A 57,671-nucleotide genomic window follows, 5' to 3' on the forward strand; every position below is an offset into this window, starting at 1 on the left:
TTGCTGAAAAGATTAAAACGAAAATTTACTTCGTGAAGTTTTTAAAATTCATTTTATCTTATTAATGAGCATTGATTAATCTTTCTATCAAAGATTATCAAGGCTTGTTTTTTAGTAATTTAAACAATGAATTTTATTGGATGATAATTATGAAAATATTAAATAAATATTATAGACAATTTAGTATATTGTTAATCAGCTTTTTATTTTTTAATGTAATAGGAGTTTGTTTAAAATTTATAGAAGAAAATGAAAGCAAAACAATCACTTCCTATATGCTATTTGGTTTACTATGTGTATTGTTAATTGCAGTATGTTTAGGGTATGTTGTATCAAAGGTTTTAAATAAAAGATTCTATTTTTATACATTATTAATTTATATGGAATATTTATTTTTCTCTTATTTACTAGAAATATCTATACATTTAACTGTACCTTCTTATGATTTGTGGAATTTTAAAGCTAACCATTTATTTCAGCTAAACTCTTTGATTTTTATTATTCCAACATTATTGTTAGCAATTGTTTTTAAATATACTCCCAAATTAAATAATATAAAGTTTTTAGATAGTTTGATAATCAATGAAGAAAATTGTGATATTTTAAAAACATTCTTTTTATCACAGGTATTATTAAATTTTATATTACTGGATAGTAAGACTTTAGAGTTTCTCAAGCAAACCAGTTTTTTAAAAAAATTTATCGTTAATAATAAATTTCAAATAACTGATTACTTCGCTTTCTCTTTAATAGGTTTGCTTGTTTATTTAACTATTTTACTTGCCACTCCTAGTTTTTTCTCGGTAAAAGCAATAAAAGATATTTGTAAGAATAAGGCTAGTTTTTCAGTTGCTAGTTTGTTTAGTTTATTATTTGCTATTATTTTTAATTTTACGATACAAAATAGTATAAGAGGAGATACCGAATTTCGTCTTTCAACAGGAGCAACCTCGTTTCAAATTATTATTTTCTTTGCTATTTTTTTGGTTATGTATCTCATATTTAATCGTTTTTTAATTTCTACTATATTTATTTCACTAATTATTAGTGGGATAACTATAGCGAGTAGCCTTAAATTTCAATTCCGTCAAGAACCGATATTACCTAGTGATATTGTTTGGTTAAAGGAGCCTAAATTATTATTAGAATTCATGAATGGATTTGCATGTATAGTATATATTTTATTGGGGCTTTTTGTTATAGTAAGTTTGTATATTTTTTTCAGAAAAAAAATATTGGCAAATAAGATTATACCAAATTATAAATATCGCTTATCTATTTTGATACTAACTGCAGTATTGTTAATGTCAATTGTGGGAATATTTACAAACAAAAAAGATGGTAAAATTCAAGAGAATATACCTATAATTTCTGTTCTTAATAATTATGAAGATTTGAATTGGTATGGAAACATGATAAATGCTCGCTCGCGTTCACTTGTATTTGTATGGTTATCACATCTGTCAGATAGTACAATGTATAAACCTCAGAAGTATAGTGCCGAAAAAATTAAAGCAATTGAGCAAAAATATCAAAAAGCTTCTCAAATTTTAAATAAAGAACGAACAAATAAAATAGAAGAACAAACGGTTATTTACATATTAAGTGAAAGTTTTTCTGATCCTACTCGTGTTGAAGGGGTTAAACTTTCTAAAAATCCTATTTCAAATATTCAAAAAATTAAGGAGCAGAATACGAGTGGTTTAATGAAATCGGATGGCTATGGTGGTGGGACAGCCAACATGGAGTTTCAATCTTTAACCGGTCTACCATTCTATAATTTATCACCCAGTATTTCTGTTGCTTATACAGAAGTTGTTCCTAAAATGAATAAATTTCCTGTCATTAGTAACCTGTTTGAAGCCAAGAAACGGGTTGCTATACATTTAGCTGCGCCAACAAATTACTCTAGAAATGTTATTTATAAATCTTTAGGTTATTCTAAGTTTATTAGTTTATTAACAAAAGGACTGGATGTTCATTATCAGGGAGTAAATTATAGTGATAGTTCCACTTATCAATTAATTATTGATAATATGAAAGATAATCAGAATTATTTTTTCTCTGTTATGACGATGCAAAATCATTCTCCTTGGAAAGAAGAAGAACCAAACAATATTGAAGCTTCTAATTCAAATTTTTCTAGTGATGTAAATGAACAATTGACCAACTACACGCGCCTATTGCACCACACAGATATCGCCACAAAAGATTTTCTTGATCGGCTTTCGAAAATCAATAAGAAAGTTACGGTTGTTTTCTATGGAGATCATTTACCAGGATTATATCCTCAATCGGCTTTTAAGAATAATCCAGAGAGTCAATATTTAACAGATTATTTTGTGTGGAGTAATTATGAAACCCCGAAATTGAACTATCCAATTGTAAATTCAAGTGATTTCACAGCTTTATTATTAGAACAGACCAATTCAAAAGTGTCACCTTATTATGCTTTATTAACAGAAGTTTTGCATAAGGCAAGTGTTGGTAAAAAAAATTTGGATGCAGAAGGAAGGCAAATTGCAGAAGATCTGAAGCTAATCCAGTATGATATAGTGGCTGGGAAAGGCTATTTGACAAAAGATTTTTTCAAAGTACAGAGTGAATAAAAAATTATAATGTACATGTCCATAACTTCCATATTTAGTATGACATAGATATAATCGTAATATTTTCTCCTACTTGGCTTGACAAGTGGGGGTTATTTATTTCTCTGGGAGTAGGCTCTTTTTTAAGTTCTTTAAAAATGATATACTAAAATAAAACGATTATTTTAGAAATGAGTTATCATGCAAGTAAAGAATATCTCAAAACGATTGGAGAAAGTGGCTAGTTTTGTTCCACAGGGGGATAAAATCTTGGATGTGGGGAGTGATCACGCCTATTTACCCATTTATTTAATACAGCAAGGGCGTATTGTGTCGGCTGTTGCTGGAGAAGTTGTTGAAGGACCATATCAGTCTGCGGTTGCGAATGTGAGGGATAATGGTTTATCTGATAAAATTTCTGTTCGTTTAGCAAATGGTTTGGCAGCTTTTGATGTGGGAGATCAGATTGATGATATCGTTATTGCAGGGATGGGAGGAAGGCTAATTGCAGATATTTTAGAACGTGGTAGTACTAAATTGGCATCTGTTAGGCGTTTGATTCTTCAGCCCAACAATCGAGAAGATGAACTTCGCAGGTGGTTGTGTGGTCATGATTTTCAAATTATTAAGGAAGCTCTTGTGGAAGAAAATGGGAAATTCTACGAGATCATAATAGCTGAGCAAGGGAAGCAAGTGTTGAATGCTGATCAAGAACGCTTTGGACCTTATCTGATGAGAGAACAATCGACAATTTTTCGAGATAGATGGCGCTGGGAAGCAGATAAGTTGGAAAAAGCACTGGCTAAAATTCCAGAGAAAAATCTAGCGGAACGCTCAGCTATGTCCCAAAAAATCAAGCAAATCAAGGAGGTACTCCATGCTGGCGAGTGATTTTATTAATCGTTATGAAGCGTACTGCCCTCAGGACTTATCCGAGGAGGGAGATGTTCGAGGACTGCAAATTGGAACTCTAAATAAGGAAGTTAAGCGTGTGCTGGTGTCTTTGGATATCCGCGAGCAGACAGTTGCAGAGGCGATTGAAAAGAGAGTGGATTTGATTTTGGTTAAGCATGCTCCGATTTTTCGTCCTATTAAAGATTTGGTGGCGGAGCGATCTCAGAATCAGATTTACATCGATCTGATTAAGCATGATATTGCAGTTTATGTCAGCCATACCAATATTGATATTGTAGATGATGGTCTTAATGACTGGTTCTGTGATCTACTGGAAATCACCGATACGGATTATCTTAGCGAAACGGCTCCCGGGTACGGTATTGGGCGTATTGGCAAGATCGTGCCTCAGACTTTTGGAGAATTTGCAATCAAGGTTAAGGAAAAATTTGGTCTGGATAGTCTGCGTTTGGTGAGTTATATGGCTATGGATCTGGAGCGAATGGTTGAGAAAGTAGCGATTTGTGGTGGCAGTGGTCAATCCTTGTACAAAGAGGCGCTTGCTAAGGGAGCACAAGTTTATATTACGGGCGATATTTACTACCATACAGCACAAGATATGCTAAGTGAGGGTCTTCTAGCTTTGGATCCGGGTCATCATATAGAAGTGCTTTTTGTAGAAAAATTAGTTGAAAAGTTTCAAGACTGGAAAGTAGAAGAGGGCTGGGAAGTTAAATTTTTAGCCAGTCAGGTTTCTACAAATCCGTTTAAATATAAATAAATAGCCATTATTGGGGCAGAAAACAAGCGGTAGCTGAAGTCTAGTTGCTTATTCTTCTAAAAGATCGATTAAGAAAGAGAAGTAGATGACAGAGAATATTTTAAATTGGGTTAATATTTGTGTAAAAAAGGGGAATCAGATTCTCTTACTCAATCGGCAACACGATGATTTTAAAGGCTGGATTCAACCAGGTGGGAAAGTTGAGTTTCCAGAATCTTTTTTTGAAGCAGCTGTGCGAGAGTTGAAAGAGGAAACAGGATTGACAGCTCTTAATTTAGTTTTAAAGGGAATTTCTGGTTTTACAAATCCTGACAAACAGGAGCGTTATGTTTACTATGATTTTCTCTGTACTGAGTTTACAGGTCAAGTTCATGGAACTAGCCGGGAAGGGGAACCCAAATGGCGGGAGATTTCAGAGCTTGAGCAATTGGACATGCAGGATGACATTAGGACTAGGCTTCCTTTATATTGGCGACGAGGTTCTTTTGAGCGTATTCACTATTGGGATGAAGAGCATCATTGTGTCAAAGAAACCAAGACGATTTTATATGATTGAGTCAACAATGATTTCTGGCTGAATAGAACTATCAAAACAGTTACAGGAGTTTGCTTTAAATTTTGGTTGTTAAGTAATAAGTGACATCCGCTTTCAAAAATGGTAAAATGAAGAGAATACATTAAGAGAGGAAACTCATTATGAAAGGTATTATCCTTGCAGGTGGCTCGGGTACACGTTTATATCCTTTAACTAGAGCCGCGTCTAAACAACTCATGCCGGTTTATGATAAACCCATGATTTATTATCCGTTATCAACCCTTATGTTGGCTGGTATCAAAGATATCTTGATTATTTCAACTCCGACAGATCTCCCTCGTTTTGAGGATTTGTTGGGTGATGGCTCAGAATTTGGTATTAAACTTTCTTATGCGGAGCAACCAAGTCCAGATGGTTTGGCTCAAGCCTTTATTATTGGTGCCGACTTTATCGGCGATGATCATGTGGCTTTGATTTTAGGTGATAATATTTATCATGGACCAGGCCTTAGCAAAATGCTTCAAAAAGCTGCTTCGAAGGAAAAAGGAGCGACTGTTTTTGGTTACCAAGTGAAAGATCCAGAACGTTTTGGTGTGGTTGAATTTGATGACAATATGAATGCAATCTCTATTGAAGAAAAACCAGAACAACCACGTTCTAATTATGCAGTTACAGGACTTTATTTCTATGATAACGATGTTGTAGAAATTGCTAAGAAGATCAAGCCAAGTGCACGTGGAGAGTTAGAAATTACTGATGTCAACAAGGCATACTTAGAACGTGGTGATTTGTCTGTTGAGCTGATGGGACGTGGTTTTGCTTGGTTGGATACAGGTACTCATGAAAGCTTATTGGAAGCAGCTCAATATATCGAAACAGTTCAGCGTATGCAGAATGTTCAAGTGGCAAATCTGGAAGAAATTGCCTATCGTATGGGTTATATTACCAAAGAGCAGGTTCATGATTTGGCCCAATCCCTAAAGAAAAACGAATATGGTCACTATCTACTACGTTTGATTGGAGAAGAATAAGACATGTCGGAACAATTTTTTGAAAAAAAATTAGCAGCCCGCAAGATTGAGACTATTCCCGGTATGTTGGAATTTGATATCCCAGTTCATGGAGACAATCGTGGCTGGTTCAAGGAAAACTTTCAAAAAGAAAAAATGCTTCCACTAGGTTTTCCAGAGAGTTTTTTTGTAGAAGGTAAGCTCCAAAACAATGTCAGCTTTTCCCGCAAAAATGTGCTCCGTGGACTCCATGCAGAGCCTTGGGATAAATACATTTCTGTCGCAGATGGTGGGAAAGTTCTCGGATCTTGGGTTGACTTGCGTGAAGGGGAAACATTCGGAAATACCTACCAAATGGTCATTGATGCCAGCAAGGGAATTTTCGTTCCTCGCGGTGTAGCAAATGGCTTTCAAGTATTGTCAGATACGGTTTCTTATAGCTATTTGGTCAATGATTACTGGGCATTGGAATTGAAGCCTAAGTATGCCTTTGTCAACTATGCAGACCCAGCTCTAGGCATCAAGTGGGAAAATCTTGACCAGGCAGAAGTTTCTGAAGCGGATAAGCATCATCCGTTCCTCAAAGATGTTAAGCCTTTGACAAAAGATATGTTATAAGACATCAAGACAAGAATAGGAGAAAATCTTTTCATGACTGAATATAAAAATATTGTAGTAACAGGTGGAGCAGGATTTATCGGTTCTAACTTTGTTCATTATGTGTACAATAACTTCCCAGATGTGCATATCACGGTTCTGGATAAGCTAACTTATGCTGGTAATCGAGCTAACATTGAAGAAATTCTAGGCGATCGAGTGGAGTTAGTTGTGGGAGACATTGCAGATGCAGATATTGTTGACCAAGTAGCTAAGAATGCGGATGCTATTGTTCACTATGCAGCAGAAAGTCATAATGACAATTCGCTAAATGACCCTCGTCCATTTATCGATACGAACTTTGTTGGAACTTATACGCTTCTTGAAGCAGCTCGTAAATACAACATTCGTTTCCACCATGTGTCGACTGACGAAGTTTACGGAGATCTTCCTCTTCGTGAAGATCTTCCAGGGCACGGTGAAGGACCGGGTGAAAAATTCACCCCAGAAACGAAATACAATCCTAGTTCGCCTTATTCATCTACCAAGGCAGCTTCAGACTTGATTGTTAAAGCTTGGGTACGCTCATTTGGCGTGAAAGCGACTATTTCTAACTGTTCAAACAACTATGGTCCTTACCAGCACATCGAGAAGTTCATTCCACGTCAAATTACTAATATTCTGAGTGGGATCAAACCAAAACTCTACGGTGAAGGAAAGAATGTTCGTGACTGGATTCATACAAATGATCATTCAGCAGGTGTTTGGACGATTCTGACCAAGGGACAGATCGGTGAAACTTACTTGATTGGTGCTGACGGTGAGAAGAACAATAAGGAAGTACTGGAGCTCATTCTCAAAGAAATGGGACAGCCTGCTGATGCTTATGATCATGTGACAGATCGTGCTGGTCACGACCTTCGCTATGCGATTGATGCTAGCAAGTTGCGGGATGAACTGGGCTGGAAACCAGAATTCACTAACTTTGAAGCTGGATTGAAAGAAACAATCAAGTGGTACACAGATCACCAGAATTGGTGGAAAGCTGAAAAAGAAGCTGTCGAAGCCAACTATGCTAAGACTCAAAAAGTGTTGAAATAAACTATTGTTGAAGCTTTGTCTTTAAAGGAGAATCATGAAACATAAAATTTTAGTAACAGGTGGGGCTGGCTTTATCGGAACTCATACTGTTATTGAGTTAATCAGTGCCGGACATGAAGTTGTTATTGTTGATAATTTAGTAAATAGCAGTAAAAAAAGTATAGAAGTTGTGGAACGAATTGTTGATCAAAAAATTCCATTTTACCAAGTAGACATTCGTGACAAGAAGGCTTTACTTGAAATTTTTAAAGACGAACAACCGACAGGCGTTATTCATTTTGCGGCGTTAAAAGCAGTCGGTGAATCAACTCAGATTCCACTAACATATTACGAAAATAATATTACAGGGACCTTGACATTGTTGCGTGTCATGGAAGAAGTCAATTGTAAAAATATCATTTTTAGCTCTTCTGCAACTGTCTATGGTGACCCTCAGACTGTTCCAATCTTGGAAGATTTCCCGCTTTCAGTCACGAATCCTTACGGACGTACAAAACTAATGATTGAGGAAATGCTGACAGATATTTACAAAGCTGATTCAAGCTGGAATATTGTTTTGCTTCGTTACTTCAACCCAATTGGTGCGCATGAAAGCGGTGATCTGGGCGAAAACCCAAATGGCATTCCAAATAATCTTTTGCCATACGTGACACAGGTTGCAGTTGGAAAATTAAAAGAAGTTCAAGTATTTGGTAATGACTATCCAACAGTTGACGGTACCGGTGTGCGTGATTATATTCACGTGGTGGATTTAGCAAAAGGACATGTCGCAGCTCTTTCAAAGCTTGAAGGAGATGCAGGATTGAATATCTACAATCTCGGTACTGGCAAAGGATATTCTGTATTGGAAATCATTCAAAATATGGAAAAAGCAGTGGGCAAACCAATTCCTTACAAAATTGTTGACCGCCGTCCTGGTGATATTGCCACTTGCTATGCTGATTCTACTAAAGCAAAAGAAGAATTAGGCTGGGAAGCACAGTTTGATATTACACGTATGTGCCAAGATGCTTGGCATTGGCAAAGTAAGCACCCCAATGGATTTGCGGAGTAAATGAGGGGATATATTAAAAGTAGATGAGGCTGAGATACTATTATCTTAGCCTTATTTTTAATAAAATAATCTGATACAGTAACTGATTATTCAAAATATTATATTGAAATTGTGGCAGTTCTTGCGAGGCAAATTTGTCTACTTTCAAGTCTGGAAGAATGCTTTACTCTAACTTGTGGAATTGGAGGGGCTTAGTTACTCTGAGGATTCTTGTATCGATAATAACCTGCTGGCAATTTCTAAGTGGGGTTATTGAAAATTAGGAAACCAGTTAAGTTTTTTTCTAGAAAAATAACTTACTTTTTGTTAAACTTAAAGCATGGAATATCATTTTAATCATAAGGCAGAATCATTTGATTCTCCCAAGAATAAATTTCTTGCCGATCTCATTCGTCAAGAAGTCAAAAATCAAGTTGTAGACTTTTCTGATAAGCATATCTTAGATTTTGGGGGCGGTACAGGCTTAGTGTCATTACCATTAGCAAAACAGTCAGGCTCAGTAACACTAGTAGATATTTCTGACAAAATGCTTGAACAGGCTCATTTGAAAGTGGAGAAGCAAGGCATTGAGAATGTTCAGTTATTGGAACGGGATTTGTTACTGAATCCTTTAAACCAATTATTTGATATCATAGTGGTTAGCCGCGTTCTTCATCATGTACCAAATGTTGAGGAGACTTTAGCCATGTTTAGAAATCATCTTGTTGAGGATGGCCGACTTTTTATCGCTGATTTTGTCAAAACAGATATAAATCAGCATGGTTTTAAGCTTGATGATTTGGAAGAGAAATTATTTCAAACTGGATTCTTATCAGTCAAATCTCGAGTTATTTATAGTGCAGAGGAACTCTTTTTAGGAAATCATGCAGAATTATTCTTGTCTTCAGCACAAAAAACGTAGAGAGTGAACAAAAATCTATCTCTGAAAATGTTGATTTTTTCATTTGCTGAGTTCGGTATAAAAAATACTCTGAAATTTTATAATAGTAACTTAACTGACGCTATAAACTGAGTAAAATGAAGTGCGCTCCCATAATTTGAGAGCGCATTTTATCTATATTTCTAAAATTGAATCTGATAACTGTTAGATGAAAACTTTGTCAAATATTTTCTTGACAGCCTATATTCTCGCTTCCACTTTCTGATAGTAAGTCTAATTTCAGTCTTTTAATCAAAATAGAGCAAATCTTTGCTTGTACTTGTAAAGACTTCAAAGCCATCTTTGGTGACGTGGCCACAATCTTCGATACGAACACCAACTTTTCCTGGAATATAAATTCCAGGTTCGACAGAGAAGCACATGCCTTCTTCGATAACCATGTCGTTACCTTCCATGATAGATGGAAATTCGTGAACACTCATACCAATACCATGTCCTAAGCGATGATTGAAATATTCTCCATAACCGGCTTTTTCAATGACCGTGCGAGCAGCACGATCGACTTCATGAGCGGTTACACCTGGTTTGATAAAGTCTAGAGCAGCCCGTTGAGCTTCAAGTGTTAGATTGTAAATCTCCTTTTTAAATTGATCTGGTTTCCCAACTGCAACTGTCCGTGTCATATCACTAGCATAACCATTTACCATGCAGCCAAGATCAAATAGAAGCAAGGCATTGTTTTCAATTCTGTTGGCACCTGGGATACCATGTGGATTGGCAGCATTATCACCTGTCAAAACCATCGTTTCAAAACTCATCTCATAGCCAAGTTGTTTGATACCGAAATCAATTTGAGCAATGATATCTGTTTCTGTCTTATTGAGAGAAATAGTATCAAAACCAATGCTGACAGCTTTATCCGCGTATTCTCCTGCGACAAACATTTTCTTAATTTCATCGGCTGATTTGATGAGACGCATACGATTGATGTAAGGCATTAAATTGGTAAATTCAGCTTGTTCAAAAACAGTGCGTAAACCATTGTATTTGGTCAAAATCAAATTATCAAACTCAACTGTAATTTTACGGAAACTGCCAGCAGGTAAGTTTTCTTTGATTTTTTTCCAAGGATTTTCAGAGTCAACATAACCCACAACTCTGAAATCAACAATCGCCCTAGCTCTCTCTACTTCAAGAGCTGGAACAAAGAGCAGTGGTTCATGGTTTGTGAAAATAAAAAGAAACATCTGACGTTCATGAGGATCACTATAAAATCCTGTTAAGTAATTGATCGTGATAGGATCAGAAATCACAGCAACGTCTGTTTTTTCTGTTTCTAGATGAGAAATAATGTGATTAATTTTGGTCATTTTATTACCTTCTTTCTATGCTCTATTTTTGCAAAAAAACGAGTAAAAATCAAGGAAACGATAAAAAATTTTTTTGACTTCAGAAATTACAACAACTAGATAAATTTTTCTTGTAAAGTAATTGATAAAATTGTTAATATGTTGCTTAAAAAACAATATTTTTCAAAAAGTTATCAAAATGCTTGAAAGTGTTTCCAATAAGTGATAAAATGATTTTGGTAGGAATGTGAAAACGATATTTTCAATATAGAAAGGATTATTTATGAACACAGACGATACTGTAACAATTTATGATGTCGCCCGTGAAGCGGGAGTTTCAATGGCGACCGTTAGCCGTGTAGTAAACGGTAATAAAAATGTAAAGGAAAACACAAGAAAAAAAGTCTTAGAAGTCATTGACCGCCTTGACTATCGACCAAATGCGGTAGCACGTGGACTTGCCAGCAAGAAAACGACTACAGTAGGAGTTGTCATTCCAAACATCACTAGCAGTTATTTTGCAACACTTGCGAAAGGAATTGATGATATTGCAGAGATGTATAAGTATAATATTGTCCTAGCTAATAGTGATGAAGATGATGATAAGGAAGTCTCTGTTGTTAATACGCTGTTTTCAAAGCAAGTAGATGGTATTATCTTTATGGGTTATCATCTGACAGAAAAAATTCGTTCTGAGTTTTCTCGTTCAAGGACGCCAGTTGTACTTGCAGGAACAGTTGACGTTGAACATCAATTGCCAAGTGTTAATATTGATTACAAACAAGCAACTATGGATGCGGTAGAATGTCTTGCAAAAGGCAACCGAAAAATTGCTTTTGTAAGTGGACCTTTGGTAGATGATATTAATGGTAAGATTCGCTTGGCTGGCTACAAAGAAGCTTTGAAAAAAGCAAAATCTTCTTATAGCGAAGGGCTAGTCTTTGAGTCTAAATATAGTTATGATGATGGTTATCAATTAGCAGAACGCGTTATTGCTTCTAAAGCAACAGCAGCTTTTGTGACTGGTGATGAGCTGGCAGCTGGACTGTTGAATGGCTTATCAGATAAAGGTGTGAATGTACCAGAAGATTTTGAAATCATTACTAGTGACGATTCTCAGGTAGCACGTTTTACTCGCCCAAATTTGACAACTATTGGTCAGCCTTTGTATGACCTTGGTGCAATTAGTATGCGTATGTTGACAAAGATTATGCACAAAGAAGAATTAGAAGAACGCGAAGTGGTATTGGCACATGGTCTGATTGAGCGTTGTTCAACAAGGAAATAAAGAAGAGGCCGTTAGGCCTTTTTTCTTTTGCTTTTACAATGGGATACCCTTCTTGGTTTTAATTTTTCCATCTTTTGGGTATAATAGAAGACATGAAAGTATTACTTTATTTAGAGGGCAAAGCAGTTTTGGAAAAGTCAGGTATCGGACGAGCCTTGCAACATCAAATGAAAGCTCTAGATTTGGCTGGAATTCCATACACAACAGACCCTTCAGGAGATTATGATGTAGTGCACATCAATACCTATGGACCTAGGAGTTTGCGCCTTTTGCATAAAGCTAAAAAGCAAGGGAAAAAGGTGATTATGCATGGGCACTCGACTAAGGAAGATTTTCGTAATTCTTTTATTGGGTCAAATCTTTTTGCCTCTGCTTTTGGTAAGTATCTAGCTCATATGTATCAAATGGCAGATTTTATCATTACACCATCTGAGTATTCCAAAAAATTGATTCAGGGTTATGGTGTGACAACACCAATTGTGGCTGTTTCTAATGGAATTGACCTTCAGAAATATAAAAAGAATCCACATAAAGAAGAAGTGTTTAGGAATCATTTTCATATCCAAGAAGGAGATAAGGTAGTTGTTTGTGCAGGACTTTATTTCAGGCGCAAGGGCATTGAAGATTTTGTAGAAGTAGCACGCAGAATGCCAGATGTTCGCTTTATTTGGCTGGGTAGTATTAATAAATGGATTATTCCACGGAAAATTAGAAATCTTGTCCTTTTTAATCATCCTAAAAATGTTGAATTTCCGGGTTATTTCAAAGGTGCTGTTTTTGAAGGAGCTATGAGTGGTAGCAGTCTTTTCTTTTTCCCAAGCTATGAAGAAACGGAAGGGATTGTTGTGTTAGAGGCTTTAGCTAGTTGTCAACATGTAGTTTTGCGAGATATTCCTGTATATGAAGGCTGGATTGATGAGCAATCAGCTGAATTGGGACACAATGTAGATGAATTTGTAGACTCTATCCAAAAGATTTTGGATGGAAAGGTGGATAAGAGAGAAGCTGGCTATAAAGTGGCTCAGAGTCGTTCCATTGATGACGTTGCTTATAAGCTAGTGGAAGCCTATCAAAAAGTATTGGAGATGTAGCATGCGAATTGGTCTTTTTACGGATACCTATTTTCCTCAGGTTTCAGGAGTGGCAACCAGTATCCGGACATTAAAAACAGAATTAGAAAAGCTTGGTCATACTGTTTTTATTTTTACAACAACAGACAAGGATGTCAATCGTTATGAAGATTGGCAAATTATTCGAATTCCAAGTGTACCGTTCTTTGCTTTTAAAGATCGACGAATTGCTTATCGAGGTTTTTCAACAGCTTTAGAAATTGCACGTCAATATCAATTAGATATTATCCATACTCAAACCGAATTTTCTTTGGGTTTATTAGGGGTTTGGATTGCTAAGGAGTTGCGAATCCCTGTTGTTCATACCTATCATACACAATATGAAGACTATGTACGGTATATTGCTAAAGGTATGGTCATTCGCCCTAGTATGGTCAAATATATTGTTCGCGGATTCATGAGTGATTTGGATGGTGTGATTTGCCCAAGTGAGATTGTCTATGACCTACTCATGAAATACAAGGTGAAAGTAGAAAAGCGCGTTATTCCGACTGGAATTGAACTGGCCAAGTTTGAACGCCCAGAACTTACTAAAGAGAATGTTGCTGATTTGCGTGAAAAATTAGGTATTTCGAACCAAGAAACCATGCTGCTGAGTTTGTCACGTGTTTCATATGAAAAAAACATTCAAGCGATTTTAGCTGCTCTGCCGAAAGTTTTAGAAGAAAATCCAAATGTGAAGCTGGTAGTAGCAGGAAATGGACCTTATTTGTCGGACTTAAAGGCACAAGCCAAACGGTTGAACATCACAGATATGGTTATTTTTACAGGAATGATTGCGCCGAGTGAAACTGCTTTGTATTATAAAGCGGCTGATTTCTTTATTTCAGCTTCAACCAGTGAAACGCAGGGATTGACATATTTAGAAAGTCTAGCTAGTGGTACTCCGATAATTGCGCATGGAAATCCTTATTTAGACAATGTTATCAATGATAAAATGTTTGGAACACTTTATTATGAAGAACGTGACTTGGCGGGAGCGATTTTGGAAGCTGTTATTACAACACCAGATTTGGATGAAAAGAGTCTCGCTACAAAATTATATGAAATCTCTGCTGAAAACTTTGGGCGTCGTGTATATGAATTCTACTTGGATTTGATTATTTCAAAAGATTTTGCCAATGATTTGCATCCGGAGGAAACTGTTAGTAAGCGATTGGCGAAATCGGTTATCTATCTTCCTAAAAAAGCGATTGCTCTCCCTGTAAATGGTTCAGCACGAATGTTTAAAGCTTCAAAACGACAAATCAAAAATATACAGAAATACCTGAAATAGAAGTCCTAAATAAGTGAGGTGAGAAAATGAAACGTATTCTTCCTTTTTTAGCTGTATTATTCTTTTTCTATTTATTATTTTATGAAATTGTCCAAGTGATACCGATGAAGGAATTGTTACGAAAGGGGTTGATGATTCAAAATATTTTTGTTTATTCACCCCTCACAACAGTCCTTGTGGCAGCTATCTATACGGGTTTGTACGGTTTTTCTCATCGTTTCTTGCTTCTAGTGACACTCATGTTTTTTGTGACCATTCTGACCTTTGGCGAATGGATTTTACTATATCATGCGATTTATTTTATATGTGTATTAGTAGGTACAGGTTTAGGTTATGGAGTGTTTCGTTGGAGAAGGGGAACTCAATAAAAATCAAGTAGTTCAGATGTTTGCTGTATTAGGGGCATCCTGAAGTAGCAGTAAAAAAACTAGAACAATTGTAATGCGTTTTGGAATGTTTTTCGAAACAGTTAATGAATGGGGGATGACTGTTGTCTCAACCCTTTTTTAATACTCATGGAAGAAATACCTTCACAAAGACGAAGTGTTACCTATTTAACATATTTGTTCTAAAATTGTAAAGTAAAGAAATACTGTTTTATGAGTTGAATTGGTGAATTTTAAGGAAATTTTGGTATAATAAAAAGATAGAAAAAGGTGAATAAGATGAAAAAAATATTAGTTGTAGATGATGAAAAACCAATCTCAGATATCATAAAATTTAACATGGTAAAAGAAGGTTATGAGGTAGTGACAGCCTTCGATGGTCGTGAAGCGTTAGAGCTGTTTGAAGCAGAACGTCCAGATATTTTGATTTTGGATTTGATGTTGCCTGAAATAGATGGCTTAGAGGTAGCGCGAACGATTCGGAAAACGAGCAATGTACCAATCATCGTTCTGTCTGCTAAAGATAGCGAATTTGATAAAGTCATTGGTCTCGAAATTGGCGCAGATGATTATATGACAAAGCCGTTTTCTAATCGTGAGTTACAGGCGCGTGTCAAAGCTATTTTACGTCGTACAGATTTGACAATTGAAAATCAAGAAGCAGAAGCTGCTCCAACAGAAATTGTGATTGGAGATTTGCAGATTTTGACGGATGCTTTTGTTGTGAAAAAGCATGGTGAAGAATTGGATTTAACACACCGTGAATTTGAATTACTACACCACCTAGCTACACATATTGGTCAAGTGATGACGCGTGAACACCTACTAGAAACAGTATGGGGTTATGATTATTTTGGAGATGTGCGGACTGTTGATGTAACGATTCGCCGTTTGAGGGAAAAAATTGAAGATATTCCTAGCCGCCCAGAGTATATTTTAACACGGCGTGGTGTTGGATATTATATGAGAAACAATGATTGATAATATAAGACAATTTGTCGTATCAAAAGATTTTGTATTTGTCCTACTCATTTTAGGATTTATTTTGGTCATTACGTTGCTGTCCTTGGAAAATCGACGTGATAATGTTCGTATTCGCCAATTGAATCAAAAAGTGAAAGACTTAATTGCGGGAGATTATTCAGAAGTTTTAGATATGCAAGGTGGTCCAGAAATCACTGACATTACCAATAGTATCAATGATTTATCTGAAGTGATTCGCTTAACGCATGAAAATTTAGAACAAGAAACTAAGAGGTTATCAAGTATCTTGTCCTACATGACGGACGGTGTCCTTGCGACCAATCGTCGTGGGCAAATTATCATGATCAATGATATGGCGACCAAGCAGTTGGGAGTCAAGGAATCTGATGCACGAAAGATGAATATCTTAAAACTGTTGGGGATTGAAGATGAATATGATTTACGGGACTTGATTACGAAAGTTCCAGAGCTGACCATTGATTCACAGGATGAAAATGGAGAATTTTTAAGCCTGCGTGTTCGCTTTGCCTTGATTCGTCGAGAGTCAGGCTTTATTTCTGGGTTGGTTGCAGTGTTGCATGATACAACGGAGCAGGAAAAAGAGGAACGTGAGCGGAGACTATTTGTTTCTAATGTCAGTCATGAATTGCGTACTCCCTTGACCAGTGTCAAGTCTTATCTGGAAGCATTAGATGAAGGCGCTTTGTCTGAGCCGGTTGCGCCAGATTTCATCAAGGTTTCGTTAGATGAAACCAATCGGATGATGCGAATGGTTTCGGACTTACTGAGTTTGTCGCGGATTGATAATGCGACTAGCCATTTGGATATTGAACTGACAAATTTTACAGCTTTCATCACATTTATTTTGAATCGTTTTGACAAGATTAGAAGTCAGAACGATGATAAAAAGTACGAAATTATCCGAGATTATCCAATTAATTCTACTTGGGTCGAAATTGATACAGATAAAATGACACAAGTTATTGATAATATTATCAATAATGCCATTAAATATTCTCCTGATGGTGGTAAGATTACGGTGAGTATGAAAACAACTGAGACCCAAATGATTTTATCTATATCAGATGAAGGTTTAGGAATTCCCAAAAAAGATTTACCAAAAATTTTTGATCGATTTTATCGTGTAGACAAAGCGAGAAGTCGTGCACAAGGTGGATCGGGACTGGGCTTGGCCATTGCTAAAGAAATTATCAAGCAGCATAACGGTTTTATCTGGGCGAAGAGTGAATATGGTAAAGGATCGACATTTACAATCGTTCTGCCTTATGACAAAGAAGCTGTCAAAGATGATGATTGGGAAGAAGATGGATTAGAAGGATAGCATGAACGAGAAAGGATTTAAGTACAGTATTTTAGCGTCAGGTTCTACTGGTAATTGTTTCTATTTAGAAACCCCGAAGAGAAAGTTGTTGATTGATGCAGGTTTATCCGGAAAGAAAATTACTAGTTTGTTGAGCGAAATTGATCGTAAGCCAGAGGATTTGGATGCTATTTTGGTGACGCATGAACATAAAGACCATATTCATGGTGTGGGTGTTTTAGCACGGAAATATCATTTAGATATTTATGCTAATCAAGATACTTGGAATGCCATGGAAACAGCGCTTGGAAAGATTGATGTCAGCCAGAAGCATATTTTTGAAATGGGAAAAACGAAAACATTTGGTGATATTGATATTGAAAGCTTTGGGGTCAGTCATGATGCGGTCGCACCACAATTCTATCGATTGATGAAAGATGACAAAAGTTTTGTTTTGCTGACGGACACTGGTTATGTCAGCGATCGGATGGCAGGAATCATTGAAAATGCAGATGGCTATTTGATTGAATCAAATCATGATATTGAAATCCTGCGCAGTGGTGCTTATCCTTGGAGTTTAAAGCAGCGAATTTTGTCTGATCAAGGGCATTTGTCGAATGATGATGGTGCTGAAACTATGATTCGCACTCTTGGGATTCGGACAAAGAAAATCTATCTAGGACATCTCAGCAAGGAAAATAATACTAAAGAATTGGCTCATATTACAATGGTCAATCAATTGGCACAAGCTGACTTGGCAGTGGAGCATGATTTTCATGTGTATGATACGTCACCAGATACGGCGACACCTTTAACCAATATTTAGGAGAAGTTATGCGAATTTTTTATTTGATGATTGGTTTTACTTCATTAGGATTAGCACTTTTAGGTGTTGTTTTACCATTGTTGCCAACGACTCCCTTTTTATTGTTGGCTATTGCTTGTTTTTCACGCAGTTCTAAGCGGTTTGAACAATGGTTGTACCACACTAAGTTGTATCAAATCTATGTAGCAGACTTTCGCGAAACAGGTACTATTACTCGTGAACGTAAAAGAAAAATTCTTGTTTCCATTTATATTCTAATGGGAATTTCAATCTTCTTTGCACCAATTATTTGGATCAAACTTTCTTTGGTGGGACTCACTCTTTTTATAACTTACTATTTATTCAAAGTTATTCCAGATAAGGAATGAAAATTCATTTCGTTTCTAGTGAACTTTTGCTATCAAATTCTTGGTATCGTTGGAGTATCAAGGATTTTTTTGATATAATGATAGAGTGTTTGTTTACACCTATACCTTGTGGGAATCTCTTTAAACTTCGTCAGCTCTCAATTCTGTGAACCACAAGATAAAGAAAATAATTTTTGTCAAATTTTCCGTTCTCTTTATTATTGACTTCATCAGTTTTGTTTGCAACTCCAAAGATTTATCCGTTTTTTGGCCTTACCAGTGGATTTTATTCTTAGATTCAACTATCTCCTAGATAACTGGGGGTGGTGGATAAAGTTCACAAAGTGAACAGCATTAAGTTGGTAATTTTCATTGAATAGTAAAAAATTTCTTTTTGAAAGGAGAAAAAATGAGAGATTTACATAAAGTTTTAAATCAGCAATTCGGAATTGCCTTCCAAGATGAGCAATTGCTGGAAACAGCTTTTACGCATACTAGCTATGCTAACGAGCACCGCCTCTTAAACATTTCACATAATGAGCGCTTGGAATTTTTAGGAGACGCTGTTCTACAATTATTGATTTCAGAATATCTGTATAAAAAATATCCGAAGAAACCAGAAGGAGACTTATCAAAACTTCGATCGACAATTGTACGTGAAGAAAGTTTGGCTGGTTTTAGTCGAGATTGTCAGTTTGATCAATTTATCAAATTGGGTCGTGGCGAAGAAAAATCAGGTGGTCGAAATCGTGATACCATTCTCGGCGATTTATTTGAGGCCTTTTTAGGAGCACTTTTGTTAGATAAAGATGTGGAAGCTGTTCGGACTTTCCTTTATCAGATTATGATTCCAAAGGTGGAGGCTGGGGACTTTGAGCAAGTGATTGATTACAAGACAAAGCTACAAGAATTGCTCCAAGTAAATGGTGATGTCGAGATTCTCTATCAGGTCGTTTCAGAGACTGGTCCGGCACATGCCAAAGAATTTGCTGTATCTGTCTCAGTAGACGGCAGAGTGGTTGGTGACGGGAAAGGTCGTTCTAAGAAACTAGCGGAGCAGGAAGCCGCAAAAAATGCATATGAAAAGGAAAATCATTCATGTATTTAAAAGAAATTGAAATTCAAGGTTTCAAATCTTTTGCAGACAAAACTAAGATTGTTTTTGACCGAGGAGTGACTGCTGTTGTTGGTCCAAACGGATCAGGAAAATCGAATATTACAGAAAGTTTGCGCTGGGCGTTAGGAGAATCCAGTGTAAAAAGCCTCCGCAGTGGTAAAATGCCGGATGTCATTTTTGCTGGTACAGAAAGTAGAAAGCCATTAAATTATGCTTCTGTTGTTGTTGTCTTGGACAATAAAGATCGTTTCATCCAACAAGCGGCAGATGAAATTCGTGTAGAACGTCATATTTATCGCAGCGGAGACAGCGAGTATAAAATTGATGGCAAAAAAGTGCGCTTACGAGACGTCCATGACTTATTTATGGATACTGGACTGGGACGAGATAGTTTTTCTATTATTTCTCAAGGTAAAGTGGAAGAGATTTTTAATAGTAAGCCAGAGGAGCGCCGTGCCATTTTTGAAGAAGCTGCAGGTGTGTTAAAATACAAGACACGGCGCAAGGAAACTGAAAGTAAATTAGCTCAAACGCAGGATAATTTAGATCGTTTAGAAGACATCATTTATGAGCTAGATAGTCAAGTGAAACCTCTTGAAAAACAAGCTACAACAGCTAAGCAGTTTTTGAAATTAGATGAGGAGCGTCGTTCCCTCTACCTAGATGTGTTGATTGCACAAATTACAGAAAATAAAACACAATTAAATACGACGAATGAACAATTAGCAGGCATTCAACAAGATTTATCTGATTATTACAATAAACGGGATCAGTTGGAGCAAGAAAATGTTCTTCTAAAAGAAAAACGACATGTTTTGCAAAAACAAATGGCAGATGATCAAGCAAGTCTATTGGAATTAACACGTTTAATTAGTGATTTAAAACGTCAAATTGAAGTTTCAAAATTGGAGTCTAGCCAAGCTGCCAGCAGTCGGAAAGAAAATGAAGAACGCCTACAGGGACTAGAAGAAAAACGAGCTGTGGCTCAAAAAGAATGGCAGGAAAAAAATGAGCAACTGATTGGTTTTTCGAAAGAGTTAGAACAAAATCAACAGGCTATTCATAAATTGGAAGCTGAAATTGAGACTTTTTCGGATAATCCCGACCAGATGATTGAAAAATTACGCGGTAAATTTGTTCAATTGATGCAAGAAGAAGCAGATTTGTCAAATGATCTAACTGCTTTGGAAAGCCGTTTAGCCAATGAATTACAATTATCTGAAAGTAAGCAAGCAGAATTTGCCAAGTTACAAGAGAATTTAAAAAATATACAAGCAAACGAGCAGAGTCAACTAGAAGATTTGGAAACAGCTCGACAGTTGGTTCAGCAGTTGTTAGTAGATTATCAGGAGCAGCTTAAGCGAGTTCAAAGTGTGAAAGAAGATTATCAGCAAAGTCAAGCAGCAATGTTTGATATGATGGATGATGTAAAGAATAAAAAGGCACGCATTGGTAGTTTAGAAGCTATTCTGAAAAATCATAGTCATTTCTATGCCGGAGTAAAGAGTGTTCTGCAAGAAGCAGACCGATTAGGTGGTATTATTGGTGCTGTTAGTGAGAAGTTGAATTTTGATCCGCATTATCAAACCGCACTAGAAATTGCACTTGGCGGAAGTAGCCAGCATATTATCGTTGAAGATGAGCAGTCTGCGACACAGGCAATTGAATTCTTGAAACGCAATCGAACAGGACGGGCGACTTTTTTACCGTTGACAACGATTAAAGCACGGTACCTAGCAGATTATCATCGAGCAAGTATTGAAAAAAGCACGGGTTTTCTTGGTTTGGCTTCGTCTTTGGTGCATTATGATAAGAGTTTAGAGAATATTTTCCAAAATTTACTGGGAACAACCGCTATTTTTGATACAGTAGAAAATGCGCGAGTAGCTGCTCACAAGGTTCGGTATCAAGTACGAATTGTCACACTGGATGGAACAGAATTGCGGACAGGCGGGTCTTATGCAGGCGGTACTCATCGGAATAACAGTACGATTTTCATCAAACCAGAGCTTGATGCTCTGCAAAAAGAACTTTCTGAGAAGAATGTGATTTTAGCAGAACAAGAGAAGAGAGTGGAAGATTTGCACACGCTGTCAATTCAATCCACGAATCTTTTAGAAGAAATAAAAACAGATGGCGAGGAAGCACGGTTAGCCGAACAAAAGGCTCAATTAGCTTATGAGCAAACGCACAAACAAGTTGAAGATTTATCTGAGCTTCTGACTTTGCAAGAACGCGAGCTATCTCGCGAGGTGCTTCCTGACATGGCAGAACAAAAAGAAACACTAATCAGGCGCCTTGTAGAGATTGAGCAGGAAAAAGCTGAAACTGAAACAGAAATCGAGCAAATTAAGTCAGATAAAAATGCTATTCAAGCACGTTTAGATAAGTTAACATCACGCTTATCTGAGCTTCGTTTGACTCGTACGGAAGTGACAGGTCATCAGCGTTATGTTCAGGCAGATCTCACCCGTTTATCTAATGAACAAGCTGAATTGGATAAAGAGATTTCAACTTTGCAATTCTTGATGGAACAAAAGGAAGAAAACGTTTCGAAAGTAGATGTTTCTGTTTTAGAAGAGCAGTTAGCAAAGGCAGAACAAGAAAAAACTGATTTGAACCAAACAACCATTCGTCGGCAGTTTGAATTGGATGATTTGGAAGGTCAGACGGAAGATCTGACGAATCATCTAGAACAAGCTCGCCGAAAAAATGAGGATTTGATTCGCAAACAAGCCAAAACAGAAGCTGAAAAAGATAAGATTGCAGATGTTCTTCGTCGTCTTTTGACAAATTTGACAGATGATTATCAGATGTCCTTTGATGAAGCTAGTAAACAAGCACATTCGCTAGAAAATCTGGCAATTTCTGAAGGCAAAGTTAAGGATTTAGAGAAAGCCATTCGAGCGTTGGGACCAGTCAATCTTGAGGCTGTGGATCAGTTTGAAGAAGTTAGTCAACGTCTCCATTTCCTCAATACCCAGAGAGATGATGTACTCTCTGCGAAAAATCTGCTTTTGGATACAATTGAAGAAATGAACGATGAAGTAAAAGAACGCTTCAAATCAACTTTTGAAGCGATTCGCGAAAGCTTTAAAGTGACTTTCAAACAGATGTTTGGCGGTGGTTCAGCAGATTTGATTCTGACCGAAGGTGACCTTTTGACTGCAGGGGTTGAAATTTCTGTTCAACCACCTGGCAAGAAAATCCAATCACTCAATCTGATGAGTGGTGGTGAGAAAGCTCTGTCAGCTCTGGCTTTACTCTTCTCCATTATTCGCGTTAAGACGATTCCATTTGTCATTTTGGATGAAGTGGAAGCTGCCCTTGATGAAGCTAATGTCAAACGTTTTGGAGACTATCTCAATCGTTTTGACAAAGACAGTCAGTTTATCGTAGTGACACATCGTAAAGGCACGATGTCTGCATCAGATTCCATTTATGGAGTGACGATGCAAGAATCTGGTGTGTCAAAGATTGTCTCCGTTAAATTAAAAGATTTAGAAAGTATGTAAAATGAATATAAAATTAGTTGCAACAGATATGGATGGCACTTTTTTAGATGACAAAGGTCAGTTTGATATGGTTCGACTCAAGAACTTATTGCTTCGTTTTAAAGAAAAAGGTATCTATTTTGCAGTGGCTAGTGGACGTGGTTTGCTGTCATTAGAAAAGCTATTTGATGATGTGCGAGATGAGATTATCTTCATTGCAGAGAATGGCAGTTTAGTAGAATTCCGTGGAGAAGCTCTTTATGAGGCAACTATGTCCAAGGACTTTTACTTATCAGCTTTTGAAAAATTAAAAACATCTCCTTATGTCAACACTAATGAATTGCTTTTAACAGGAAAAAAAGGTTGTTATGTTCTAGAAACAGTTGATCCAACTTATTTAGCTTTTAGTGCTCATTATAATGAAAATATTCAAAAAGTTGCTTGTTTAGAGGATATTACAGATGAAATTTTCAAATTTACAACTAATTTTTCTGAAGAAACTCTATCTGCTGGTGAGGCTTGGGTCAATGAACATGTTCCTGGTGTTAAAGCTATGACGACGGGTTATAAGTCTATTGATATTGTCTTAGACTATGTGGATAAAGGAGTAGCTATTGTCGAATTGGCAAGGAAGCTCAATCTTGAAATGGATCAAGTCATGGCTTTTGGAGATAATTTGAATGATCTGCATATGATGCAAGTAGCAGGTTATCCCATTGCTCCTGAAAATGCTCGTCCAGAGATTTTGGAAGTAGCCAAAGAAGTTATTGGCCACCATGCAGCACATTCAGTGATGACTTATATGGAGGGGTTATAATGGCAGATATAAAATTGATTGCTCTAGACTTAGATGGAACATTGCTAAATTCTGACAAAAAAATTTCTGATCGAAATTTAGCAACCCTCAAGCTGGCTCAAGAACAAGGAACTAAGATTGTTTTGACGACGGGGCGGCCTCTTAAAGCAATGGAATTTTTTTTAAATGAACTCGGTCTTGCGAATCAAGCGGATGAATATACTATTACTTTTAATGGTGGTTTGGTTCAACGTAACACAGGTGAAATTCTTGATAAAACAGTCTTTGCCTATGATGATGTGGCACGTATTTTTGAGACAACAGAAAAGTTGGGCTTGCCATTGGATGCAATCTGTGACGGAACTGTTTACCAAATTCAATCGGATCATAAATCGCTTTATCAAACTTGCAATCCTGCTTTAACATTTGAATCGGTTTCCTTTGCAGATTTATCTAGCCAACAAATTTATAATAAATGTGTAACAGCATATGCACCAGATTCACTTGATCGCGGAATTGCTCAGCTCTCAGATGACTTATTTGATAAATATGAGATTTTTAAGTCACGTGATATGTTATTAGAATGGTCACCGAAGAATGTTCATAAGGCAAACGGCTTAGAAAAATTGATTGCCCACTTAGGTATTGAACAAAGCCAAGTTATGACTTGTGGAGATGAAGCTAACGATTTATCTATGATAAAATGGGCAGGCCTTGGTGTAGCAATGCAAAATGCAGTAGCAGCAGTCAAAGAGGTTGCCAATGTGGTGACACCAATGACAAATGATGAAGATGCTGTAGCTTGGGCTATAGAAAAGTATGTACTGAAATAAAGGAGGAATCTGATGGGGTTATTTAATCGCCTTTTTGGTCGCCAAAAAGAAGAAAAACCAGCTGAAAATGTTCCTGAAGAACCTGTAGAAGTCGTATCGAAGGATAACCAAAGAAAGAACCTAGAAACAGAAAAAACTTCTGTAGGGAATGTCCAATCTGAGAATCTAGATGAACAAAAGCTCCAGACAGAACTAAAAGAACGGCTTGCTGAGGATAAAACGCGTCTTGAAACCATTCAAGAAAAAGTAGGAGAAATAGATTCGGAAACATCCGAGACAGAAGCAAGGATAGAGTCAGATGAAAGTGATTCACAAGTTCCAGAAAGCAATGCATTGCAAAGTGAAATGGCAGATTCACAACCCGTAAACAAGGAAAAAGCTGTTTCTCAGACTCCAACCCAGCAAGCAGGTGCTGTTACAGTTTTACAGGAACATCCATCGGATGCTAGGCGCCTACAAACAGAACAAGAAAAACTGGGACAAATGGCCGTAGTATCCAGTTCAAAAGCATCTACTACGGTGGAGAAAGTTGGGAGTGAACCAATTGAAGGGGGAGCATCGATTCAGGAAGAAACTGTTCAGGAGAAGTATGACCGCAGTCTCAAAAAGACACGGACAGGATTTGGAGCCCGCCTTAATGCTTTCTTTGCAGCTTTCCGTTCTGTAGATGAGGAATTTTTTGAAAAGTTAGAAGAACTCTTGATTACTAGTGACGTCGGAGTGCAAGTTGCTTCCAATCTGACTGAGGAATTACGCCAAGAAGCTCGCCTTGAAAATGCTAAAAAGCCAGACATTCTTCGTCGAGTCATCATTGAAAAGTTAGTAGACATTTATGAGAAAGACGGTCAATTTAACGAAAAAATCAATTTACAAGACGGTCTGACAGTTATGCTATTTGTGGGTGTGAATGGAGTTGGAAAGACCACTTCCATTGGGAAATTGGCTTATAAATATAAACAAGCTGGTAAGAAAGTCATGTTGGTTGCAGCAGATACTTTCCGAGCTGGAGCTGTTGCTCAACTGGTAGAATGGGGGCGTCGAGTAGATGTTCCTGTTGTGACAGGTCCAGAAAAGAGTGATCCAGCCAGCGTTGTTTATGATGGCATGGAGCAAGCAAAGGCTGAAAATGTAGATATTCTCATGATTGATACAGCTGGACGTTTGCAAAACAAAGATAATCTCATGGCAGAGTTGGAAAAAATTGGACGAATTATTAAACGGGCAGATCCCGCTGCACCACATGAAACTTTCTTAGCTCTGGACGCTTCGACGGGACAAAATGCCCTCATTCAGGCGAAGGAATTTTCAAAAATTACGCCAGTAACGGGGATTGTTTTGACAAAAATTGATGGAACTGCACGTGGTGGTGTCGTTCTTGCGATTCGCCAAGAACTTGATATTCCAGTTAAACTGATTGGATTCGGAGAAAAAATTGACGATATTGGAGCATTTAACTCTGAAAACTTTATGAAAGGGCTTTTGGAGGGCCTAATCTAAGAAAAAACGGAAGCTTGAACAACTTCTCGACATTGGTCTGATGGTTGTTGTTACGCTTCCGTTTTTTTTTAATTGCTAGAACTTGATGATGTTGTTGTATCCTTGCCATTACTATTATTACTTGTACTAGTTTGGCTAGAACTAGTATTACTTGATGTATTGCTGGACTGTTTAGTGTCAGAACTAGCACTACTTGTTTCTGTTTGACCTTGACTAGTCGTATTCGTGTCATTAGCCTTCGATTTTTCGACTGTTGTCTCCTTTTGAATTTCTTTGATAATGGTTGTTTGTGTCGTCTGACTACTCTTTGGTTTATTACCAGATTTATTATTATTCATGAAAGTCATGATTGTGATTGTAGCAGTGATAATTCCAAGAATACTCCCAATTGTAGCAAGGGTCTTCTGAAAAGCAGAGAGTCCCTTTTTGATATGGTGGCGGGTAGGTGTTTTTTCTTCTTTAGTAGGCGAAATTTTATTTTTTCGAGAATAATTTTCCATGGTAAATTGATAATCTCCTTTCTCATTTTCATTATACCCTCTTTATTTAAAATTGTCTTAAAAAAATTTGAAAGGTTGAAAATTGTGTGTAAAGCGTTTGAAAGCAAATGTAATTTTCTACTAGAAGGATAAAAAATCAGCTCAATCTTTATCTGTCCTTGTTGTCAGATGAAAAGAGCTGATGTAATTATAAAGAAGGACTAGGAAATAGTTGCTTGTGCAACGGCTAATCGTGCGGCAGGTACACGATAAGGCGAACAAGAAACATAAGTAATGCCAATATTTTGGAAGAATGGAATAGAAGCAGGATCTCCTCCAACTTCACCACAAACTCCAATTGGGAGATTTGGATTCACTTGATGGGCTTTCGAAATGGCTATTTTCAGGAGTTCTCCAACTCCAGTCTGGTCAATAGTTTGGAATGGATCAAATGACATAATTTCTTTGTCTTTGTAGTGCTGGATAAATTTTCCAATATCATCACGAGAAAAACCATAGGTCATTTGCGTCAAGTCATTGGTACCAAAGCTAAAGAAGTCTGCTTCCTTGGCTAGCTGATCCGCTATGAAACAAGCACGTGGTAATTCAATCATTGTACCAATTTCATAAGGAAATGGCTGCATATGATGTTTCTTGAAAATACTATCAATATGTTGGCAAAGAAAGGCTTTAATTAAAAGCAACTCTGACTTTTCTGCGATTAAAGGAATCATGATTTCTGGTTTAATAACCATGCCTTCTTTTACTAACCGAATGGCACTATTGAAAATAGCCTCTACTTGCATTTTATAAATTTCAGGTTGTGTAATTCCCAAACGACAGCCACGATGTCCTAACATTGGATTTGTTTCTTGCAGAGAGGAAATTTTCTGTGTTAATGTCTCAGCAGAAATTTGTAGTTTTTCAGCTAATTGCTCAATTTCCGATTTATTCTTTGGTAGAAATTCATGCATAGGAGGATCTAACAAACGGACAATCATAGCTTTATTCTGGATTGTTTGAAACATTTGATAGAAATCCTCTTCTTGGAAAGCCAAGAGTTTCTTTAAAGCGGAGTTTGTTTCTGCTTCGTCGTTTGATAAAATCAATCTGCGCATTTCTAAAATTCGTTTTTCACCAAAGAACATGTGCTCTGTGCGAGCAAGACCAATTCCTTTGGCACCAAATTGTATAGCTGTTTTTAAATCTTGAATCGTTTCTGCATTTGCTCGAACGCTCAGTTGAGCAATTTCGTCTGCCCAGGAAAGAAACAACTGTAATTCGTCATTGTTGTCAATCATAGTAGTTGAAATACTGTCCGTGTAGAGTTTTCCGGAAGTACCATCTACAGAAATGATATCCCCTTCTTTTAGGATTGTATTGGCGCATACAATTGTTTTATCGTATTCATTGATAGATAATTCACCACATCCTACGACACAACAAGTCCCCATACCACGAGCTACAACGGCAGCATGAGAAGTCATTCCGCCGTGACTAGTCACAATTGCTTGACTGACCACCATTCCTTCAATATCCTCGGGAGAAGTTTCTTGGCGAACCAAAATAACCTTTTTCCCTAGTGTATGAAGTTCTTTAGCCCGCTCGGCGGTAAAGACAATTTCTCCTGTTGCTGCGCCAGGACTAGCAGGAAGTCCTTGAGTCAAACAATGAGCTGATTTCAAAGCAGATTCTTCAAAAACAGGGTGGATTAGTTGGTTAATAGCAGAAGGACTGACTCGTAGGAGAGCTTCTTCTTTTGAAATCATTTTTTCATCGACTAAATCCAAAGCGATTTTTAAGCTTGCTTTAGCAGTACGCTTCCCATTTCGAGTCTGCAGGATGTACAGTTTCTCTTTTTCAATGGTAAATTCAATATCTTGCATATCTTTGTAATGTTGTTCAAGAACCTTGGCATAATTACAAAAGTTATCATAGGCTTGTGGTAGTATTCGCTTAAGAGCATCAATGGGTTCTGGGGTACGAATACCAGCAACGACATCTTCTCCTTGAGCATTAATCAGAAATTCACCAAATAAGTGATGCTCACCAGTGGCAGGATTTCTTGTGAAAACGACACCCGTTCCACTGTTCTGGTCGCTGTTTCCAAAAACCATACTCTGCACGTTGACTGCAGTACCTAAATCGTGTGGAATGTGGTTTAGTTCACGGTAAACTTTAGCACGTGGATTATTCCATGATTTAAACACAGCTTTAATAGCAGCATAGAGCTGTTCTTTAGGATTTTGTGGAAAATTTTGATAGTGTTCTTGATAGACTTCTTTATATTGTTGAATCAGTGTTTGATGCTCTTCTTTTGAGAAGTTGTTGACTGTTTTATTCAATTGTTTTTCGGTCTTTGCTAAGCAGCGGTCAAATTCTTCTTTTGGAATACCATAGACGACATCTGCAAACATCTGCAATAAACGTCTATAACAATTGTAAGCGAAATTGGCATTTGTTGTGTCTGCTAAAGTCTGAACACGCAAGTCATTTAGACCAAGATTGAGAATCGTATCCATCATACCAGGCATAGAAATTTTTGCACCGCTACGAACAGAGACCAGTAGAAGTGAAGATTCATTTCCCATAAAAAATTTATTAGTTTGGGATTCCAAAGTAGTAATCGCTTTCAAAATTTCCTTTTTTAAAATAGATTCAAAAAAGGAAGGAGTTTCTAAATAGCGTAGACAACTTTGAGTTGTAATGGTAAAGCCTTCTGGCACAGGGAGTCCTAAATGAGTCATTTCTGCCAAATTAGCCCCTTTACCACCAAGCAATGCTTTGTCGCCAGCGCGTCCTTCGTTAAAGGAATAAATCCATTTATCCATTTTTGCCTCCAATTTGTTAAATATGCGTCATAATAAACAACAAATATATTGTAATATACAGCATATATATTTGTCAATAGAAAACAATAGATAAAAAACATTGACATTTTGGATTTATTTGTTATAATATGACACATAATGTTGATTATTAAAGCTTAGAGTTTTGAAAAGGAGTAACAATTGAAATTATCGCAGCGACAAAAAGAGATTGTAGAAATTGTAAAAAAGAATCAACCAGTTAGCGGAGAAAAAATATCAGAGCTGTTAGATGTATCTAGGGCAACTTTGCGGTCTGATTTATCTTTTTTAACTTTAGTAGGAATTTTAAAAGCAACCCCGAAAGTTGGCTATACGTATTCTGGTTCCGATTTGGAAACGCTCTTTTTCTTTGATACGTTTCAGAAGAAAATAGAGGATGTAATGACCTCTCCTGTATTGGTTTCACACGATTCGTTTATTCAAGATGCCATCATTACATTATTTATGTATGATGCGGATGTTCTTTATGTGATAGATGAAGAAAAGAAATTACTAGGTATTTTATCGCGAAAAGATTTATTAAGAGCTGCACTAAATGCTAATATAAGCGTGACACCAGTAGCCGTTTGTATGACGAGAATGCCACATATTAAAACCTGTCATAAGGATTTGAATATTCTTGAAGCTGCAGCACTTTTACAGGATTTCGCCATTGATTCACTACCTGTTGTGGATGACCGAAATGAAGGACACATAATTGGAACAATTACCAAGTCGACTTTATTGAACTTTATTATTCAAGAAGCAAGAAATGCAGAAGTAAACCGATAAAAAGGAGTTTTCATGAAAAAAGAGATTACTATTTACACTATTTCTGATTCTTTGGGAGGAACGTCCCAAAAGTTAGTATCAGCCGTCATGGCTCAATACCCGGATTTGGTTTTCAATAATAGTTATCGATTCCCATTTATTAATAAGGAATCTGAATTGTTAGATATTTTGCAGGATGCTATCAAAGATGATGCAATTGTAATCAGTACCTTGGTAGATAGTCATTTAGCAGCCACTGCGAGGGAATTTAGCAGAGTCAATCAGTTGTCTTACCTAGATTTGATGAATCCATTCTTTGAGGTTATCAAGGAAAAAACAGGCACTCAACCGATTGAGGTTCCTGGAGTTCTCCACCGTTTGGATAAGGAGTATTTCAATAAAATATCTGCTATTGAATTTGCTGTTAAATATGATGATGGTAAGAATCCACAAGGATTTTTGGAGTCAGACCTTGTGATTCTAGGGGTTTCTCGAACGTCTAAGACACCGCTTAGTATTTATTTGGCGAATAAAGGTTACAAAGTATCAAATCTTCCTTTGATTCCTGAAGTTCCGCTGCCACAAATTTTAGATAAGGTAGATAAAAGAAGGATGATTGGACTAGTTTGCGATCCAGATAAATTATCCAAAATAAGAAGCAATCGTTTGGATGCTCTTGGTTTGACACAAGCTACAAGCTATACAGATGTAGAAAAAATTTATGAAGAATTGGACTACTCTAAGAAGGTTTTCCAAAAATATCAGAGCTACATTATCAATATTACTGATAAATCCATTGAAGAGACAGCGTGTATTATTGAAGAACATTTGAAGTCTCTGGCTTCAACGAAGGATTAAAGAGTTGATGTGGTGTATGTAAACGAGGTGAATGAATGGAGCAATACAAACGAATATTATTAAAAGAGTTTGATTCCAAGCAAAAAGTCATCACAGAGTTAATCAATCTGGAAGCTATTTTGAATTTACCCAAAGGAACAGAACTTTACCTTAGCGATATTCATGGTGAGTTTGAAGCTTTTGATTATATCCTAAGAACCTGTGCAGGAAATTTGAACGAAAAAATCAACGACTGCTTTGGAGAAGAGTTAGGAAAAGCGGAAAAAGATAAGCTGACCTTGCTGATTGCATATCCTCAGGAAGTTTTGAATGATGACTCCCTTTATCCGTTGAAAGATAAAAACTGGTATGGAAGAATCATTCAAAATTTATTTACTTTGCTCGCGTTTGTAGCAGCCAAGTACACGCGCTCTAAAGTAAGGAAAGCTTTGCCACCACAATATACTTACATTATGGAGGAATTGCTTTACACGGATCGAAATCTGCCAGATAACAATATTTATTTTGAAACAATTCAGAACTATTTGATAGACTTGGGTGAGGCAAATGCATTTATCTTGGCTCTCTCAAAGGTAATTCGGCAGTTGATTATTGATCATCTTCATATAGTTGGTGATATTTTTGACCGTGGAGCGGCAGCGGATAAAGTGATGAATGAACTCATGGCTTATCATTCTGTTGATATCCAATGGGGAAACCACGACATCATCTGGATGGGAGCTTTTTTTGGATCTAAAGAATGTTTGCTTACTCTTTTGCGAATAGCTGCTAGATATGGGTATCTTTACGATATTGAACGAGCTTATGGTCTTAATCTAAGACCGCTCGTTCTCTTTGCAGAAAAGACTTATTCTGAAAATGCAAAGTTTAAACCTAACTTAGGCAAAAGAAGCGATAGTTATGCTCCGAAAGAAATTCTCCAGTTGGAAAAAGTCCACCAAGCATTAGCGATCATCCAGTTTAAATTGGAAAGCCAGCTTATTCAAAGGCGACCAGAGTTTGATATGGCTCAAAATGTGACGCTTGATAAGATTGATTATTGGGAAGAGAGTATTTTAGTTGGAGGAAAGAAGCATTTCTTAGCTAATACTTGTTTTCAAACGATTAATCCTCAAAAGCCAGAGGAATTAACGGATGAGGAAGAAGAAGTGGTTGCTACTTTGCTGGATTCTTTCCAACATTCTCTTCAACTCAAGGGTCACATTTCTTTTTTGATGAAAAAGGGTTCTATGTATAAGATTTATAATAATCATCTTCTCTTTCATGGTTGCATTCCTTTGGGAGAATCCGGAGACTTTGAACCTTTGCAGATCAATGAAATTCGCTATACTGGTAAAGAATTACTCGACTTTTTTGAATACCACATCCGAGAAAGTTCTAAAAATCCAGACATCCAAGATGACTTTTCAACCGACCTTATCTGGTATTGTTGGAACGGCAAATTATCTCCTTTGTTTGGCAAGGACAAGATGACCACCTTGGAGCGTTACTTTATCGAGGATAAGGAAACGCATATTGAAAAGGAAAATCCTTATTTTTCTTATCGAAATTCTGCTAAGATTTGCAAGTTGATTTTAGAAGAATTCGGTCTCTTTTCTGAAGATTCTAGGATTGTAAATGGGCATACACCTGTGAAAACGCTGAAGGGAGAATCACCGATTCGAGGTGAAGGAATGCTGTTCGTTATTGATGGTGGTTTGTGCGAAGCCTATCAAAAGAAAACAGGAACTGCTGGCTATTCCTTGCTTAATAATTCTTATGGTTTCCAGATTGTGACACATCAACCTTTTCAAAATGTCCAAAAAATGATTGAGGAAGCTTTAGATTTATCTTCCTTGAAGAGAGTAATTGAGCACGTTCGCGAGCGAACCTTGATAAAATCAACGACAATCGGACAAAGCCTCATTGAACAACAACAGGAATTATCTGTTCTTTTACATGAATTTTATGACTACTAAGAAAATAATATAATTGTTATCTCTCTAAGTTTTCCGCTTAGAGAGCTTTTATTTACGACTTTCTCTGTTGTTCCTATTTCTTTTTCGTGTTACAATAAGGGTATTGAAATATAGAGGTTTAAGATGATTTATTTAGATAATTCGGCAACTACAAAGCTTTACCCAGAGGCTTTGGCTACTTATACGGAAGTTGCTTCAAAAATCTGGGGGAACCCTTCCAGCCTCCATAGTTTGGGTAGTCAAGCGACGCGCTTGTTAGATGCATCACGCAAGCAGATTGCAGGTCTTTTAGGTAAATCTTCTCAGGAGATTTTTTTTACGTCTGGAGGGACAGAAGGAGATAATTGGGTTATCAAGGGTGTGGCTTTTGAAAAAGCACGCTATGGCAAGCATGTCATTGTATCTGATATTGAGCATCCAGCAGTGAAAGAATCTGCACTCTGGCTGAAAAAGCAAGGCTTTGAAGTAGACTTTGCACCTGTTGATAACAAAGGTTTTGTAGAGGTTGAAAAATTAGCAAAACTAATCAGACCGGATACGACCTTAGTTTCTGTGATGGCTATCAATAATGAAATTGGTTCTATTCAGCCGATTAAAGCTATTTCAAAGCTTTTAGCAGACAGGCCAACAGTTTCTTTTCATGTGGATGCGGTTCAAGCCATAGCCAAGATTCCAACGGAAAATTATTTAACTGATCGCGTGGACTTTGCGACGTTTTCTAGTCATAAATTTCATGGTTTACGTGGTGTTGGATTTGTCTATATCAAATCTGGCAAGAAAATTTGTCCGCTGTTGAATGGTGGTGGTCAAGAATCAGATAAGCGTTCTACGACTGAAAATTTGGCGGGTATTGCAGCAACTGCAAAAGCCTTGCGCTTGTCTATGGAAAATTTGGAAACGTTCACCACACGAACCTCCAAGATGAAAGAGATTATTTTAGAAGAGCTAGCTAAATACCCTGATGTAACAATTTTTTCAGGAACAGAAAATTTTGCGCCGCATATTCTAACTATTGGTATCAAGGGGGTACGAGGAGAAGTAGTGGTCCATGCTTTTGAAGAGTATGACATTTATATCTCTACTACGAGTGCTTGTTCCTCTAAAGCGGGCAAACCAGCTGGAACTTTGATAGCCATGGGTGTTGAAAAATCCCTAGCTCAGACGGCTATTCGTATCAGTCTGGATGCAGAGAATGATATGAGTCAGATGGAGCAATTTCTAACAACGTTCAAAATCATTTATGAAAAAACTAGAAAAGTAAGGTAAACAATGGAATATTCAGAAATTATGGTTCGCTATGGCGAGCTTTCAACTAAAGGAAAAAATCGAATGCGCTTCATTAACAAATTGAAACGCAATATGCAAGCAGTCCTGTCTATTTATCCAGAGATTCATGTGAAAGCAGATCGAGATCGCGCACATGTCTATCTTCATGGAATGGCTTATCAACCAGTCGCAGAATCCCTCAAACAAATTTTTGGGATTCAAAATTTTTCTCCGTCTTATAAAGTTGAGAAGTCAGTTCCTGCTTTGGTTGAAGCGGTACAGACAATTATGAAAGAAATTTATAAAGAGGGAATGACGTTTAAGATTGCCAGTAAACGTAGCGACCACAATTTTGAATTGGATAGTCGTGAGCTAAATCAAACTCTTGGAAATGCCGTGTTTGATGCCATCCCACATGTTCAAGTCAAGATGAAAGCGCCAGATATTACTCTACAAGTGGAAATACGTGAGGAAGCAGCTTATTTGTCTTATGAAACAATCCGTGGAGCAGGCGGGCTTCCTGTCGGGACATCTGGAAAAGGTATGCTGATGTTGTCGGGCGGGATTGATTCACCGGTTGCGGGCTATCTAGCACTCAAACGTGGAGTGGATATTGAAGCGGTTCACTTTGCGAGCCCGCCTTATACAAGTCCAGGTGCTCTCAAAAAAGCGCAGGATTTGACACGTAAATTAACTAAATTTGGTGGAAATATTCAATTTATTGAAGTACCATTTACGGAAATTCAAGAAGAAATCAAAGCGAAAGCACCAGAAGCTTATCTTATGACCTTAACTCGTCGTTTTATGATGCGGATCACGGATCGCATTCGTGAAGAACGCGGTGGGCTTGTTATCATCAACGGAGAAAGTCTTGGTCAAGTTGCCAGCCAAACGCTAGAGAGTATGCAAGCAATCAATGCTGTGACAAACACTCCGATTATTCGTCCAGTTGTAACTATGGATAAGTTAGAAATTATTGATATTGCTGAAAAAATTGATACTTTTGAAGTCTCTATCCAGCCTTTTGAGGATTGTTGTACCATCTTTGCGCCAGACAGGCCTAAAACCAATCCGAAAATCAAAAATGCCGAGCAGTACGAGGCTCGCCTAGATGTTGAAGGTTTGGTAGAACGCGCCGTTGCTGGTATCATCATTACTGAAATCACACCAGAAGTAGAAACAGACGAAGTGGATGAGATGATTGAAGGATTGTTGTAGATTTATATTGAATTTTATAATTATAATGCGTAAATAAAGTGTATAGTTGTATAAAAAATAAATAAAATTAATAAAAGGTATTGACAAGACTTAGAAAGGATTTTATTATGAGCAGAGCAGAGCAGAGCAGAGCAGAGCAGAGCAGAGCAGAGGTAATTAGTAACCTTTTTTCAGTATACCCAAAAACACTTTCAATCCTTGAGATTGGAGGTGTTTTCTAATGCCTGCTACATTTAACGAACGCCCTCACCAAAATGAAAAAGCTGAGGCACTTGCTTACGTTAGACGACTAATGGAGCAGGCAAGAAAAGAATCTAACCATGAAGATCTTCCCAAACTAGAGAAATTACTAGAGTTGATTGATTCCAAGCGCTATGGTCTGGTCTGGGAGGAACATGCTGAACTGGTCGAGGAAGAGATGAAAACAAAGATACCTGTTTTCGTCGAAGACGAGACCAGAAAAATTCGGGGTAATCCTAAGTCCGAGGACTATAATTTCCTGCTTGAAGGTGATAATCTCCATAGCCTCCACCTCCTTCAAAAAACGCATGTAGGTAAGATTGATGTGATTTATATCGATCCACCTTATAATACGGGGAATAAAGACTTTATCTACAATGATAAGATTGTGGATAAGACGGACGGTTACTCTCACAGCAAATGGCTGTCCTTTATGAGTAAAAGATTGGAACTTGCAAAGGAATTATTGAGTGAAACGGGGGTTATCTTCATTTCTATCGATGATAATGAACAAGCACAGTTGAAGTTATTGTGTGATGAGATTTTTGGGGAGGATAATTTTATTGGAACGTTTATTGTAAATACAACTCCAAATGGTAGGGATTATGGAGCAATGGCTAAACAACATGAGTACTCTTTGATGTATTCAAAAAAAATTAGTAAAGTACACTTTAATAAAATAAAGGACGAGGAAAAGAAATTTAAATATAAGGATAATATAGGAGAGTTTAATATTCATCCTCTTTATAATAGCAATGTTGCTTTTACTCCTGCTAATCGACCTAATTTGCACTATCCTTTTTATGTACAACCGAATACTAAAGATGAGAATGGTTTTTATAAAATTGCATTAGTTAAATCTGAAGGAAGTATTGAAATATACCCTCCTAAATCGATGAAAGGAGATGCTCAATTTGTTTGGAGATGGGGGAAAGTTAAATCTGAAGCTAATATTAATGTTGAGATAGTTGGTTATAAAGTCAATGGAGAATTTAGAATAGTTCAAAAAATGAGAGGAGACAGTAAAATAATACGAAGTCTTCTTATTGATAAGAAATATAGTACTAGAACTGGAACTTCCGAATTAGAAAAGATATTAGGTTATAAAAGCTTTGTTTATCCGAAAACTGTAAACTTACTCAAGATATTTTTACAAGCTTCAACGTATTCAAACTCAATAGTCCTCGACTTTTTCGCTGGATCAGGTACTACTGGTCATGCGGTGGCTCAGCTTAATAAAGAAGATGGGGGCAATCGGAAGTACATCCTTTGTACCAATAATGAAAACAAGATTTGTGAAGAGGTGACCTACAAACGTTTGTCAAACATCCAAGAAGAGCTTCCTCATAATCTTAAATATTTCAAGACACGATTCATTGAAAAAGAAGATGAGGAATTGGAATATTCCCTTCTCAACAATGTTAAGACACTGATAGAGTTGGAGCATGCCATTGACCTGAGTGAAAGCGATAAGGCTGTGGCCTTTAGTTTGTCAGCAATCAGAGAACTGGACTTAACGGAAATCAAAACAGTCTATGTTCGCCAGCATTCTCACGCCCTGATGGATAAAGAAGACCTAGTAAGGTATGAAGGCATTGAACTGATTGATGTTCCAGAATATTATTTTTCCAAAGAAATGAGGGAGGCAGGACTCTAATGAAATTATTTCCTTTTCAAGAGCAGGCGGTACAAACCCTGCTAGATAAATTTTTCTATTCTTCAAAACAAACAACGGTCTTTTATGCACCGACGGGAGCAGGAAAAACGATTATGCTCATCAATCTCATGGATAGGATTATCGAAAATAATCCCAATCCTTATGACTATGTCTTTGTTTGGCTAACACCTGGAAATGGTGAGCTTGAGGAGCAGTCCTGGAATAAATCGAAAGATTATGGAAAATTCGTCAAATCCATTACCCTAGATGATGCGTTGACGGGAGGTTTTCAAGCTAATACAGCAACTTTCCTGAACTGGGAGCGCGTGAAAAATGACAAGGCGATTGCTCTTCGTGAGGGTGAAACCAAAAATCTTGACGATATTATCAAAGATGCCAGAAATAAAGGCCTGCACTTTGTGGTGATTATAGATGAAGAACATCGCGACCAGACAGAAAAAGCGCAACGGATCATCGATAAATTTGATGCAGATAAAATTATCCGAGCATCAGCGACACCTAAGTCGTCATCGCCAGATTATGACAATGTTCAAGTCAATGACGAAGATGTGATTGCACAGGGTCTCATTGCCCGTAATGTTGAGCTTAACCCAGACGGTGTTGATGGGGATGTCGTGGATAATATGGTTCAGTATTTTTTGGATTTTTCAGATGATAAGCGCCGTCAAATCAAGGCTGAGTATGAAAAATTAGGTCTGACAATCAATCCCTTAGTGCTTATCCAATTTCCGGATGAGAAAAAAGCAAATAAGGAAGAGCGCAGAAGTCTTATCAAGCAAGTCAGAGACTACCTCCGTGAAATTGGCCAAGACGATAGTCAAGTGGCAACTTGGCTGGCAAACGAGAAAATCAATGTCGCTGATATTGAAAAATTAGACAGTCCTGTTAATTATCTGTTGATGAAACAGGCAGTCTCCACTGGTTGGGATGCACCTCGAGCGAAAATTTTAGTTAAACTGCGCCTGAATACGGAGCCAAACTTCACCTTGCAAACCATTGGTCGTATCCGCCGTATGCCCCAGCAAAAGCATTATGACAATCCTTTGCTGGATAATGCTTTTATCTACTCGAATGACCAAAAATACATTGCCGATGTCTTGAAAAAAGGCGAAGGCACTTATATTGCAACCTATGAGCTAAAAGAAGGAGTACCAGATTTTCAACTGAAGTCAGTGAAACCCAATAGTTATGCAGGTCTGACCAATAGCGAAATCATACAAGCGCTTAGAAGCCAGTTCAAAAAAGAATATAGCCTTATTGAACAAAATGGTAAACAAAATCAAGAAAAACTAGAAAATTATGGCTTCCGATTTGGCAGAATGATTTACCAACGATTGGCGACATCAGATAAATTGGAACGAGATATTGTGACAGAACGGCACCAAACGTATGAGATAAGCATGCCCGTCAATCTTCGGGAAAATCGTTTAGATTTGCTGAACGCTGAGCAAGCTATACAAAAATCTCTCTATCGTGACACACCTAAAGATGTAGATGATATTCTGTCGGAGCTATTTTCCAATCGCAGTGAAGAAACTAACAAACGATTTTTAAGTCTAAAACGTTCGGATTTTATGGCTTTTGTGATTAATAATTACAGGCTTCTTCGTGATCTTGCAAAACGTGCAGATGCCAGAGGTTTATTTGACAAGCAATTATCCTTAGAATACGGCATTAGTCATGATGAACTCGATCTTGTAGCTTTTGAATTACCTAAATATGAGATGTATCAGGCTTTAAAAAAAGAATCAGGAGAAGTCTTCTCCAAAAATGTTTACAAAGGGTATGGTAAAAATAATTGGGTGACAACTTCAAAACCGGAAAAAGCTTTTGAAGAATGGCTTGAAAGTAATGATCAGGTCAAGTGGTGGTATCGTAGCAAGGACCGAGGAGATAAGTATTTTTCTGTTGCTTATGGACAGAAAAAAGAAGGGTTCTTTCCTGATTACATTTTCCTTGGGATAGATGGCAGGACTTACATTGTTGAAACCAAAGGTGGAAAAAATCAAAATATCGACCAGTACTCAGAAGCAAAATTTAAAGCTATCAGGGAATGGAGGGAGAATCTCAAAACAAATCCACATGGTGCCCGATTTGCTTTTGTACGCCCAATAATAAATAGCGCTACGGGGGATGTGAGCGGATTACTTTTTAACAATACTTCCTGGAAAGAGGATACTAGTGATAGAGAATACTGGAAACCAATAAATGAGTTCTTCAAAGATGATTTGTTTGATCTTTAATTTTTTACTTACCTAGTCTGTAGAATCTGGGAATTGCCTTTATTTGCTCAAAGTTATAATGTTTCTTAAAAATTCGTATAGTGTGCTTTGATAAAAAATACTTGCCAAGGGCTATCAGAAATGCTATACTTATAGAGTTGACTATGCACAGCCTGTGCAACCGCTCGAACATCGTCATAAGTGGTTCGTCCCACGATGCTAGGCGAGTCTTCACAAAATTAGGGGAAACCCGTAAAATTCATAGGAGGTGCATAATGAGCACATATGCAATCATTAAAACTGGCGGCAAACAAGTTAAAGTTGAAGTTGGTCAAGCAGTTTACGTTGAAAAATTGGACGTTGAAGCTGGTCAAGATGTAACATTTGACGAAGTTGTTCTTGTTGGTGGTGAGAACACTGTTGTCGGAACCCCACTTGTTTCTGGAGCTACTGTTGTTGGAACTGTTGAAAAACAAGGAAAGCAAAAGAAGGTTGTTACTTACAAGTACAAACCTAAAAAAGGTAGCCATCGTAAACAAGGTCACCGTCAACCATATACTAAGGTTGTCATCAATGCAATCAATGCTTAATTTTTAAGGAGAGCACATGATACAAGCAGTCTTTGAACGAGCCGAAGATGGTGAGCTGAGGAGTGCAGAAATTACTGGACACGCCGAAAGTGGCGAATACGGCTTTGATGTCGTGTGTGCATCGGTTTCTACGCTTGCCATAAATTTTATCAATTCGATTGAAAAATTCGCAGGCTATGAACCAATCTTAGAATTAAACGAAGAAGAAGGTGGATTTTTACGAGTAGAAATTCCTACAGATATTCCATCTCACCAAAGAGAAATGACTCAACTTTTCTTTGAATCATTCTTCTTAGGAGTGGCAAACTTATCGGAGAACTCAGCTGAGTTCGTCCAGACAAGAGTTATCACAGAAAACTAACACGGAGGAAAAACATTATGTTGAAAATGAATCTTGCTAATTTGCAACTTTTCGCCCACAAAAAAGGTGGAGGTTCTACGTCTAACGGACGTGATTCACAAGCAAAACGTCTTGGTGCTAAAGCAGCTGACGGTCAAACTGTTACAGGTGGCTCAATCCTTTACCGTCAACGCGGTACTCACATCTACCCAGGTGTAAACGTTGGTCGCGGTGGAGATGACACTTTGTTTGCAAAAGTTGAAGGCGTTGTACGCTTTGAACGCAAAGGTCGCGATAAAAAACAAGTTTCTGTTTATCCGATTGCGAAATAAAGATTTTAGATCCCTTACTTAGTGGTGGGGGATTTTCTTTTAAATAAAATGTTGTAAAAATCCAAAAATATTTCATTCAGTAGAAAGAAAAAGCTTCACAATTAACATAGAGCGCCTATTTTCTAAGGCTTCTTTTTTTATACAAAGATTGAAACACTATTCTTGACAAAAAAGTAGTTTATAGTTTACTATACCCTCGTAAGGGTATAACTAAAGTTTCTGTTGTTTCACTTATTTACAAGAGAATTAGATATAAAATAAAAAGAGAAGATGCAATTAGTAGATGTACGAATGCCCTTTGAAGATTGGAATGGTCATATAAAGAACGAAAAGAATGCTCTGCACAATAAAATCACGAGGTGTGTATAGAAAACAAATGAGACAATATATGTCATTTGTCACTCAAAGCGGCAGCAAAAAAGTTAAAGAAAAAAGGCTACGATGTTGTCAATGTTCAAGGCGGTATGAGTGCTTGGACTGGAAAAATTGTTTAAAAGCTATAAAGGAGGAAGTTGAATGAAAATTATCATTGTTGGTGGTGTTGCGGGTGGAATGTCTGCGGCGACGCGTCTAAGACGATTAATGGAAGAAGCTGAAATTATTATTTTTGAAAAGGGGCCATTCGTTTCCTTTGCGAACTGTGGTCTGCCTTACTATGTTTCTGGGGAAATTGCTGAGCGGAAAGATTTGTTAGTACAAACGCCTGAAAGTTTAAAGGCGCGGTTTCGTTTAGATGTGCGACCTTTTCATGAAGTGACGGCTATTTCACCAGATCAACATATGGTGACGGTTCGACATGACGGAAAGGAATTTACAGAGAGTTACGACAAGTTGATTTTATCTCCGGGGGCAAAGCCATTTATACCCCCGATTGAAGGTTTGGAAACAGCCGAAAATACCTATACTTTACGAAATGTTCCTGATCTAGATAAGATTATGTTGGCTTTGGAGAAACAACCAAAAGAAGCTGTGGTAATTGGTGCTGGATTCATTGGGCTTGAGATGGCAGAAAATCTTCGTAAGCGTGGTTTGAATGTGACGATTGTTGAGAAAGCACCGCATGTTTTGCCATCGCTTGATGAAGAAATGGCTGCTTTTGTTCAAACTGAATTGTTAAAAAACGGCATTCAAGTAGTTACTTCTCAGTCTGCTACGCGGTTTGAGAACAAGGGAAAGGTCATTGTGCTGGAGAATGGACAAAAAATTGTTTCTGATGTGACCATTTTATCTGTAGGGGTGCAACCAGAGAATGCTTTAGCACAGACAGCAGGTATTGAGCTGGGATTGCGTGGCGGTATCTTAGTCAATGAGCGTTATGAAACCAGTCAATCTGATATTTATGCGGTCGGCGATGCGATTGTTGTCAAGCAAGAGGTTACAGGAGAAGGTGCACTGATTTCATTGGCTTCGCCTGCCAATCGTCAAGGTCGCCAAGTCGCGGATGTGATTGCTGGAGTAGCTCGCAAGAATAAAGGCAGCATTGGTACAGCTATCGTTCGGGTATTTGACATGACGGCAGCTTCAACAGGGCTGAGCGAGCGCATTCTTCGTATGAATGGCCTGCCTTATCAAGTTATTCATGTCAGTGGTAAGGATCATGCTGGCTACTATCCGGGTGCAACTGATGTGATCTTGAAACTCCTCTTTGAGCCAACAAGTGGCAAAATTTATGGTGCACAAGGTGTTGGGAAAAAAGGCGTTGATAAGAGGATTGATATTTTGGCAACGGCCATCAAAGGTAATCTAACCATTTTTGATTTGCCAGAGTTGGAATTTACCTATGCGCCACCGTTTGGCTCTGCTAAAGATCCGATCAATATGCTGGGATATGCAGCCTTAAACTTGGTAGAAGGTTTGAGTGACAATATCCAGTGGTATGAATTGGAAGATGAACTAGCTGCTGGTAAGAAGTTCCTAGATGTGCGGACGGCCAGTGAGCTTCAGCAAGGTCGTTTGAAAGTGGATACGGTTCACATTCCTTTAAATGAATTGCGTGAGCGTTTAGGAGAATTAGATAAGTCGCAGGACTATATCGTGAGCTGTCATAGCGGACTTCGTAGCTATGTTGCTGAGCGCATTCTCAAACAAGCAGGATTTTCTGTTCAAAATCTAGACGGCGCCTTTGCCTTGTACAAAATGGTAAAACCAGAGGGAGTAGAATATGGAAGCTAGCATCAGCATGCCTGAATTTTATAAAAAATATCAGACAGAAAACTTATCCATTCTTAATGTGCGAGAAGGTTATGAGTTTCAAATGGGATACGTGCTGACGGCAAAAAATCTGCCATTAAGCACTTTTGAGACAGGCGACAAACAGGAGACATACTACGTCATCTGTCAATCTGGCACACGTTCTGCGGCTGCGTGTCAGTTTTTAAGTGCACAAGAATTTGATGTAACCAATGTAGCTGGGGGCATGAATTTCTGGCATGGCGAGGTGGAATAAGGAAAGAGAAAAGAAACTGAATAAAAACCTTCCAAAAATAGTAAAAAGCTTAAAATCAAGTTATCAAAAACGTTGATTTTAAGCTTTTTCTTGTTCATTGCTTCATTTTGACTAGAAATTGAGTTTTTGCCCAACCTATAACTCAATAATATGTGGCTCGTAACCAATAGCTTCTAGGAATTTGAGTAGGTTCGTTGTGTCTAAAAAGAGTGTTTTTTCATTGGTATTGGGGTGAAAACTCATTCGTTTTTCCGACATGATTTCTTTGTCAAAATAGACTTGAATATCTTTGTCTACATTGTTTAACAATCCAAAAGGAGAAACAACACCTGCTGGCAACATCATTTTTTCAAACAGACTATCAGATGATGCCATGCGGATTTTATTGGCTCCGACCAGTTCTTTAAACAAGTTCATGTCCAAGCGTTTTTTGTCGTCCATAATGAGTAAATAGTAGGCAGTTTTCTTTTTATTAGTAAGAAACATGGTTTTGGTGCGGACACCCTCGATGCCTTCGATGAAGCTGTCGGCTTGCTCGGTTGTAAGCGCTGGTTCGTGCTCTACGATTTCAAATGGAATGTTTAGCTTGTTTAGGGTTTCTTCCACTTTTTTGTATAAGTCCATTTTACTTGCCTCCTTTAGTCTTATTATACCATATCGAGATGCTCTTTTCTACCAACGTAGCTGTAAAACAAGTTCGCTCTTTCCCCGAAGCTGATACTTCTTTAAGAGTTTCTTTTATCTACTGAGTGTGTTCCATTGTCTAAAGAGAAACGATAGTTTAAATCGTATTTTATACCTTAAACAGATAAACCTCAGTAGACAACCAAGCTATTGAGATTGTTTTGTTTGATAAGGTTTTCCTCACCGCTCTTTTTGAACTTCAAGGTCATCCAAAGGATGGTTGAGACAGTCGGTGAGATATCAATTCAATTCTCTGTTCAACGCTGGAGCAAACGGCAGTTAATTAGGTGAATATGCATACAGTCGCGCTCTTTCTCTATCATTTTTTGAATGCAATGCCATTGTTCTTTGAACATTTTAGCCGTGTAATAAGTGTTGTATTTGCTATGTTCCTGTCCCTCTGTTTCATTTTTACATGCTATCTTGAATGGACTTCTTTATCAAAGTTTTCGCCTTGTCTTTATGGTATAATGAAAGAGTTAAGGAGAGAAAAGATGAATATTGTAAAAAGAACTAATGTGACAGAAAAAGAACGCCAACAACTGTTAGCAATTACGAGAGATTGTCATCAGCTAGATGGAAGCTATCGTACCCCCTATCTTGATACGACTTACAACATAGATAAAGATATGCCTGCTTTTTTCTTAGCGTACGAGGCAACTGAGTTGGTAGGTTATTTATCTGTCTATGCTGATGAACCGAAAACAGCGGACATTTCACTCTATGTGTTACCTGCCTATCGGCGCAAAGGAATTGCTCGTGCTTTGCTAAGCGAATTTGCAAATGTAGCGACACAATACAATTTATCCGAAGTTGACTATGTGACAGAAATAGCTTTTTTGACCAAACACCCGAACTTTTTGGAGCATTTTCAATTTCACATAACAGATGTTGAGTTGTGGATGGAGCAGCCACGCAGGCAATTTGCTTTAGAAAAGAGAGCGGGTTTAGAAGTTGTTTTGGCAGATTTGGGCTTAGTCGAAGAGATTGCAATTTTCCAAGCAGAAGCGTTTGGAAATCCTTTAGAAAGCAGTCGTACCTATGCGCGTGAAGCTATCTTAGATAATAACACTCTTTTGTTTGTATTGAAAAAAGAAGGGAAAATTGTTGCATCTTGCTCTGTTGATATGAGTATAGATTCTAATTATTTTTTTGCTTTAGCTGTTAAGAAAGAACTGCGTGGGCAAGGATTGGGTTCTTATTTCATGTTGGCAATAATGAATGACGTCTATGAACGGAATGATTTGAAATTCCAAATTGTAGTAGACAAGGAAAATACAGGTGCTTACAAACTTTACCAACGATTAGGGTTTCAAGTGATGACAGAAGTTGCCTATGTCAGCAAGTAAGAGGTGATAAAGATGTGTCAAGAATGTTATACTAGGGAAAATAGGAGAACGCCTTTATTGAATCCTTAGTGTATGACAGTTTAGTTATGCCTTGATTTATGGTATAATGATAAAACGCTTGAAAGAGGATAAAAGAATGAATATTCAACAACTGCGTTATGTTGTAGCGATTGCCAACAGTGGCACCTTTCGTGAAGCAGCTGAGAAAATGTACGTTAGTCAGCCGAGTTTGTCCATTGCAGTTCGAGATTTAGAAAAAGAGTTGGGCTTTAAAATATTTCATAGAACGAGCAGTGGCACATTTCTGACACGTCGAGGGATGGAATTTTACGAAAAAGCTCAGGAATTGGTAAAGGGATTTGATATCTTTCAAAATCACTATACCAATCTAGTGGAGGAGAAGGCAGAATTTTCTATCGCTAGCCAGCACTATGATTTCTTACCACCACTGATAACGGAGTTTGCTAGATGTTATCCGAAAGATAAAAACTTTCGGATCTTTGAGTCTACTACGGTACAGATTTTAGATGAAGTGGCTCAGGGGCATAGTGAGATTGGCATTATCTATCTGAACAATCAAAATACTAAAGGAATGATGCAACGGATCGATAAACTGGGACTAGAAGTGGTAGATTTGATTCCTTTTCAGACGCATATCTATCTACGAGCAGATCACCCTTTAGCTGGGAAAGAGGAGCTTACTATGGAAGATTTGGCAGATCTACCGACGGTTCGTTTTACGCAGGAAAAGGATGAATATCTCTATTATTCAGAGAATTTTGTTGATACTAGTGCCAGTTCTCAGATGTTTAATGTAACTGATCGTGCCACTTTGAATGGCATTTTAGAGCGGACAGATGCTTATGCAACAGGATCTGGATTTTTGGATAGTAATAGCGTAAACGGCATTACGGTGATTCGATTACAAGACAACTTGGAAAATCATATGGTTTATGTTAAACGAGAAGAAGTAGATCTTTCACCAGTCGGTGCAGCTTTTGTTGCTGTTATGGAAAAATATTTTGCAAAAAGAGGTAAAAAATGAAACGAAAAGTGATGGTGCCGATTGTGATTGTGGCCTTAATTGCTTTGGATCAATGGGTAAAATTTGAAATTGTCAAAAACATTCAATTAGGTGAAGTAAAGTCCTTTATTCCAAAAATTTTGAGTTTGACTTATTTGCGAAATACAGGTGCGGCATTTTCAATTTTAGAAAACCAGCAGTGGTTGTTTGCGGTGATTACTTTAGTGGTGATTGGTGCAGCTATTTGGTATTTGTGCAAGCATATCAAAGGCTCTTTCTGGCTGCTGTCTGGCTTGAGCTTGATTATTGCAGGAGGGATTGGGAATTTTATTGACCGTGTGCGTCAAGGCTTTGTCGTCGATATGTTTCAGCTGGATTTTATCAATTTTGCAATCTTTAATGTAGCGGATAGTTATCTGACGATTGGTGTGATGGTGTTAGTAGTGATGATGTTAAAGGAAGAAGACAATGCAAGTAAAGGTAGAAATTAGTGGTATAAGGTTGGACAAGGTGCTTGCTGATCTGACACCATTATCCCGCAGCCTTGCTAATGAACAAATCAAAAGTGGGCAAATCTTAGTCAATGGACAAGTGAAGAAAGCAAAGTATGCCGTTAAGACAGGTGATGTGATTACTTACGAATTGCCAGAGCCTGAAACTCTGGAATATGTTTCAGAAAATCTACCTCTAGATATTGTTTACCAAGACGAAGATGTTGCAGTCGTAAATAAGGCTCAAGGGATGGTGGTACATCCAAGCGCTGGACATACGAGCGGTACGTTGGTCAATGCCCTCATGTACCATATCAAGGATTTATCTGGCATCAATGGTGTTTTACGGCCTGGAATAGTCCATCGGATTGATAAGGATACATCAGGCTTACTTATGATTGCTAAGAACGATGATGCCCATATCAAGCTGGCTGATGAATTAAAAGCTAAAAAATCTCTACGGAAGTATTGGGCTATTGTGCATGGCAATTTGCCAAATGATAGAGGTGTTATTGAAGCACCGATTGGGAGAAGTGAAAAAGATCGCAAGAAGCAAGCTGTTACAGCTAAAGGTAAACCAGCAATCACTCGTTTTCACGTTTTAGAGCGCTTTGGGAATTATACTTTAGTAGAATTGCAATTAGAAACAGGTCGTACCCACCAAATCCGTGTGCACATGGCTTATATTGGTCATCCGGTAGCAGGGGATGGCGTGTATGGACCACGAAAAACCTTGAAGGGGAATGGGCAATTTTTGCATGCCAGAACGCTTGGATTTACTCATCCTAAGACGGGAAAAATCATGGAATTTACAGCAGAAGTGCCGATCGTTTTCCAAGAAACGCTAGAACAATTGCGAAAAGGAAAGAAGTGAAACATAAAGGAATCGTATTTCATTTCTTTTTATTTTGCTTAAAATTTTGGTGTAATAACGCAGTATGTCAGGCTTGGTAGAGAATAGAAATGATTTTATGGATAAGTGACGCTATAAAAATGCATACCCAAGTAATTAATCTTTATCTTGTTTAATCGGAGAGATGTTCCCCTCATCAATGAAAATGATATGGTTTTTCTTGTTGAGTTAAAAGTTAGTAATAATGATGATACATTGAGCACACAGATTGTATTCATGGTGCAAGCAGAGTTGTTGGTTCTATTGATTGATGTTGATAGTTTTTATACAGCAAATCCTATTCATTATCCAGATGCAAAGGGCATGAATTTAATAGAAAAGGTTATATCAGATTCGCTTGAGATGGTGGAGGCGGCTAGCCTTGAAGCGGATGTTTTCAGAGGCAAAATTATCAAAGTCGTTGCTGTGTTTTATAAGCGTACTCAGGAACTCGAGGAAACTGAACCATAGAACTTTGTGGTATACTTTAGTGTGAAAGTTTGGAGGAGTGGGAAATGTTTTTTCAACCATTTCAAAATGAAATATTAATTAAAAACTTACTTCGAGATTTATATGGTGAAGATATATCATTGCGTCCATTATCAGGCGGGACTGAAAATTTAAATTATGTAATGAGTGAACGAGTTGTCGTGCGTATTCTTTATCTTCCCCAGATTTCCCCACTTTTTTATGAGGCAAAATCTTATTTGAAAAGAGAAATTCAATTTGTAAATGCGTTGTATGAGGAAGAACTAAATGATTTTGCTTACCTTCCTTTTCAGGACGGAGAGTGGATCTTCTCATTAAATGTTAATAAAGGTATTCTATATGTGATGCAATCTGTCTATTTAAAAGGAAAAACCATTTCCTTTGAGAAGAATATAATTCCTCAGATAGCCCAAAAGATCGTCCATTTTCATGATTTCTCAAAGGAAAGTTGTATAGAATATCAGAGAATTCCAGTCTATGATGATTTGGTTTCTAGTTTGCATATCAGGTTATTCTCTTACGAAAAGGAATTAGAAAAGGATATTTCAAATTATAAAAATTATTGGGAATTGTTTCAAATAAACACAAGTATTTTGGAGAAAGCGAAACAAGCACAGCCTGCCCTTTTTATTCATAACGATTTGCACGCTGACAATATTCTTTTTCACAAGGGTAAATTAACTATTCTAGACTTTGATGATGCACGTTATTCCCTTCCAGAGGAAGATATTGGAACATTTTTATGGGGATTATCTTTGAAAACTGATGTTTCATCATTTCCTGAATTGGCTAACTTATTTTTTTCAAATTATACTAGGGATATTAATCCAGAGCTTTGTTATCGTTTTGCTTTGCAACGTTTTTTAGAGATTCATTTATTTTACTTGGTAGAAAATCAAAAGAATAGTGCCTTAATGAAGTATCAAAAGGTAAAATTTACAAAAGAAAAAGTAATGATAGATTATTTAAACCATCATATTTCTTTTAAAAATTAGTCAATTTCTCTCATTTGTCAAATTTTTTATTTTATAGTAAAATGGGAAGGCATCATAAATTCTAAGTATTAGCAAGGAGAGAAGATGAATCAATTACCAAATTGTCCAAAATGCCAGTCAGAATATGTTTACGAAGATGGGTTACTATTCGTTTGCCCTGAGTGTGCTTATGAGTGGAATCCGGCTGAAGTCAATGAAGAAGATGATGATGGTATCAAAGCGATTGATGCAAATGGCAATCAACTTGTGGATGGCGATACTGTTACTCTAATTAAGGATTTAAAAGTGAAGGGTGCTCCAAAAGATTTAAAACAAGGGACGCGTGTTAAAAATATTCGGATTGTAGAAGGCGACCATAATATTGATTGCAAGATTGATGGTTTTGGTGCGATGAAACTTAAGTCAGAATTTGTTAAGAAAATCTGAGGTCAAAATGAAGCGAAATGTAATTTTTTATAGCCGTATGGTGCTCTTTCTTTTAGGGTTTGTGGGAGTTTATCTTGAAATTACAAAGCATGGTGGTTTTGGCATGCTCATGTATTATACCGTTTTGTCTAACATTATCGTAACAGCTTTCACAGCATATTTATTATACTTAATGGCGCGTTCTGAAAATCATTGGCAGACGAAATCACTCTTTCGGATAAAGGGTGGTGTGACCATGTGTATCATGATTACTTGTGTTATTTATCATTTTATGCTCGCTCCTTTAGCGACTGATTTTTATCGCTTGGAAAATTTTTTATGCCATTACATTGTCCCATTGTGGTTTTTAGCAGATACCTTGCTTTTTGACAAACGTTTACAATATCGATGGTATGACCCTATTTCTTGGACGAGTGTTCCCTTACTTTACATGGTTTTTGCTCTGTTTAATGGCTTGGTTATCAAGTGGCCTATTCCAGGTGCTAAGGACAGTCCTTTTGCTTACTTTTTTTTAAATATTCCAAAATATGGTTGGCCTTATGTTTTACAGTGGTCACTTAAAATCTTTATTGGCTATCTATTGGCGAGCTTTTTGCTTTTTGGATTCATGTCTGTTTTCTCACGTAGAAAATCATCATCCTAATACACAAAAAGCAGATTGTGTCTGAAGAAACACTTTTTAGTTATTTTCTTCAGGCTTTTTTGTTGAAAAATAAAATTGTTTGAAGCTAGTCAAAACTTCTATCATTATCTATAATTATAGAACCATTTATGACTGATAGGTGTATAATTAATAGAATAAGCATAAATGTGAAAAATGATGAAAAAGGTACTATATGTATGAAAGTAAAAATTTGCAAAAATGATTTTAGCCTTCAATGGCAGGGGACTTACCATTTAGCCTTAGTAGATTATCCTGAAATTAACAAATGGGATTTGGAAAAAATTGCCAAGTTCGTGGGATATGAAAAAATGTACAATAGGAAGACTCAAATAGAGTGTGAAAATCCTGTTCTACAAAGCCTAGTCTGTCAGTATTTGGATAATAGTAAAGCAATATATCCGTTTACCCCGCGTGACAGAAAAGAAGCTGGAACCTTTAATGTATATGGTGAATGTGTGACGTCAGATTATCTCAGTCATACTTGCACTGTAGAAACTGCTAAAAAGATATTAAAAACTGGGAAATTACTGTCTGCTACAAAAGTTTTTGGATTGACTGGTGAGCAATTAGTACAAGATAAACGAAATGCAGCAGGTGATCCAGCGGATTATTTTGACTATGTCATGTTTGGGTGGTCTAATACGACATCTGGTTATAGGTTAGCAATGGAACGATTGCTAGAAAGAAATCCCACAGAAGTCGATCTGGAAGAAGCTTTCATACCTGGTGTTAGCTTTCATTTCCGGTATGAAACTATTGTGAATCAAAAGGGCTATGTATTTGATGGTTATCATGCAGCAAAAGTGAAAGATGAGGTATTGTTAGATCTCAGTCTTTGTGTCTGCATTATTCCAAGTCAAAATAAAAAGGAATTTGAAGGTATTATTCCAAATTATTTAAAAAACAGGATTCATTATTTAGATTATCAAAACGATGGACTGGTAAAATGGAATGATAAGGTATATGAAAAAGTGCTTGAGCTAGATGGTAGAGATAGGACGACCACTAGCATATTGTAAAAGATTTTGATAAGATAGAAAGTAATTAGGAGGCAGCTATGGATTTAGCAGAAATTAGAAAAGAAATTGATCAAATAGATGTAGACTTGATTACCTTGTTAGAGAAAAGAATGGCGTTAGTGAGCCAAGTAGCTCTCTACAAGCGTCAGACCGGGAAAGCAGTATTGGATACTCAGCGTGAGCAAATTATTTTAGAGAAAGTTGCAAATAGTGTGCAGGAAAAACAGTATGAAGACACCCTTGTGCAGACTTTTTCAGATCTTTTAAAACATTCACGTGCTTATCAAGAGCGGCATATCTAATATAGGAATGATAAAATGAAAAAAATTCATAGGTTAAAGTGGGTCAATATCGGAAATCAAGTGATAGCTATTACGGTATTGTCCATTCTTATGGGACTAGTAATTGGAACTATTGATACGATATTTGGGCGAACGCTTATATTTTTAAGTGAAGTCCGCACTTTGCATTCCCTTTATTTGATTCCTTTTTTAGCTTTTGCAGGATTAGTGATTGTATTTCTCTATCAGAAATATGGTGGGAAAAGTAGCAAAGGAATGACCTTGATTTTTGAAGTTGGGCATGGTGTAGAAAATCATATTCCCAAGCGCTTAATCCCTCTTGTTATAGTGACGACTTGGTTGACGCATCTTTTTGGTGGATCGGCCGGTCGAGAAGGAGTAGCAGTACAATTGGGTGCCACAGTCTCTCACTGGTTTTGCAAGAAGTTTTCTATTCCTAATACTTCAAAAGTATTTTTAGTTACAGGAATGGCTGCTGGTTTTGCTGGACTATTTCAAACGCCACTGGCTGCAGTTTTGTTTGCGATGGAAGTCTTGGTTGTAGGGAACTTGCAGCTGACTGCTTTGTATCCTGCCATGATAGCCTCTCTCGTTTCTGCTTGGACATCACATGCGTTAGGTCTTGAAAAATTTATGCAACCAATTTCTGCTCATTTGGGATTATCTCCAATACTTGTTATTAAATTAGTGTTCCTTGGAGTTTTATTTGGACTTTGTGGCAATGTATTTGCTTATGCCCTCTTGTGGAGTAAAAAGAAAGCGGCAACTATTTTTCCAAATCCCTACAAACGAATTGTGGTGATGGGAATTGTCTTAAGTATCGTCTTTTTATTGTTGGATAAAGGTCGATACTCAGGACTTGGAACAAATTTAATTACGGCTAGTTTTGCTGGACAATCTATTTATTTATATGATTGGTTCTTTAAATTACTTCTAACAGTTTTGACTTTATCAGCAGGTTTTCAAGGTGGAGAAGTGACACCGCTTTTTGCCATTGGGGCAAGTCTAGGCGTTCTACTGGCAGGTTTATTTGGTCTTCCAGTTAGCTTGGTTGCGGCGCTAGGATATGCTGCAGTTTTCGGAAGTGCTACCTCCACTTTCTTGGGACCGATTCTGATTGGTTGTGAGGTGTTTGGTTTTAGCAATTTTCCATATTTTTTCATAGTCTGTGTCGTGGCATTTAGTCTTCACCGACAACATTCGATTTATGGAGCCCAAAAAATTCGATATTGAAAAATAATCTTCTATGAGGTTTTAACTTGTAGGAGATTTTTATTTTGTGTTATACTAGAAAAAGCAAGATTAGAAAAGGAAAGTCATGACAAAAGCAGATTCCATTTTTAAAGAAAATATTCGAAAAATTTTACATGAAGGTGTTTTTTCTGAAAATGCACGCCCGCGCTATAAAAACGGGAAAGTTGCTAATTCTAAGTATATCACTGGTTCTTTTGCTGAGTACGATCTGAGCAAAGGAGAATTCCCTATCACAACGCTTCGTCCGATTGCTATCAAATCAGCGATTAAAGAAGTCCTCTGGATTTATCAAGATCAATCCAATAGCTTAGAAGTTTTAGAAAACAAATACAATGTTCATTATTGGAATGATTGGGAAGTAGGAACTACTCGCACTATTGGTGAGCGATATGGTGCTGTTGTTAAAAAACATGATATTATCAATAAAATCTTAAAACAGCTGGAGACGAATCCTTGGAATCGTCGAAATATTATCTCACTTTGGGACTATGAAGCTTTTGAAGAAACAGAAGGATTATTGCCTTGTGCTTTTCAGACCATGTTTGATGTCCGATGTGTAGATGGTGAAATCTACCTAGATGCAACTCTGACACAGCGTTCAAATGATATGTTGGTAGCTCACCATATCAATGCCATGCAGTATGTCGCATTGCAAATGATGATTGCTAAGCATTTTGGGTGGAAAGTTGGCAAATTCTTTTATTTTGTCAATAATTTACATATTTATGATAATCAATTCGAGCAAGCAGAAGAATTGCTCCGGCGTGAACCAACGGACTGTGCACCTCGCTTGATATTGAATGTTCCAGATGGAACCAACTTTTTCGATATTAAAGCAGACGATTTTGAATTGATCAATTATGATCCTGTTAAGCCACAGTTGAAATTTGATTTAGCAATTTGATAATGAAACAAAATTTCTCTGAATGTAAAAAAGTTTATTATTTTGATACAAATTGGTTTTGCTTCCTATGCAATTCCAGTTGCCTACCAGAATGTAAATAAAAAGAATTCACAGAAAGCTGAGTTTCGCCAGGCTTATTATGTTTTTTCAAAAACTAATAAACGAAGAGGCTTATTTAACTATTTTCCAAAGGCAAATATAAATTGTCTGGTAATTTGATAGTTAAAATCAGCCTTTTTTACTGAAATTTGATAAAATAGAACTATCAATTCAAAGGATGAGGGAATGACGAAGAAAATTGTAGCTATTTGGGCACAAGATGAGGATGGCTTGATTGGGCGAAACAATAGATTGCCTTGGCATTTACCAGCCGACCTTAAGCATTTTAAAGAAACAACAACTGGACAGGTTATTTTAATGGGGCGGGTGACATTTGACGGGATGAACCGTAGAGTGTTGCCTAATCGTACTACGATTATTTTGACAAGAGATAAGTCGTATCAAGTAGAAAATGAACATGTATTGATCTTTCACGATGTCACTTCTGTTCTAAAATGGTATGAGATGCAGGAAAAAGAGCTTTATATTATTGGTGGTGGTCAAATTTTTTCTGCATTTGGGCCTTTCGTTGATGAGGTAGTTATGACACGTATTCATGCTAGTTTACAAGGAGATACCTATTTCCCGAAAGAGTTTGATATGACAAAATTTCAGGAGTGTTCTCGTCAATTTTATGCCAAAGACGAAAAGAATGAGTATGATTTTACTGTAACAACCTTCCAGAGAAAGGAGTCGTAATGGAACGTAGTATTTTCGGATTTTTTACGGCTCTTTTGTGTGTCGTTTGTGTCATGGCGGCTACACAGGCTTTTCGTAAAAAGCGGTATGGATTATCAGTTCTCTTTTGGCTGAATGCTTTTACAAATTTGGTGAATAGTATTCATGCTTTTTATATGACCTTATTTAAATAATAAACAACTAAACGAACGAAAAAGAAATTGTAATGAATAGATTGGAGTGAAAGATGCCTACAAATCGTACGAGCGAAATGATGGTTTATTGTTCTTTTTGTGGTAAAAGTCAAGAAGAAGTTCAAAAAATTATTGCAGGAAATAATGCATTTATTTGTAACGAATGTGTGGAATTAGCACAAGAAATTATTAGAGAAGAATTAGCAGAAGAAGTCTTGGCAGACTTGTCGGAAGTACCAAAACCACAAGAATTGCTTAACATTTTAAATCACTATGTAATAGGGCAAGATCGTGCAAAGCGAGCGCTGGCTGTTGCTGTATACAATCACTATAAACGTATCAATTTTCACGATAATCGTGAAGAAGAGGATGATGTCGAATTACAAAAATCCAATATTCTTATGATTGGTCCAACCGGTTCTGGTAAGACTTTTCTTGCTCAAACTTTAGCGAAAAGTCTAAATGTTCCCTTTGCGATTGCAGATGCAACGGCTTTGACAGAAGCTGGATATGTCGGAGAAGATGTTGAAAACATTCTCTTAAAACTCTTGCAAGCTGCAGATTTTAATATTGAGCGTGCAGAACGTGGCATTATCTATGTAGATGAGATTGACAAAATTGCAAAGAAAAGCGAAAATGTCTCTATTACTCGTGATGTGTCTGGTGAAGGCGTTCAGCAAGCTTTGCTTAAAATCATTGAAGGGACTGTAGCTAGTGTACCTCCTCAAGGCGGTCGCAAACATCCACAGCAAGAAATGATTCAAGTGGATACTAAGAATATTCTTTTTATCGTTGGTGGTGCTTTTGACGGAATTGAAGAAATTGTCAAACAACGTCTAGGTGAAAAGATTATTGGTTTTGGTCAAAATAACAAAGCTATTGATGAAAATAGTTCTTATATGCAAGAAATTATTTCCGAAGATATTCAAAAATTTGGACTCATCCCCGAATTGATTGGTCGTTTACCAGTGTTTGCTGCGCTTGAGCCTTTGACAGTTGAGGATTTGGTACGAATTCTTCGTGAGCCAAAGAACGCCCTAGTAAAACAATATCAAACTCTCCTTTCTTATGATGATGTTACATTAGAGTTTGATGATGATGCCCTCCAAGAAATTGCCAATAAGGCTATTGAACGTAAGACAGGTGCTCGTGGATTGCGTTCAATTATTGAAGAAACTATGATGGATATCATGTTTGAAGTTCCAAGTCAAGAAAATGTGAAATTAGTGCGGATTACCAAGGAAGCAGTTGATGGAACAGATAAACCAATTTTAGAAACAGCTTAAGCGAGGTGTTGTATGGAAATTAATACGCACAATGCGGAAATTTTGTTGAGTGCAGCCAACAAATCTCATTATCCTCAGGATGAGATTCCTGAAATTGCTCTTGCTGGGCGATCCAATGTTGGAAAATCTTCCTTTATCAATACATTGTTAAATCGAAAAAACTTAGCGCGAACTTCTGGTAAGCCAGGGAAAACGCAGCTGCTGAATTTCTTCAATATTGACAATCAACTTCGATTTGTGGATGTCCCAGGCTATGGCTATGCCAAAGTTTCTAAGACAGAGCGAGCTAAGTGGGGTAGAATGATTGAGGAGTATCTAACGACTAGGGAAAATCTCAGAGCAGTTGTAAGTTTAGTGGATTTTCGGCATGAGCCAAGTGCAGATGATGTGCAAATGTATGAATTTCTAAAATACTATGAGATACCCGTCATCGTTGTAGCTACAAAAGCAGACAAAATTCCACGCAGTAAATGGAACAAGCACGAATCGGTCATTAAAAAAAGGTTAGATTTTGATAAAAATGATGATTTTCTTATTTTTTCATCTGTAAACAAAGATGGTTTAGATGCGGCTTGGGATGCGATTTTGGAAAAAATTTAGGAATTGAAGAAAAATCGGGAAGACTTTCTCGGTTTTTTATAATGAATCTGTCACTAAATTGTAACTAAGTAATGAATATTTTATGCTATAATATAAAATATATTACACTGGAGAAATGAACTATGAGAAAGAAAAAATTGAAAAAAAGAGTTTTTATTGTTTTGACTTTAGCGGTTACCGCTTTATTAGTTAGTGTAGTTTTGTCCAAGCAAGCTCGCCCAGCTAGTGCCAACGATGAAGCTTACCAACGTCCATTGACTCAAACAGAAGTATTTATTTCACAAATTGGTGAAACTGCTCGTCAATTGGGGCAAGCGAATAATTTGTACGCTTCGGTTATGATTGCACAGGCAATTCTGGAAAGTAATTCTGGCCGGTCTGTCTTGTCAGCTGCTCCTCATCATAATTTATTTGGTATCAAAGGCCGATATGCTGGGCAGTCAGCAACAATGGCTACACTAGAAGATGATGGGAAAGGAAATACTTATAAGATCAATGCAGAGTTTAGATCTTATCCAAGTTATTTTGCATCTTTGCAAGACTATGTAGCAATTTTAAAGCATAGTCGCTACACGTACGCTTGGAAGAGCAACACAAAGAGCTATATGAATGCAACTGCTGCTTTAACGGGTGTCTATGCGACGGATACAAGCTATAACGTCAAGCTAAATAATTTGATTCAACAGTATAATTTGACCCGATACGATGTACCAAATGTGCAAACAACTAGCGCTACAGCATCTAACAAGGTCTACAATCCTTATCGTCAACAATATACAACACAAGAAGTGTTAAATTTGGATGTTGCTTGGGCGAATCGTCGTCGATAATATTTGTAATTAGATGAGAGATTGGGATTTTTATCCCAATCTTTTTTGTTCGGCAATGAAATTAGTGTATTCGCCTATTTTTTATGGCTCTATAAAGAAAACGTTTCCCATAACTAACAGTTTGTGATATAATGAACATATCGTTTTTTATGACAAAAAA

56 protein-coding genes, 1 pseudogene and 1 other annotated feature (1 of these 58 cut by a window edge) are annotated in these 57,671 nt (G+C 37.2%); of the genes and pseudogenes, 53 read left to right on the top strand and 4 right to left on the bottom strand.

Going from position 1 to position 57,671, the window contains the following annotated elements; translation table 11 throughout:
- From HMPREF1654_RS02160 to HMPREF1654_RS02205, 10 genes are all read left to right on the top strand, one after another.
- On the top strand, positions 1–36 hold the final stretch of the coding sequence (locus tag HMPREF1654_RS02160; RefSeq protein ID WP_003075624.1) for a rhamnan synthesis F family protein. The gene continues 1,725 nt to the left of window position 1, outside the view; 36 of the gene's 1,761 nt are visible here — the last part of the coding sequence; the start codon falls outside the window, past its left edge; the stop codon is at positions 34–36.
- A 113-nt stretch (positions 37–149) separates the two neighbouring features.
- The gene (locus tag HMPREF1654_RS02165) at positions 150–2,609 is read left to right on the top strand and encodes an LTA synthase family protein (RefSeq protein ID WP_003075644.1); all 2,460 of its coding nucleotides are present in this window, start codon (positions 150–152) and stop codon (positions 2,607–2,609) included.
- A 180-nt stretch (positions 2,610–2,789) separates the two neighbouring features.
- Complete coding sequence (locus HMPREF1654_RS02170; protein ID WP_003075673.1) at positions 2,790–3,479, top strand: tRNA (adenine(22)-N(1))-methyltransferase; 690 nt, start codon at positions 2,790–2,792, stop codon at positions 3,477–3,479.
- Positions 3,466–4,263, top strand: a complete 798-nt coding sequence (locus tag HMPREF1654_RS02175) for a Nif3-like dinuclear metal center hexameric protein (protein WP_003075679.1) — start codon at positions 3,466–3,468, stop codon at positions 4,261–4,263. The genes HMPREF1654_RS02170 and HMPREF1654_RS02175 overlap by 14 nt, the downstream gene beginning before the upstream one ends.
- Positions 4,264–4,348: 85 nt before the next feature.
- Positions 4,349–4,819 carry an 8-oxo-dGTP diphosphatase gene (locus HMPREF1654_RS02180; RefSeq protein ID WP_003075661.1) on the top strand — a complete coding sequence of 157 codons (471 nt, stop codon included), beginning with the start codon at positions 4,349–4,351 and terminating at the stop codon, positions 4,817–4,819.
- Between the two features lie 140 nt (positions 4,820–4,959).
- Positions 4,960–5,829 carry a glucose-1-phosphate thymidylyltransferase RfbA gene (rfbA, locus tag HMPREF1654_RS02185; protein WP_003072993.1) on the top strand — a complete coding sequence of 290 codons (870 nt, stop codon included), beginning with the start codon at positions 4,960–4,962 and terminating at the stop codon, positions 5,827–5,829.
- Between the two features lie 3 nt (positions 5,830–5,832).
- On the top strand, positions 5,833–6,426 hold the full coding sequence (locus tag HMPREF1654_RS02190; RefSeq protein ID WP_003075632.1) for a dTDP-4-dehydrorhamnose 3,5-epimerase family protein: 594 nt from the start codon (positions 5,833–5,835) through the stop codon (positions 6,424–6,426).
- A 33-nt stretch (positions 6,427–6,459) separates the two neighbouring features.
- Positions 6,460–7,506, top strand: coding sequence for a dTDP-glucose 4,6-dehydratase (gene rfbB, locus HMPREF1654_RS02195; protein WP_003075678.1), 1,047 nt, complete (start codon positions 6,460–6,462; stop codon positions 7,504–7,506).
- A 34-nt stretch (positions 7,507–7,540) separates the two neighbouring features.
- On the top strand, positions 7,541–8,560 hold the full coding sequence (gene galE / locus HMPREF1654_RS02200) for a UDP-glucose 4-epimerase GalE (RefSeq protein WP_003075657.1): 1,020 nt from the start codon (positions 7,541–7,543) through the stop codon (positions 8,558–8,560).
- Between the two features lie 319 nt (positions 8,561–8,879).
- Positions 8,880–9,461: a class I SAM-dependent methyltransferase gene (locus HMPREF1654_RS02205; protein ID WP_003075710.1), complete on the top strand. Its 582-nt coding sequence runs from the start codon at positions 8,880–8,882 to the stop codon at positions 9,459–9,461.
- Between the two features lie 266 nt (positions 9,462–9,727).
- Here HMPREF1654_RS02205 and HMPREF1654_RS02210 read toward each other — a convergent pair whose 3' ends face one another.
- Entirely contained in the window at positions 9,728–10,810 is a 1,083-nt protein-coding gene (locus tag HMPREF1654_RS02210) for a M24 family metallopeptidase (RefSeq protein ID WP_003075664.1), read from the bottom strand.
- A gap of 262 nt (positions 10,811–11,072) precedes the next feature.
- Between HMPREF1654_RS02210 and ccpA the strand changes: the two genes are divergently transcribed.
- The 13 genes from ccpA (at position 11,073) to ftsY (ending at position 26,084) form a co-directional block, all read left to right on the top strand.
- A complete protein-coding gene (gene ccpA, locus HMPREF1654_RS02215) occupies positions 11,073–12,077 on the top strand; it encodes a catabolite control protein A (protein WP_003075707.1) in 1,005 nt (334 codons plus the stop codon).
- A gap of 92 nt (positions 12,078–12,169) precedes the next feature.
- A complete protein-coding gene (locus HMPREF1654_RS02220; protein WP_003072984.1) occupies positions 12,170–13,168 on the top strand; it encodes an LTA glycolipid anchor biosynthesis glycosyltransferase, IagA/BgsA family in 999 nt (332 codons plus the stop codon).
- Position 13,169: 1 nt separating this feature from the next.
- Positions 13,170–14,483 (top strand): glycosyltransferase family 4 protein, encoded by a 1,314-nt coding sequence (locus HMPREF1654_RS02225; protein ID WP_003075701.1) that lies wholly within the window; start codon positions 13,170–13,172, stop codon positions 14,481–14,483.
- Between the two features lie 26 nt (positions 14,484–14,509).
- A complete protein-coding gene (locus HMPREF1654_RS02230) occupies positions 14,510–14,851 on the top strand; it encodes a hypothetical protein (protein ID WP_003075698.1) in 342 nt (113 codons plus the stop codon).
- Positions 14,852–15,148: 297 nt separating this feature from the next.
- A complete protein-coding gene (gene yycF, locus HMPREF1654_RS02235) occupies positions 15,149–15,850 on the top strand; it encodes a response regulator YycF (protein ID WP_003072980.1) in 702 nt (233 codons plus the stop codon).
- Positions 15,843–17,195, top strand: a complete 1,353-nt coding sequence (gene vicK, locus HMPREF1654_RS02240; RefSeq protein WP_003072979.1) for a cell wall metabolism sensor histidine kinase VicK — start codon at positions 15,843–15,845, stop codon at positions 17,193–17,195. Before yycF ends, vicK begins: the two co-directional genes overlap by 8 nt.
- A gap of 1 nt (position 17,196) precedes the next feature.
- Complete coding sequence (locus HMPREF1654_RS02245; protein WP_003075634.1) at positions 17,197–18,000, top strand: MBL fold metallo-hydrolase; 804 nt, start codon at positions 17,197–17,199, stop codon at positions 17,998–18,000.
- An 8-nt stretch (positions 18,001–18,008) separates the two neighbouring features.
- Complete coding sequence (locus tag HMPREF1654_RS02250) at positions 18,009–18,368, top strand: YbaN family protein (RefSeq protein WP_003072977.1); 360 nt, start codon at positions 18,009–18,011, stop codon at positions 18,366–18,368.
- A 388-nt stretch (positions 18,369–18,756) separates the two neighbouring features.
- Positions 18,757–19,455: a ribonuclease III gene (rnc, locus tag HMPREF1654_RS02255; protein ID WP_003072976.1), complete on the top strand. Its 699-nt coding sequence runs from the start codon at positions 18,757–18,759 to the stop codon at positions 19,453–19,455.
- The gene (gene smc / locus HMPREF1654_RS02260) at positions 19,446–22,979 is read left to right on the top strand and encodes a chromosome segregation protein SMC (RefSeq protein ID WP_003075675.1); all 3,534 of its coding nucleotides are present in this window, start codon (positions 19,446–19,448) and stop codon (positions 22,977–22,979) included. Before rnc ends, smc begins: the two co-directional genes overlap by 10 nt.
- 1 nt (position 22,980) lies before the next feature.
- Complete coding sequence (locus HMPREF1654_RS02265; RefSeq protein ID WP_003075641.1) at positions 22,981–23,775, top strand: Cof-type HAD-IIB family hydrolase; 795 nt, start codon at positions 22,981–22,983, stop codon at positions 23,773–23,775.
- Entirely contained in the window at positions 23,775–24,587 is an 813-nt protein-coding gene (locus HMPREF1654_RS02270; RefSeq protein ID WP_003075718.1) for a Cof-type HAD-IIB family hydrolase, read from the top strand. The genes HMPREF1654_RS02265 and HMPREF1654_RS02270 overlap by 1 nt, the downstream gene beginning before the upstream one ends.
- 12 nt (positions 24,588–24,599) lie before the next feature.
- The gene (ftsY, locus tag HMPREF1654_RS02275) at positions 24,600–26,084 is read left to right on the top strand and encodes a signal recognition particle-docking protein FtsY (RefSeq protein WP_016670369.1); all 1,485 of its coding nucleotides are present in this window, start codon (positions 24,600–24,602) and stop codon (positions 26,082–26,084) included.
- Between the two features lie 68 nt (positions 26,085–26,152).
- Here the strand turns inward: ftsY and HMPREF1654_RS02280 are convergent, their stop codons facing one another.
- Positions 26,153–26,584, bottom strand: coding sequence for a DUF6556 family protein (locus HMPREF1654_RS02280; RefSeq protein WP_003075650.1), 432 nt, complete (start codon positions 26,582–26,584; stop codon positions 26,153–26,155).
- A 200-nt stretch (positions 26,585–26,784) separates the two neighbouring features.
- Positions 26,785–29,394, bottom strand: a complete 2,610-nt coding sequence (gene ppdK / locus HMPREF1654_RS02285; RefSeq protein ID WP_003075693.1) for a pyruvate, phosphate dikinase — start codon at positions 29,392–29,394, stop codon at positions 26,785–26,787.
- A gap of 180 nt (positions 29,395–29,574) precedes the next feature.
- On the opposite strand from ppdK, the gene HMPREF1654_RS02290 reads away from it, so the two are divergent.
- From HMPREF1654_RS02290 to HMPREF1654_RS02350, 13 genes and pseudogenes are all read left to right on the top strand, one after another.
- Positions 29,575–30,204 (top strand): CBS domain-containing protein, encoded by a 630-nt coding sequence (locus tag HMPREF1654_RS02290; protein WP_003075620.1) that lies wholly within the window; start codon positions 29,575–29,577, stop codon positions 30,202–30,204.
- Positions 30,205–30,216: 12 nt separating this feature from the next.
- Complete coding sequence (locus HMPREF1654_RS02295) at positions 30,217–31,041, top strand: pyruvate, water dikinase regulatory protein (RefSeq protein WP_003075647.1); 825 nt, start codon at positions 30,217–30,219, stop codon at positions 31,039–31,041.
- Positions 31,042–31,076: 35 nt separating this feature from the next.
- On the top strand, positions 31,077–32,999 hold the full coding sequence (locus HMPREF1654_RS02300; protein WP_003075667.1) for a fructose-bisphosphatase class III: 1,923 nt from the start codon (positions 31,077–31,079) through the stop codon (positions 32,997–32,999).
- A 123-nt stretch (positions 33,000–33,122) separates the two neighbouring features.
- Complete coding sequence (locus HMPREF1654_RS02305) at positions 33,123–34,265, top strand: cysteine desulfurase family protein (protein ID WP_003075626.1); 1,143 nt, start codon at positions 33,123–33,125, stop codon at positions 34,263–34,265.
- 3 nt (positions 34,266–34,268) lie between these two features.
- Complete coding sequence (gene thiI, locus HMPREF1654_RS02310; RefSeq protein ID WP_003075689.1) at positions 34,269–35,483, top strand: tRNA uracil 4-sulfurtransferase ThiI; 1,215 nt, start codon at positions 34,269–34,271, stop codon at positions 35,481–35,483.
- A 220-nt stretch (positions 35,484–35,703) separates the two neighbouring features.
- Positions 35,704–37,380 (top strand): site-specific DNA-methyltransferase, encoded by a 1,677-nt coding sequence (locus tag HMPREF1654_RS02315; RefSeq protein WP_003075704.1) that lies wholly within the window; start codon positions 35,704–35,706, stop codon positions 37,378–37,380.
- Positions 37,380–39,644: a DEAD/DEAH box helicase gene (locus HMPREF1654_RS02320; protein ID WP_003075695.1), complete on the top strand. Its 2,265-nt coding sequence runs from the start codon at positions 37,380–37,382 to the stop codon at positions 39,642–39,644. The genes HMPREF1654_RS02315 and HMPREF1654_RS02320 overlap by 1 nt, the downstream gene beginning before the upstream one ends.
- A 148-nt stretch (positions 39,645–39,792) precedes the next feature.
- Positions 39,793–39,864 (top strand) — a sequence feature (ribosomal protein L21 leader region).
- A gap of 34 nt (positions 39,865–39,898) precedes the next feature.
- Positions 39,899–40,213, top strand: a complete 315-nt coding sequence (gene rplU / locus HMPREF1654_RS02325) for a 50S ribosomal protein L21 (RefSeq protein WP_003024987.1) — start codon at positions 39,899–39,901, stop codon at positions 40,211–40,213.
- 16 nt (positions 40,214–40,229) lie between these two features.
- Positions 40,230–40,574: a ribosomal-processing cysteine protease Prp gene (locus HMPREF1654_RS02330; protein ID WP_003072954.1), complete on the top strand. Its 345-nt coding sequence runs from the start codon at positions 40,230–40,232 to the stop codon at positions 40,572–40,574.
- Positions 40,575–40,591: 17 nt separating this feature from the next.
- Positions 40,592–40,885, top strand: coding sequence for a 50S ribosomal protein L27 (gene rpmA / locus HMPREF1654_RS02335; protein ID WP_003032879.1), 294 nt, complete (start codon positions 40,592–40,594; stop codon positions 40,883–40,885).
- A gap of 270 nt (positions 40,886–41,155) precedes the next feature.
- Positions 41,156–41,379, top strand: a pseudogene (locus HMPREF1654_RS10170) (rhodanese-like domain-containing protein).
- 22 nt (positions 41,380–41,401) lie between these two features.
- Positions 41,402–43,057 carry an FAD-dependent oxidoreductase gene (locus tag HMPREF1654_RS02345; protein WP_003077889.1) on the top strand — a complete coding sequence of 552 codons (1,656 nt, stop codon included), beginning with the start codon at positions 41,402–41,404 and terminating at the stop codon, positions 43,055–43,057.
- A complete protein-coding gene (locus tag HMPREF1654_RS02350; protein ID WP_003077873.1) occupies positions 43,047–43,331 on the top strand; it encodes a rhodanese-like domain-containing protein in 285 nt (94 codons plus the stop codon). The genes HMPREF1654_RS02345 and HMPREF1654_RS02350 overlap by 11 nt, the downstream gene beginning before the upstream one ends.
- Before the next feature lie 135 nt (positions 43,332–43,466).
- Here the strand turns inward: HMPREF1654_RS02350 and HMPREF1654_RS02355 are convergent, their stop codons facing one another.
- Entirely contained in the window at positions 43,467–43,955 is a 489-nt protein-coding gene (locus HMPREF1654_RS02355) for a prolyl-tRNA synthetase associated domain-containing protein (protein WP_003077917.1), read from the bottom strand.
- A 554-nt stretch (positions 43,956–44,509) separates the two neighbouring features.
- Here HMPREF1654_RS02355 and HMPREF1654_RS02360 point away from each other — a divergent pair.
- The 17 genes from HMPREF1654_RS02360 to HMPREF1654_RS02440 all read left to right on the top strand — a co-directional run bounded on the left by HMPREF1654_RS02360 (position 44,510) and on the right by HMPREF1654_RS02440 (position 57,511).
- Positions 44,510–45,364, top strand: coding sequence for a GNAT family N-acetyltransferase (locus HMPREF1654_RS02360; RefSeq protein WP_003077923.1), 855 nt, complete (start codon positions 44,510–44,512; stop codon positions 45,362–45,364).
- Positions 45,365–45,500: 136 nt separating this feature from the next.
- Positions 45,501–46,409 carry a LysR family transcriptional regulator gene (locus HMPREF1654_RS02365; protein ID WP_003077911.1) on the top strand — a complete coding sequence of 303 codons (909 nt, stop codon included), beginning with the start codon at positions 45,501–45,503 and terminating at the stop codon, positions 46,407–46,409.
- A complete protein-coding gene (gene lspA / locus HMPREF1654_RS02370; protein ID WP_003077920.1) occupies positions 46,406–46,879 on the top strand; it encodes a signal peptidase II in 474 nt (157 codons plus the stop codon). The genes HMPREF1654_RS02365 and lspA overlap by 4 nt, the downstream gene beginning before the upstream one ends.
- The gene (locus HMPREF1654_RS02375; protein ID WP_003077908.1) at positions 46,857–47,753 is read left to right on the top strand and encodes an RluA family pseudouridine synthase; all 897 of its coding nucleotides are present in this window, start codon (positions 46,857–46,859) and stop codon (positions 47,751–47,753) included. The genes lspA and HMPREF1654_RS02375 overlap by 23 nt, the downstream gene beginning before the upstream one ends.
- A 147-nt stretch (positions 47,754–47,900) precedes the next feature.
- Complete coding sequence (locus tag HMPREF1654_RS02380) at positions 47,901–48,242, top strand: amino acid kinase family protein (RefSeq protein ID WP_269449412.1); 342 nt, start codon at positions 47,901–47,903, stop codon at positions 48,240–48,242.
- A 44-nt stretch (positions 48,243–48,286) separates the two neighbouring features.
- Entirely contained in the window at positions 48,287–49,255 is a 969-nt protein-coding gene (locus HMPREF1654_RS02385) for a phosphotransferase enzyme family protein (RefSeq protein ID WP_003077913.1), read from the top strand.
- 84 nt (positions 49,256–49,339) lie between these two features.
- Positions 49,340–49,681 carry a zinc ribbon domain-containing protein YjdM gene (locus tag HMPREF1654_RS02390; RefSeq protein WP_003035020.1) on the top strand — a complete coding sequence of 114 codons (342 nt, stop codon included), beginning with the start codon at positions 49,340–49,342 and terminating at the stop codon, positions 49,679–49,681.
- Positions 49,682–49,688: 7 nt separating this feature from the next.
- Positions 49,689–50,324: a Pr6Pr family membrane protein gene (locus HMPREF1654_RS02395; RefSeq protein WP_003077903.1), complete on the top strand. Its 636-nt coding sequence runs from the start codon at positions 49,689–49,691 to the stop codon at positions 50,322–50,324.
- A 197-nt stretch (positions 50,325–50,521) separates the two neighbouring features.
- Positions 50,522–51,364: a hypothetical protein gene (locus HMPREF1654_RS02400; protein ID WP_003077877.1), complete on the top strand. Its 843-nt coding sequence runs from the start codon at positions 50,522–50,524 to the stop codon at positions 51,362–51,364.
- 38 nt (positions 51,365–51,402) lie between these two features.
- The gene (locus HMPREF1654_RS02405) at positions 51,403–51,666 is read left to right on the top strand and encodes a chorismate mutase (RefSeq protein WP_003024913.1); all 264 of its coding nucleotides are present in this window, start codon (positions 51,403–51,405) and stop codon (positions 51,664–51,666) included.
- 15 nt (positions 51,667–51,681) lie between these two features.
- A complete protein-coding gene (locus HMPREF1654_RS02410; protein ID WP_003077893.1) occupies positions 51,682–52,899 on the top strand; it encodes a voltage-gated chloride channel family protein in 1,218 nt (405 codons plus the stop codon).
- 85 nt (positions 52,900–52,984) lie between these two features.
- On the top strand, positions 52,985–53,824 hold the full coding sequence (locus HMPREF1654_RS02415) for a thymidylate synthase (RefSeq protein WP_003077918.1): 840 nt from the start codon (positions 52,985–52,987) through the stop codon (positions 53,822–53,824).
- 285 nt (positions 53,825–54,109) lie between these two features.
- The gene (locus HMPREF1654_RS02420) at positions 54,110–54,622 is read left to right on the top strand and encodes a dihydrofolate reductase (protein ID WP_003072921.1); all 513 of its coding nucleotides are present in this window, start codon (positions 54,110–54,112) and stop codon (positions 54,620–54,622) included.
- Positions 54,622–54,795 (top strand): hypothetical protein, encoded by a 174-nt coding sequence (locus tag HMPREF1654_RS09910; RefSeq protein ID WP_003024903.1) that lies wholly within the window; start codon positions 54,622–54,624, stop codon positions 54,793–54,795. Before HMPREF1654_RS02420 ends, HMPREF1654_RS09910 begins: the two co-directional genes overlap by 1 nt.
- A gap of 53 nt (positions 54,796–54,848) precedes the next feature.
- The gene (gene clpX, locus HMPREF1654_RS02430; protein WP_003072918.1) at positions 54,849–56,081 is read left to right on the top strand and encodes an ATP-dependent Clp protease ATP-binding subunit ClpX; all 1,233 of its coding nucleotides are present in this window, start codon (positions 54,849–54,851) and stop codon (positions 56,079–56,081) included.
- A 12-nt stretch (positions 56,082–56,093) separates the two neighbouring features.
- Positions 56,094–56,681 carry a ribosome biogenesis GTP-binding protein YihA/YsxC gene (gene yihA / locus HMPREF1654_RS02435; RefSeq protein ID WP_003068868.1) on the top strand — a complete coding sequence of 196 codons (588 nt, stop codon included), beginning with the start codon at positions 56,094–56,096 and terminating at the stop codon, positions 56,679–56,681.
- Between the two features lie 122 nt (positions 56,682–56,803).
- On the top strand, positions 56,804–57,511 hold the full coding sequence (locus HMPREF1654_RS02440; RefSeq protein WP_003077899.1) for a glucosaminidase domain-containing protein: 708 nt from the start codon (positions 56,804–56,806) through the stop codon (positions 57,509–57,511).
- Positions 57,512–57,671: the final 160 nt, after the last annotated feature.

The sequence above is a fragment of the Streptococcus intermedius SK54 = ATCC 27335 genome (assembly GCF_000413475.1).
GTDB classification, from domain to species: Bacteria; Bacillota; Bacilli; order Lactobacillales; family Streptococcaceae; genus Streptococcus; species Streptococcus intermedius.

What these genes read in the sequence shown, in the direction of transcription:
- rplU (WP_003024987.1), top strand. Translation starts at nt 39,899, where the DNA reads ATGAGCACATATGCAATCATTAAAACTGGCGGCAAACAAGTTAAAGTT.
- HMPREF1654_RS02230 (WP_003075698.1), top strand. Translation starts at nt 14,510, where the DNA reads ATGAAACGTATTCTTCCTTTTTTAGCTGTATTATTCTTTTTCTATTTA.
- rpmA (WP_003032879.1), top strand. Translation starts at nt 40,592, where the DNA reads ATGTTGAAAATGAATCTTGCTAATTTGCAACTTTTCGCCCACAAAAAA.
- HMPREF1654_RS02270 (WP_003075718.1), top strand. Translation starts at nt 23,775, where the DNA reads ATGGCAGATATAAAATTGATTGCTCTAGACTTAGATGGAACATTGCTA.
- HMPREF1654_RS02395 (WP_003077903.1), top strand. Translation starts at nt 49,689, where the DNA reads ATGAAGCGAAATGTAATTTTTTATAGCCGTATGGTGCTCTTTCTTTTA.
- HMPREF1654_RS02265 (WP_003075641.1), top strand. Translation starts at nt 22,981, where the DNA reads ATGAATATAAAATTAGTTGCAACAGATATGGATGGCACTTTTTTAGAT.
- HMPREF1654_RS02365 (WP_003077911.1), top strand. Translation starts at nt 45,501, where the DNA reads ATGAATATTCAACAACTGCGTTATGTTGTAGCGATTGCCAACAGTGGC.
- HMPREF1654_RS02420 (WP_003072921.1), top strand. Translation starts at nt 54,110, where the DNA reads ATGACGAAGAAAATTGTAGCTATTTGGGCACAAGATGAGGATGGCTTG.
- HMPREF1654_RS02360 (WP_003077923.1), top strand. Translation starts at nt 44,510, where the DNA reads ATGAATATTGTAAAAAGAACTAATGTGACAGAAAAAGAACGCCAACAA.
- yycF (WP_003072980.1), top strand. Translation starts at nt 15,149, where the DNA reads ATGAAAAAAATATTAGTTGTAGATGATGAAAAACCAATCTCAGATATC.
- HMPREF1654_RS02295 (WP_003075647.1), top strand. Translation starts at nt 30,217, where the DNA reads ATGAAAAAAGAGATTACTATTTACACTATTTCTGATTCTTTGGGAGGA.
- HMPREF1654_RS02250 (WP_003072977.1), top strand. Translation starts at nt 18,009, where the DNA reads ATGCGAATTTTTTATTTGATGATTGGTTTTACTTCATTAGGATTAGCA.
- rfbA (WP_003072993.1), top strand. Translation starts at nt 4,960, where the DNA reads ATGAAAGGTATTATCCTTGCAGGTGGCTCGGGTACACGTTTATATCCT.
- HMPREF1654_RS09910 (WP_003024903.1), top strand. Translation starts at nt 54,622, where the DNA reads ATGGAACGTAGTATTTTCGGATTTTTTACGGCTCTTTTGTGTGTCGTT.
- yihA (WP_003068868.1), top strand. Translation starts at nt 56,094, where the DNA reads ATGGAAATTAATACGCACAATGCGGAAATTTTGTTGAGTGCAGCCAAC.
- smc (WP_003075675.1), top strand. Translation starts at nt 19,446, where the DNA reads ATGTATTTAAAAGAAATTGAAATTCAAGGTTTCAAATCTTTTGCAGAC.
- ccpA (WP_003075707.1), top strand. Translation starts at nt 11,073, where the DNA reads ATGAACACAGACGATACTGTAACAATTTATGATGTCGCCCGTGAAGCG.
- HMPREF1654_RS02305 (WP_003075626.1), top strand. Translation starts at nt 33,123, where the DNA reads ATGATTTATTTAGATAATTCGGCAACTACAAAGCTTTACCCAGAGGCT.
- HMPREF1654_RS02440 (WP_003077899.1), top strand. Translation starts at nt 56,804, where the DNA reads ATGAGAAAGAAAAAATTGAAAAAAAGAGTTTTTATTGTTTTGACTTTA.
- vicK (WP_003072979.1), top strand. Translation starts at nt 15,843, where the DNA reads ATGATTGATAATATAAGACAATTTGTCGTATCAAAAGATTTTGTATTT.
- HMPREF1654_RS02245 (WP_003075634.1), top strand. Translation starts at nt 17,197, where the DNA reads ATGAACGAGAAAGGATTTAAGTACAGTATTTTAGCGTCAGGTTCTACT.
- HMPREF1654_RS02350 (WP_003077873.1), top strand. Translation starts at nt 43,047, where the DNA reads ATGGAAGCTAGCATCAGCATGCCTGAATTTTATAAAAAATATCAGACA.
- HMPREF1654_RS02315 (WP_003075704.1), top strand. Translation starts at nt 35,704, where the DNA reads ATGCCTGCTACATTTAACGAACGCCCTCACCAAAATGAAAAAGCTGAG.
- HMPREF1654_RS02400 (WP_003077877.1), top strand. Translation starts at nt 50,522, where the DNA reads ATGAAAGTAAAAATTTGCAAAAATGATTTTAGCCTTCAATGGCAGGGG.
- HMPREF1654_RS02345 (WP_003077889.1), top strand. Translation starts at nt 41,402, where the DNA reads ATGAAAATTATCATTGTTGGTGGTGTTGCGGGTGGAATGTCTGCGGCG.
- HMPREF1654_RS02355 (WP_003077917.1), bottom strand. Translation starts at nt 43,955, where the DNA reads ATGGACTTATACAAAAAAGTGGAAGAAACCCTAAACAAGCTAAACATT.
- HMPREF1654_RS02280 (WP_003075650.1), bottom strand. Translation starts at nt 26,584, where the DNA reads ATGGAAAATTATTCTCGAAAAAATAAAATTTCGCCTACTAAAGAAGAA.
- HMPREF1654_RS02405 (WP_003024913.1), top strand. Translation starts at nt 51,403, where the DNA reads ATGGATTTAGCAGAAATTAGAAAAGAAATTGATCAAATAGATGTAGAC.
- HMPREF1654_RS02210 (WP_003075664.1), bottom strand. Translation starts at nt 10,810, where the DNA reads ATGACCAAAATTAATCACATTATTTCTCATCTAGAAACAGAAAAAACA.
- HMPREF1654_RS02170 (WP_003075673.1), top strand. Translation starts at nt 2,790, where the DNA reads ATGCAAGTAAAGAATATCTCAAAACGATTGGAGAAAGTGGCTAGTTTT.
- HMPREF1654_RS02375 (WP_003077908.1), top strand. Translation starts at nt 46,857, where the DNA reads ATGCAAGTAAAGGTAGAAATTAGTGGTATAAGGTTGGACAAGGTGCTT.
- HMPREF1654_RS02205 (WP_003075710.1), top strand. Translation starts at nt 8,880, where the DNA reads ATGGAATATCATTTTAATCATAAGGCAGAATCATTTGATTCTCCCAAG.
- clpX (WP_003072918.1), top strand. Translation starts at nt 54,849, where the DNA reads ATGCCTACAAATCGTACGAGCGAAATGATGGTTTATTGTTCTTTTTGT.
- HMPREF1654_RS02320 (WP_003075695.1), top strand. Translation starts at nt 37,380, where the DNA reads ATGAAATTATTTCCTTTTCAAGAGCAGGCGGTACAAACCCTGCTAGAT.
- galE (WP_003075657.1), top strand. Translation starts at nt 7,541, where the DNA reads ATGAAACATAAAATTTTAGTAACAGGTGGGGCTGGCTTTATCGGAACT.
- HMPREF1654_RS02300 (WP_003075667.1), top strand. Translation starts at nt 31,077, where the DNA reads ATGGAGCAATACAAACGAATATTATTAAAAGAGTTTGATTCCAAGCAA.
- HMPREF1654_RS02390 (WP_003035020.1), top strand. Translation starts at nt 49,340, where the DNA reads ATGAATCAATTACCAAATTGTCCAAAATGCCAGTCAGAATATGTTTAC.
- HMPREF1654_RS02225 (WP_003075701.1), top strand. Translation starts at nt 13,170, where the DNA reads ATGCGAATTGGTCTTTTTACGGATACCTATTTTCCTCAGGTTTCAGGA.
- thiI (WP_003075689.1), top strand. Translation starts at nt 34,269, where the DNA reads ATGGAATATTCAGAAATTATGGTTCGCTATGGCGAGCTTTCAACTAAA.
- HMPREF1654_RS02330 (WP_003072954.1), top strand. Translation starts at nt 40,230, where the DNA reads ATGATACAAGCAGTCTTTGAACGAGCCGAAGATGGTGAGCTGAGGAGT.
- HMPREF1654_RS02175 (WP_003075679.1), top strand. Translation starts at nt 3,466, where the DNA reads ATGCTGGCGAGTGATTTTATTAATCGTTATGAAGCGTACTGCCCTCAG.
- rnc (WP_003072976.1), top strand. Translation starts at nt 18,757, where the DNA reads ATGAGAGATTTACATAAAGTTTTAAATCAGCAATTCGGAATTGCCTTC.
- ftsY (WP_016670369.1), top strand. Translation starts at nt 24,600, where the DNA reads ATGGGGTTATTTAATCGCCTTTTTGGTCGCCAAAAAGAAGAAAAACCA.
- HMPREF1654_RS02220 (WP_003072984.1), top strand. Translation starts at nt 12,170, where the DNA reads ATGAAAGTATTACTTTATTTAGAGGGCAAAGCAGTTTTGGAAAAGTCA.
- HMPREF1654_RS02385 (WP_003077913.1), top strand. Translation starts at nt 48,287, where the DNA reads ATGTTTTTTCAACCATTTCAAAATGAAATATTAATTAAAAACTTACTT.
- HMPREF1654_RS02410 (WP_003077893.1), top strand. Translation starts at nt 51,682, where the DNA reads ATGAAAAAAATTCATAGGTTAAAGTGGGTCAATATCGGAAATCAAGTG.
- ppdK (WP_003075693.1), bottom strand. Translation starts at nt 29,394, where the DNA reads ATGGATAAATGGATTTATTCCTTTAACGAAGGACGCGCTGGCGACAAA.
- HMPREF1654_RS02180 (WP_003075661.1), top strand. Translation starts at nt 4,349, where the DNA reads ATGACAGAGAATATTTTAAATTGGGTTAATATTTGTGTAAAAAAGGGG.
- rfbB (WP_003075678.1), top strand. Translation starts at nt 6,460, where the DNA reads ATGACTGAATATAAAAATATTGTAGTAACAGGTGGAGCAGGATTTATC.
- HMPREF1654_RS02165 (WP_003075644.1), top strand. Translation starts at nt 150, where the DNA reads ATGAAAATATTAAATAAATATTATAGACAATTTAGTATATTGTTAATC.
- HMPREF1654_RS02190 (WP_003075632.1), top strand. Translation starts at nt 5,833, where the DNA reads ATGTCGGAACAATTTTTTGAAAAAAAATTAGCAGCCCGCAAGATTGAG.
- lspA (WP_003077920.1), top strand. Translation starts at nt 46,406, where the DNA reads ATGAAACGAAAAGTGATGGTGCCGATTGTGATTGTGGCCTTAATTGCT.
- HMPREF1654_RS02415 (WP_003077918.1), top strand. Translation starts at nt 52,985, where the DNA reads ATGACAAAAGCAGATTCCATTTTTAAAGAAAATATTCGAAAAATTTTA.